The sequence below is a fragment of the Burkholderia sp. MR1-5-21 genome (assembly GCF_053427715.1).
This window is the reverse complement of sequence record NZ_JBSAXD010000022.1, coordinates 52,240-109,910: the sequence shown is the minus strand read 5'-3', so window position 1 is coordinate 109,910 and position 57,671 is coordinate 52,240. Positions and strand designations below refer to the sequence as shown.

The following is a 57,671-nucleotide window of genomic DNA, read 5'->3' as shown; positions in this document are numbered from 1 at the left end:
AGCATGCTTTAAGTCATTCGCTTCGTTTTGCTGACGACACAGGACAGACATGACATACCAGGAAATCACCTACGCAGAAGACGGCCCGGTTGGCACCCTAACCCTCAACCGGCCGGAGGACGGCAATATGTTCACCGAGCGCATGTGCCACGAGATCCGGGACTGCATCAACGAAGTCCGCCGCGAAACGCGCACTCGCGTGCTTGTCATCACAGGCGCCGGCAACCGGTTCTTCTGCTTGGGTGGCCGCAAGGACGGCATGGAGGACAGCACGCTCTATGCAGGCGTGCTGCCCACGCTGGAGATGTACGAGAGCATCGACCGCCTGCAGAAGCCCGTGATTGCGAGCGTCAACGGTTTCGCCGTGGGTGGCGGCAACGTATTGCAGATGGTGTGCGACATCACCATCGCCACGGAAAGCGCGGTGTTTCGCCAGGTCGGCCCAATGGTCGGCAGCTTCGACGCCGGTTATGGCACCTGGTACCTCGAGGACCTGGTGGGCAAGAAGCGCGCGAAAGATATCTGGTATCGGAACCCGCGCATCAGCGCTGCCGAGGCGCTCGACTGGGGACTGATCAACAATGTCGTGCCCGACGGCGAGCTGGCCGCGGCCACGCGCGCCTATGCGCTCGAGATCGCCGACCGTGGGGCCTTCGCACTCGCATCCATCAAGGCGGCGTTCAATGCGCGCCACGGAGGGGTGGGTGGGCTTTCGCGCATGGCGCACGATCTGCTGCTGCGCACGTACCTGAAGACCGACGAAGCCAAGGAGCTGGGCGCCGCGTTCGCGGAGAAGCGCGCGCCCGACGCTTCCAGCTTCGGCCACTGATGCTCGGACCGGCATCCCCCTATGGGCAAGATCCTGACACTCCACTCGCCGCGCGACGCCCGCAGCTACTACCTCGACGGCACCTGGCTTCCCGAGACGATGTACTGGCTGCTGCGCAAGCATGCTGCTGCGCGCGGTGGCGCCTTTGCGCTGCGCGACCCCTACCAGCGCGTGGCATGGATAGACCTGCTCGCGCGCGTCGACTCGGTAGCCCACACGCTCGCGCAGGCCGGACTGGTCGCGGGCGACCGCGTTTGCGTGTGGCTGCCCAATCGCGTGGAGTCCATCGTCGTCTTCCTCGCCTGCTCGCGTAACGGCTATGTCTGCAATCCTTCGCTGCACGAAAGCCACACGGTCGAGGAGATCGCAGACGTGCTCGAGCGCATCGAATGCCGGGCCGCATTCGTTCAGCCAGGCTACGGGGCCGACGCGCACCGCCACGACGTCGTCGCACGGCTATCGCGTCTGCCCGCGCTGCGCGCGCTGTTCGTGACCGCGCCGCCCGGCGCGGAAAGCGTGGCGCCGCCCCCGGGCGCACGCGCCTTTCCGCGCGGCACGGCGCCGGCGGATGTTGCTGCGGCGAGCTCCGACCCGGACCAGATCGTCTACCTGGCATTCACCTCGGGCACAACCGGACAACCCAAGGGCGTGATGCACAGCGACAACACGCTGCTGGCCAACGGCCGAGCGCTCGTGGCCGACTGGGCGGTCGACGAGCGCTCGGTGGTTCTCACTCTCAGTCCCATGAGCCACCACATTGGCGTGGTGGCGCTGGAACAAAGCCTCGTGGCCGGCTGCGAATTGGTGCTGACCGACCGGCATGCGGGTATCGCACCCATCGACTGGATCGAACTGGCAGGCGCGACCTATGTGATGGGTGTGCCCACCCATGCCATCGACTTGCTGCGTGCCATGGACGCGCGCGGCCGACCGGGGCTGGGTCGCGTGTCGGTGTTCTACATGGCCGGCTCGCCGATCCCGCGCGCACTCGCGGCGCGCTTCCTCCAGTTGGGCATCACGCCGCAAAACGTTTACGGCATGACCGAGAGCGGCTCGCACCAGTACACCCGGCCCACTGACGACGCTGAGGTCGTCACCGCGTCTTGCGGCGCGGCCTGCGGCGGCTACGAGATCCGGCTGTGGAAGCAGGACCAGCCCGACGTGGAAGCCGACCGGGGCGAGATCGGCGAAATCGGCGGCCGTGGAGGCCTGCTGATGCTGGGCTACTTCGGTGATCAGTCTGCCACGGAGCGCTCGTTCAATACGGGCGGCTGGTTCATGAGTGGCGATCTTGGCCGGCTCGACGAGCGTGGCAACCTCGAGGTGATCGGCCGCAAGAAAGATCTGATCAACCGTGGCGGCCACAAGATCCACCCTGCCCGCATTGAGGAATTCGCGCGCCGTCATCCGCATGTGACGATGGCCGCTGCCTTCGGCGTGCCCGACGAGCGGCTGGGTGAGAAGGTCTGCCTGGCCATCGTCGCTCAGGGCCGTGCGCCCAGCGCCGAGCGGCTGCTCGAACACCTCGCGCGTGAGGGGCTGTCGCGCTTCGAAATGCCCGAATACTTCGTGGCGACGAGCGAGTTTCCGCTGACACCCAGCGGCAAGCTGTTCAAGCGCGGGTTGTTGGACTGGATCCGCGAAGGCCGGCTTGTGCCGCATCCCGTACGCGCAAGCGACGCCCACCATCACTTGACTTCATCATCCAAACAAACATGAATCTGCAATCCAGCGCCGTAAGAGACGACGCATCGTCCGAACACGAGCACCTCTTCTCTCCGATCGAGATCCGAGGCGTGCAGCTGCAAAGCCGTATCGTGCTTTCGCCCATGTGCCAGTTTTCCTCCATCGATGGCTTCGCGAGCGACTGGCACCTCGTTCACCTTGGTTCCCGTGCAGTGGGGGGCGCCGCGCTCGTGTTCACGGAATCGACAGCGGTGACCGAGCAGGGTCGCATCACGCCGGGCGATCTGGGCATCTGGAAAGACGAGCACATCGAGGGCTTGAGCAGGATCGCGAGCTTCGTCGAATCGCGTGGCGCGGTGCCGGGCATCCAGCTCGGCCATGCGGGCCGAAAGGCGTCCAGGAACGCCCCTTGGGTACAGGGGGGGCAACCCATTCCGCTGGAGGAGACTGGATGGCCCATCGTCGGCCCCAGCGCGATCCCGTTCGATGAGGAAATGGCCAGGACGCCGCAAGAGATGACCCTCGGCGAGATCGACGAGCTGTTGGATGCGTTCGAGGCCGCCACGCGCCGTGCCGTGCGGGCAGGCTTCAAGGTCATCGAGGTTCATGCCGGGCATGGCTATTTGCTGCATGAATTCCTTTCGCCGTTGAGTAATCACCGGAGCGATGAATACGGTGGCAGCCTCGAGAATCGCTGCAGGCTGCTGCTGCGCATCGTGGCCCGCATGCGCAGTGTGCTGCCGAAGAGCATGCCGCTGTTCATCCGCATCTCTGCCACCGAATGGATCCCCGACGAGACGTCGTGGGATCTCGCTCAGTCGGTTCAACTGGCCCGCTGGCTGGGCGAATTCGGCGTGGATGTCGTCGATGTTTCCTCAGGCGGCAATACGCTCAGGCAGAAGATCACGCTCGAGGCGGAATACCAGGTGCCATTCGCGCGCCGCATCCGGCACGAGGCCCGGGTCCGCACTGCTGCGGTAGGACTGATCACGCAAGCCCAACAGGCGGATCGAGTGGTCACCCGTGGTGACGCCGACCTGGTGTTCATCGGTCGTGCGTTCATGCGCAACCCGTATTGGGGAATTGCAGCTCGTGAAGAGCTAACAGGCAATCCGAACTGGCCCAACCAGTATGGATCTCATGCATTGCGTCGAGGCATGAAAAAGGACAATTGAGCGAATGTCCATCGAACTCACGCACGACGAGGAATTCGTTATCCTCACCATCCGCCGTCCGCAGGCGCTCAATGCACTGAGTTTCGCGCTGATCGGCGAGATCGGAGAACGCATACGGGAAGCCGGCCGATCCAAGGCCCGCGCGCTGATCGTGACCGGCGAAGGCGAGAAGGCCTTCTGCGCCGGCGCGGACATCAGGGAGCTGCAAAACCGCGGATTGGCAGCGCAGCGCGAAGGTGCCGAACTCGGCCAGAGGGTGTTCGCCCTGCTCGATCGCCTGCCCATTCCATCGATCGCCCTGGTCAACGGCTTCGCCTTCGGCGGCGGCTGCGAACTGGCGCTGGCGTGCACGCTGCGCATTGCACTGCCCAACGCGAAGTTCGGCCTGCCGGAAGTCAAGCTGGGGCTGGTCCCGGGCTACGGAGGCACGCAGCGCCTGCCGCGCCTCGTGGGGCAGGGCCGCGCGCTGGAAATGGTGATGACTGGCCGCACCGTCAACGCCGAGGAGGCGCAATCGATTGGTCTCGTCAACCGCATTGTGCAGCCGCCTGGCATCGAGGCCGCCAAGGCTTATTCGCGGGAATTCAGCGGCCACGGACTGCGCGCGCTGCAGTTCGCACGGGAAGCCGTGCAGCGCGCGATGGACGTGCCGCTGCATGAGGGGCTGCGCGTCGAAGCGGACCTCTCGACCCTGGCCTATCGCACCAGCGACGCCGCGGAGGGTATGCAGGCTTTTGTTGAAAAGCGTAAAGCGGAGTTTCGTGATGAGTGAACGTGAGTGCATCGTGGTCACTGGTGCCAGCCGCGGCATCGGCGCGGCCATCGCGCGGGCGCTGGCCGCGCAAGGCCGTCATGTGGCCTGCCTGTCGCGCTCGGGCGCACTGCCTGCAGCGAGCAATGCGCCAGCCGAGATGTCCGGGCGCTGGATCTCCGCGCGCGCAGACGTCACCAACCCGGCGGCGGTCGCCGACGCGTTGCGCACGCTCGCCGACGAGGGATGGCGCATCAAGGGTCTCGTGAACAACGCGGGCATGCATATCGAGGCGCCTTCGGCCGAGATGTCCCTGCAGCAATGGCATCAGGTCATGAGCACCAACGCGACCTCGGTCATCACCGCGTGCCAGGCTGTCTACCCTCATCTGGTCGCCGCAGGCGGGGGAATGATCGTCAACATCGGCTCGTTCTTCGACAAACTGGGCGTGAAGCGCAATCTCGCCTACTGCGCGAGCAAGGCTGCGGTAGGCGCGATCACCCGTGTGCTCGCGGTCGAATGGGCGAGCAAGGGCATCCGGGTGATGGACGTCGCGCCGGGCTACATCGTCACCGACCTCAATGTCGATGCGATGGCCGCGGGAGGACCGCTGCGCGCGTATCTCGACAGGCGCATCCCGGGTCGCGAGCCGGGTACGGCCGCCGATGTCGGTGCGCTGGTGGCGTCGCTCTTCACCCCGGCCGGCGGCTTCCTTACCGGTGAGACCATCTACATCGACGGTGGGCAGGGCATCGCCCATTGATCTCCGACTGAATCCATGAACCTTCTCGACAGACTCGACAGCCACATCACCCTCGACGACGAGGAGCGAATGCTTCTTGAGAGCGTGCAGACGCTGTGCCGCGAGCAGATCGCACCAAGCGCGGAGCATCACGACCGCAGCGGCGAATTCCCGTGGCCGAACGTAAAGACCATCAACGAACTGGGGCTGAACGCCATGTTCATCCCGGAGGCGTATGGCGGCGCCCGGATGAGCTACACGGCCTACCTTGCGTGCGTGCGTGAGATCAGCAAGGCCTGCGCGGCCACCGGCATCATATGGGCCACCAACTACCACGGCATCAAGCCGCTCATCGACTGGGGCACGGAGGAGCAGAAGCAGCGCCTGCTGCCGCGGATCGCGCAAGGCGGCCTCTGCGCGCTCGCGATCACGGAGGCCGGCGCAGGCTCGGACGCCACCGGCATGCGCACCACCTTCCGCGCAGAAGGTGACGAGATCGTCATCAACGGCGGCAAGACCTTCATCACCAACGGCGACGTGGCCGACCTGTACCTGCTCTTCGGGAAGTGGGAGGGCATCGCAGGCGCGAAGGAAAGCATCTCGGTTCTCATTCTCGAGAAGGGCACGCCTGGGATCTCGGTGGTGCGACTCGAAGACAAGATGGGCACGCGGGCGTCCAGCACAGCCACTCTGGCCTTCGACAACTGCCGCGTGCCGCACGCCAATCTGATCGGCAAACCCGGCGATGGCTTGCCGATCCTCTTCGCCTCGCTGAACAAGTCGCGCCCCAGTGTGGCCGCGCATGCGCTGGGTATTGCACGTGGCGCGTTCGAGGATTCGGTCGCCTACATCAATGAACGCAAGCAGTCCGGCAGGAGGATCCTCGAGTTTCAGGGCATCCAGTTCATGCTGGCTGACCTCGCCTCGGAGCTGGCACTGGTGGAGAGCTGGCTGTGGCAAGTGGGCAGTTTGGTGGATGCTGGCGCAAAGGACTTCGGCATCGAGGCATCGCTTCTGAAGGTGCGCGCCAGTGACCTGGCGATGCGAGTGACCACCGATGCCGTGCAACTGCATGGCGGATACGGCTACTGCAAGGACTTCCGCGTCGAGCGGCTGATGCGCGACGCAAAGATTACCCAGATCTGGGAAGGGACCAACCAGGTCCATCGGCAACTGATTGGCCGTAGCTTCCTGCAGCGCTGAGGCCATCACGAAGGAGAAAGGGACAGATAGACATGAGTGACATCAAGACCATCGGCATCGCCGGTGCCGGCACCATGGGTGCGGGCATCGCCATCGTCTGCGCGCGGGCGGGTTTTCGCACACGCGTGTTCGACCTGAAGCAGGACGCGCTGGATCGCGCACGCACGCAGACGGAGGGCTTTCTGCGCAAGAGTGTGGAGCGCGGCAAGCTCAACGCCGAGAAGCTGCCCGAAATCATGAGTCAGTGGTCCGGCACGACCCGACTGGAAGATCTCGCGGACTGCGACCTGGTGATCGAGGCCGTCTTCGAAAGCCTGCCTGTCAAGCACGAACTGTTCGGCAGGCTCAACACGATCTGCCCGCCGCACACCATTTTCGCGAGCAACACCTCCACCATCAGCATTACAGAGATCGCAGGAGGCTCGGGCCGGCCCGACCGCTTCGTGGGCATGCACTTTTGCCTGCCGGCGCAGCTGATGAAGCTGGTGGAGATGTCGCCCGGCCTCACCACGAGCGAAGATACCTTTGCCAGGGCCTGGGCCGTATGCGAGGAACTGGGTCAGAAGCCAGTGAAGACGCAGGACACGCCCGGTTTCGTGCTGAACTATTTCCTTATTCCCTTCAACAACGACGCGATCCGCCTGGTGGAGCAGGGTGTGGCCGAGCCAGCCGACATCGATCTGGCCATCAAGACTGCCATGGGCTACGCGATGGGGCCGATGGAACTGCTGGACCTGATTGGCATGGATACGCAAAAGCTTCTATGCGAGGCGATGCATGGCATCACGCAAGAGCCGCGTGCAGCCTGCCCGCCGCTGGTCAAGCGAATGATCGCCGTCGGCTGGCTGGGCAAGAAGAGCGGTCGCGGCTTTCACCGGTATGCGGACAACAAGATGTATGGAGCCTGATGCCATGACAGTGAGCTATCGAATTGATTTTGCGGGTGACAGCCGTTCATTCCCGACGATGCATGCCTTCAGCGAGCAGGCGGACCCCGAGGGGGTGTCGCGCGTGTTCGCCGGGCAAGAAGCAGGGGCCGCCTTCGCCGCGGCAGGAGAACTGAGCGCTTGCCCGTTCGTCGCAATCGAGTTGGGCAACGAGTGCCTGGGCGTGCACACGGGCGAACGGGGCGGTGAGGAAGGCTCCAACGTCGTGGGCTTCGCACGCTTTCGGTTGGGCCGCGCCGATCCGAGCGCGCTGGTAGAGTTGGTTCGGCAACCAAACACGAGCGAGTCCGCAATCGCTGCAGCCAAGGCCGCGTTCGTGGCCGCTGGACTGAAGGTAGCGGTGTGCGCCGACTTTCCGGGGCGCATCGTCAACCGGCTGATCCGCCCTTATCTCAATGCGGCTCTGCGTCGCCTGGACGATAAGCTCGCCAGTGCACAGGACATGGACAAGACCCTGTGCCTTGGTCTCGGCTACCCGGAAGGCCCGATCTCGCTGTTGGAGCGCACGGGACTGGCGGATCACTACGACGTGAGTCAGGCGCTGTACCTCGCGCTGGGCCAGGAGCCCTATGCGCCAGCGCGACGTGCCCAAGTGGCCAAGGTGCGTGAGTCCGATGCCGCCACCCCAACTTGAATGGATGCTCCCCTCCTTGAGAATCCACGCGAGCCGGGACGATTTGGTGCCATCAAGGAGCCAGGCCGGGAAGCTCGGCGCAACGCACGCATCAAGGCAAACGACGTCCGCTCGACATACGAGAACCGCCCTGTGACACACTCGCAATCCTGTGCATCAGTTCGATGCCAGCCAGAAGGATCCGCGCGCAGCGGAAACCTTTGAACCCCAGCTTGGGGCGCGTTCGTCGCTTGATCGCTTCGAGCGCGCCAAGACTGGCGCCACTTTTGTCGATGGTCACCGTCTCGGGCGCGCCAATTCTGCCGATCGATTTCTCAAAGTAACGCCGGGTTGCAGTCTTGTCCCGATGGGCGGGTAGCAGAAAGCCGATGGTTTTGCCGTCCTTGTCGACGGCCCGGTAAAGATACCGCCATTCTCCCTTGACGCGAGCGTATGTATCGTCCAAGCGCCAGTTCTTACCAACCGGCTGCTTGTGGGGCGAAACACCGTCGGTCAGCGAATCTCACCGGGCGACCAACGAATCAGACCGACGGTTCTACCGGGCGAATGACGTTAGCCGAAACGGCAATGCCAGGGGCAGAGAATTCGACCATTTCGGCGCCGAGGTATTCGACAATGTCGAGGTCGGCGATTCCGTTCACCACATGGAAGGTGGTGGGAAGCTGTTCAAACGTTGCGCGATTCCACTTCACTTGCCCGGCTTCGCCCTTCCACCGGCGGAAATTTGCGTCAGTGAATTTGATCGGCGATGTATCTCCCGCTGCCTGCGGAAGCGGCTGGGAGGTGGTGACATATGCAATGTCGCAGCCGCCTGTGCCAAAGCTGCCGCTGCGCGGCATGTACTTATAGAACAAGGAGGCGCCACCGGGCCCCGGCAGTCGCTTGTCGCCCTGGACAGGCTTCAGGCCAAACAGCTCCAGCTCGAAGAACTTGAAATCGAACCATGACGCCTCCCCTCCAGCAGAGCCATTGTCGTGGTCAACATGCAGATTGGGGATGTCCGCGAAGAGCTTGGGAAAACCGAGTTCTTCTCGTCCCGTCATGATCGCGTCCGGACGACCTTCCCAAAGCACGGGGCAGAAGGAGCCCTCGATGGTTTCCGTCTTGCCCGTGTAGATCGTGGGGATCTCGACCATGACGATGCCGTATCCCCGTCCTGCCAGCCAGTAAAGGTTGTCGAAGAAGCCGAGCGAAACATGTACCTCGGGTGCACCGCGGAGTGCAAAGCCCGGGGGAAGAATGCGCTCAAGCTTGGATCGGTCGGTGAGGTAGCTCACCGTCATCCATTGGGCGTTCATGGTGCCTGTTTCCTCAGCGTCCCATGGCGTACCGCTGGGCTTTTGTCGCGGGCCGGGAGCCGGGCCGAAGACGACGGGCATGCGATAACGCACGCCGGGTGTGAACTGGATCGTCATGATCTGTTTCCTTTTGCTCGATTGAACGGGTTAGAAGGGATAGTGGCGGGGCGCGGTTTGAATAGTCACCCAGCGCAGATCTGTGAATTCATGCACCCCAGCACGGCCACCAAAGCGTCCGAAGCCGCTGCCCTTTACGCCGCCGAAGGGCATTTGCGCCTCGTCGTGGACCGTCGGCCCGTTTACATGGCAAATACCGGACTCGATTCTCTTTGCGACCTCGTATGCACGACCAACGTCGCCGCCGAATACGGCGGCCGACAATCCATATTCGTTGTCGTTCGCACAGGCAACGGCTTCCTCAACTCCGTTGACCCGCACAATGGGCTTGACCGGTCCGAACGACTCTTCGTGATAGATCTTCATCGCCGGAGTTACGTGGTCGAGCAACGTCGGGGGGAAAAGAGTGTCGGTCGACTTTCCGCCACAAAGCAGCCGGGCGCCTTTTTCGAGGGCGTCGTCAATCAGGGCGTTGCAGCGCTCTACGGCACTCACGTCAATGACGGAACCAAGCACTACTGGGCGTTCTCCCCGCGGGTCGCCAACTGGCAACGCTTGCACACGTGAAACCAGACGCGAGACGAAATCGTCTGCGATCGTGGAATCCACGATAATGCGCTCCGTCGACATGCAAATCTGGCCTGAATTGGCGAAGGCGCCGAAGGTTGCACCGTTCACAGCCGCGTCGAGATCGGCATCATCGAGAACGATGAGCGGCGCCTTTCCGCCCAGTTCGAGCACCACGGGTTTGAGATGCGCCGCGCAAACTGACGCAATGATGCGGCCGACTCGAGTGGAGCCCGTGAAGTTGACACGTCGCACCGCCGGATGCGCGATCATGGCTTCAACAACGGCAGCTGCGTCAGCAGGTGCATTAATGACGAAGTTCACCACACCAGCCGGAAAACCTGCTTCCTCGAACGCATCCACCATCAGTCGATGTGTACGAGGACAGAGCTCGGACCCTTTGAACACGACCGTGTTGCCGCAGGCGAGGGGAACGGCGATCGCGCGCATTCCAAGAATCAGCGGGGCGTTCCATGGCGCTATGCCCAGCACGACGCCGGCGGGTTGGCGTACTGCGAGCGCAAGGTTACCCGGAACGTCTGACGGGATCGCCTCACCACTGATCTGGGTCGTGAGTGCGGCGGCCTCCTGGAGGACAGCGACTGCGAGCTTAACGTTGAATCCGCCCCAGAGATTGCTGGAGCCGGTCTCCGAAGCCATCGCTTCTGTGAGCATGGGGGCCTTGCCTTCCAGGGCAGTCGCTGCCTTGAGGAGAAGTGCCCGGCGGGCGCTGGGGCCCAGTCGTGACCATTCCGGGAATGCCGAGGCCGCCGCGTCCACGGCAGCGGTCGCATCGGAAACAGTCGCGGCTGCGACGCGTGACACGATCTGTTCCGAGAGGGGGTTTCGGCGTTCAAAGGTGGCGCCAGACGATGATGACACACTTTTTCCACCGATCAGCAGATTAACATCAGACATCGCAGTCTCCTTAGGAATGCATAGTGATGGTTTTACCGGTTGGTCTCTTGCGAAATTCACCGCGGTCAAGATGCGATCCGGAATGAGGATCACATCTTGACCCGAGTCAGGTTACGTTCGCTTCGTTTAGCCGAATTTCGTCAAGGACGGCGCTGCTTCCAGCGAGGTCGACGGAATACTCCGAAACGCCATATTGTTCATGTTGAACTCGCACCGCATACGTGCCGCTCCCCGGTTCAAGGTTATCGAAGCGGAAATCCCCAAACGCGTCACTACGCGTTGTTGCGACCAGTGTGCCTGCCTTGAGTAGCTCTACTTCTGCATCGGTAACGCATTCCTCGCGCCCGTCTACCGAAGTCGATAGACTGCCGCCGATAAATCCGCGATCGAACCGGTCCAGATGGCGGTAGTACACGCGAGGGCGGGTAGCCAGATCTGGCTTCAGCACACGCAGATTCTCACGTCGCGCACGCTCCGCCATCTCGGCGTCGCTGGCGCGAACGGCCTCGATCGCGCGAGTCGGACACACTGCTGCGCAGCGTGGTTCGACTTGACCTTGATCGAGTAGATGCGCGTCAAAGAACCAGGTCTGCGGAAGTTGCTGCTCCTCGTTCCACACGATTGCGCCGTAGGGACAGCTGGCGACAATGTCGCGACGTCCTCTGGCCTTGACCGTGTCGAAAATGACGATCCCGTCATCGCGCTTCCTTACCGAGCCGTCCGCGCCTGCTTTCAGGCACGGAGCATCGTCGCAATGGTTGCACATCCGGGGCAGGTAGGTTGCGTCGACCATGTGCCCGCTCCCACGTACGTTCCGGTCAATCTGGATGATGGCCTGACCGTGAGCAGGGTGCGGTGCGGTGTATCCCGGGAAGTCATTTCCGACGAACTCGTCTTTCGCGGCGAGAACGCAGTTACTGCAGTTTTCGCACTCGGAGACGTCGATAATCAGGTTCCATTTGCTCATTTCAAGCGGCCTCCGTTGCCGGATTCCTCACGACCCATTTCTCGACCTGGACCATGCAGGAGTTGGGAGCCATGCTATGGGTTCCCTTCATGGCAGTGCGCGAAGACGTCAGCACATTCATGCTTCCACCGATGTCGACAATCTCTCCGTCGATTTCGATGGGTTGATACTCCGCACTTGACTCGAATGATTTCACCACCCCACGAGTCACCATGTTCGAAGCGTCAACCGCGCAGATCACCGCACCCCGCTCGTTGAACACCTTGACCAGATCGTGGTGCTTGATGCCTCTCTCGGCAGCATCATCGACGTTCATGCGCAAAAGCCAGTAGGGATGGTTGTTGACGCGGACACGATGATCCTCAATGTCGTCCAGAAAGCCGTCCTTCCCATCGACATTGGTATGAAAGCTGTAGCGCGAATGCGTCGCGATCATCTGCAATGGGAAGCGCTTCGCGTGCTCGCTGCGCGGGCCTTCCCATGCCGCGATGTAGCGGTTCAGAACGGGGCGCTCGGGGTTGTCCGGATCCGCTCGCCTGAGCGTTTCCGGCATGAACTCGAGCTTCCCGCTGGGGGTTTGCAAACCTTTGCCGAATTCCGCGGCCCACTGCGACGGTAGAGGCATAGCCTCGGCGATGTCCTTCATTCGACCCTCCGCGAACCATCGCCACTGTACGGGCTGACGCATGGCCTCCGCTTCGGCGGGAACGACGTAGTAGCCCTTTTTGCAGAATTCCGCCCAGCTGACATGCTTTGCGACGTCGGATGAATCAAACACGCGCTTGCACCAGTCGAGCTCGCTGCAACCCTCTGTGAACATCGCGCCCAGTCCCAAGCGGCTGAGAATGTCAGTAAATATCTGATAGTCGGACTTCGATTCGCCAAGCGGTTCGATGCACTTGTGCTGTAACGCGATTACTCGATGGTTCACGTTGTTGAACCCATGAGGCAGGTAGCCACCGCCAGCGCACCATTCGCCGATGTCAAAGCGCTCGAATTGCGTGCAGGCAGGGAGAATGACATCGGCAAACTGCGCCTCGCCCTCCATCCAGATGGATTGATTGACAACGAACTCGATGCTATCGTGCCGGTAGGCTTGCGCCATCCGGCTTGATTCGGTCAAGGTGCTGAACCATGATCCGCCATATTTGTAGATCATGTGGATGCGCGAATAGCCGGGCATCGGGTATTCGAACGGCGTGAACTGGATCTCGGTAGCAATCCCGTCCCAAAGGTAGCCAGTCGCGCGTCCTTCAATAATGGCGGCGGGAAACCTCTGTTTCGGCACCAGCTGGCGAACCGGATTGACCGTGATGACGTGCGGCATCTTCTGGTAGTTGTTCACTGCATTGCCGTTCCACTGCAGTTCGCCCGAAATGCCGCCGTCCGCGTAGCCAGGGAAGTAGAACTCGTGATCGACAGGTGTACCCGAGTCGAGATTCCCCATGTTGATCCCGGGCTTTCCAAGCCCGCGCATGGCCATCAACATGACCATGCAGCGGGCCCACTGCGCGCCCGTTGCGCCGCGCCCGGCACCGCCAAATCCTCCGCCGTTGGCGCCGGCGGCAAGATAGAATTTTTTTTGTGCCATCAGGCGAGCGAGGGCGCGGACATCCTTTGCTGCGATGCCCGTTTCTTCCTCTTGCCATTCGGGTGTCCTCGCGACTCCATCGGTCTTTCCGACCAGATAGTCACGCCAGTCATCGAAGCCAGTCGTACGAGTTGCGACGTATTCCTTGTCGTAGAGATCTTCTTCGATCCACACGTTCATGATGGCTTGCGCGAGCGCTGCGTCCGTGCCCGGCTTGATTGGAATCCATCTGCCCCCCAACCATTGCGCCGTCGGGTTGAAGTGCGGGTCGATATGCACGAACTGGATGCCGAAATCGCGGGCCCACTGCCTGCGTTGCGTGCCTTCGTGAGCGCTGTAAGCACCACGGGTACTTTCCGGATCGCTGGACCAGAACACCATCAACTCGGCTTCCTGGAGGCAGTCCTCGACGGTTCCGTAGTTGCCCGCAATGCCGACGCGCTGGCTCTGCCCCCAATGATGCATGGCACCCCAGTACCAGCCCTCCCAGCTGTCGGGGTTCGCGGCAACGCGGGTAAAACCGATCAGGTTGCCAAAGCGCAGCAGCGAGCTGAGATAGTAGCCCACATTGCCCCACTGATGATGGGAACCGTGGGTGATTGTCATTGAGCCAGGGCCGTGCTCGCGGCGCTGCCGCTGGATTTCGCTCGAGACGATGTCGAGTGCTTCGTCCCAACTGATACGCACGTATCCACTGACTCCACGATTTTGCGGATTGCGTGCGCCATTTGGGTCAAAGTCGATGCGTTTCATCGGACAAAGGATGCGCTTTTCCGAGTACACGGCGGACTTCATGGCCAAAGCGTGCGAGGCGACCGTGGCCGCGCGGCGGGGAGTCAACCTGCGACCGCGCGCCACGATCGTCCAGCCTTGCGCGTCCGTGGCATCGAAGTCGATCGGCGTGAGGCGCACCATCTTCCCGTCCTTCACGTGGACGAACAACGGCCCCCCATTGGTCAGCATGGTGTAGCGCGTGCAACCGTCGGGCATTGGAGAGCCCATCGTGAGACCTGATGTCTGTGACAGGTTCAGCAGTTGCATGAACCAGACACACAAATGGTCCGGGCCCATGACCATGACCTTGAAGTTCTTTGCCGCATGAACCACAGCGCCCATGTCGGGGTTGGGCTTCATCATGGTGAGGGCGGTGTCCACGTCTTTGAACACCATGCGCACCGTAGGTTTCGGATGCAGGCCAGCTACGGACTTCACCTTGCCGCGGCTAATCAGGTAGTGGCGTCCGATGCTGCCATCCTTGAGCTGGATCTGCGCGACAATCTCGTGGCGGCTGAGAAAAGCACGGAAGGCAGGTCTGCGCGCCGCCTTGCTCAACATCGGCCCAAGCGCGAAAAGGATGGTGCGAAGAACGACGCGCTTCATGGTCTTATGCCTGGTCCGGTTCCGGGGCGACGGTGTTTTCTATGCGACCCAATCCGTCGATCTCGACGCGTACGACATCACCAGGCTGGAGAAACTTGCCGAGTGCAATGCCCACGTTCGCGCACGTGCCGGTGGCAATCAGGTCGCCCGGATTCAGCGTCATCACCTGCGACAGCTCGTGAATCTGCTGCCAGATGTTGTAGATCATGCCGCCCGTGCTTGTGCTCTGGCGGAGTTCACCATTGACCCACAGCTGCATCTGCAGCGTGTGCGGGTCGGCGATTTCGTCGTCGGTGGTGATCCATGGGCCGATCGGGCCGTGGCTGTCGAACGACTTGCCCAGCGTGAAGGTGGGGCTCTTGAACTGCCAGTCACGTGCGGTGACGTCGTTGGCAACGAAATAGCCGCCAACGACGCTGCGCGCGTCCTCGACTGTCACGTAACGGCAGCGCTTGCCGATCACCACGCCGAGCTCGGCCTCGTAGTCCATCTTGTCGGAGACGCGCGGTTTGTAGATCGGGTCGAACGGGCCAGTCAGTGAAGTGACCTGCTTGTTGAACCAGAGCTGGTTTTGGGGCACGGGTACACCCGCGCGTGCCGCTTCTTCCGCATGATCGTGATAGTTCATGCCGATCGCAAGGTACTTCCCAGCCTCGGGAATTGGGCACTCGAGTCGTACCGCTTCGACCGGGATACCTGGCTCGGCGTCCTCGAGGGCATTCGAAATGATCTCGCGCAACGGTGCGCCGGCCGCGAGCACCTCGCGAATCGTGGCGGGCGCCGAAGGTACCAGCTGGTGGAGATCGATGACCTGTTGATCGACGACCACGCCGATGGCGGTTTGACCATCGTGGGTATACCGGGCGAGCTTCATGAAATTTTCCTTGGCTGACGTTGAATGATGGAGATGGCCAGACGTTGAGCGATCGCGGGGGGGTGGAACCGAAAGGCGACCGCTATTGCCGGTGATGTCTCAAGTGACGCGTGGCGACGCTTACCTCTCGCGTGTTCGTGTCGCCGCGATACTGGCACCGGTCCTCGCCACGACGCCGACCGTCCAAGGTGACGCGCATCAATGCTTCCTCCGCCATGTTCGTAATGAGACGTGTGATGAAGTGTAGCGGCCTTTTTATCGATAAACAACATCACAATCGATAATTGTGGAAGCTTTGGTCACGGCTGATGGCATGCGTCGTTAGGGAAATGTAAAGCCGCAGATCAGGCGAGCTCGGCGAGGGAGAGAGGGATGCCAGTCACCGGGGGCGAAAGGCAGCACTCCATTACAATTGATTCAACACTTGTTTATCGATACTTTTGCCATTAATCTAAAAAAGGCTTCGCCGTGCAACGGCGATCGTGAAACAGGAGACATTGCGATGGTAGGGATCAGGGATATCGCGTTCGTCCGATATCAAGCGACGGACTTGAACAAGATGGAGAGCTTCCTGCGGGACTTCGGACTGCATCGCAGTGCGCGAAGCGACCGGGCGCTGTATATGCGGGCTACTGGGCCGGCGCACCATGCTCACATTACGGAACTCGGTGATTCGGACAGCCCGCTTGGTTTTGGATTTTTTGTCGACAGTGAAGCAAATCTTCGCCAGCTGGCTGAGCGGGTCGGCGCGGCCGTGGAAGACAATCCGGAGCCAGGTGGCGGCAAGCGTGTTCGCACAACGGATCCCGCCGGATTTATTGTGGACCTGATTCATGGCCAGCAAGCGCTGGAGGCTCTGCCCCATCGAACGCCGTTGTCCGTCAATACGGCAACACAACGGGCGCGCGTAGGTGCGACTGTTCGGCTGAGGCCGGCGCCTTCCGAGGTTATGCGCCTTGGTCACGTCGCGATACTTGTCCCAGACTTCCGAGCCAGCCTTGCGTTCTACCACGACGTGCTCGGCATGCGGCCCTCGGATCTCTACTACGCAGGCTCGGAGTCCAATGAAATTGCCGCATTCATGCACTGTGGACTCGGGCAGACGTGGACCGATCATCACACGGTGGCAATTGTGACTGCTCAGGACGGGCGGGCAAGGTTCGACCATAGCGCATTTGAAGTGCTGGATCTTGATGATGTCGTGCTTGGCGGAGAATTCCTCAAGTCTCGTGACCACAAGCACTCGTGGGGTGTAGGCCGACACGTCCAGGGCAGCCAGATCTTTGACTACTGGCGTGATCCGTTTGGCAACAAGATTGAACATTGGACCGACGGCGATCTTGTGAACGACGATACGCCTGTCGGACGGGCGCAGCTTTCCGGCAACGAACTTCAGCAGTGGGCTCCGCCGCTGAATCCCGAGTTTTTCGAATAGGTCTTTCGAAAGCCGCATTGCCACATTCCGCTTTCACCAAATCCCAACCGGCCGGTAATGCCGAGGCCGACCGTCGAGTCTGGGCTTGCGGCCGCCGAAGCGGGGGCATCAATAATCCACGTGCACGTGCGTGACGCGGAAACGGGCAAGTACTCAGGTGTACTGGAACGGGTTCGCAGTCTCGTGGAGACCCTCGGCCCGTCGCTTGCCTCGCCGGCTGAGGCTCGCAGGAGCCTCGGCGTGGCGTAAATGACCGCAAGATTCCTTAGAAGCACTAACACAATGAGCCGTGGCTCATGCATCTCGGTCGAATGCTCAACGATCAGAGCGAGCGCTATCGGAACCTTGCTGAGCGCAATACGCGTCCAGAATCCCGTAATGCCCACGCTGAACACGAACAGCTGCTCGAAGCGGCAATGGCACGTGATGTAGCCCATTTTGCCGAATTTTTTCAATGCAAGTTCTCCCTGACCCGCTCCAGGCCGACGGGCGTTATTGTCCGGAGAGTCCGCTCTAGCTGGGTATGGCGAGGTTAAGTTGCGTAAAAATTGACGCGAAAGACTTTCCCGGGCGACACGTGCTGCGCGATACTCGCTTCATGATGAATCTCGACCAAACCTCGAAGACACCCGTGCTGCTGGTCGACGACGACGCCGAACTGACGGTCATGCTAGTGCAATATCTCGCCCATGAAGGCTTTGCCGTCGAGGTCGTGCACGATGGCGAGGCTGGCGTGGCCCTTGCGCTGTCCGGACACTTTTCCATCGTGGTGCTCGACGTGATGTTGCCGCGCCTGTCGGGCATCGAGGCACTCCGCCGGATTCGCTCGACGAGTCGCGTACCCGTGCTGATGCTGACGGCTCGCGGTGACGACGTCGACCGCATCTCCGGCCTGAATCTCGGCGCCGACGATTACGTTCCCAAGCCCTGTACACCCGGCGAACTCGTCGCGCGGCTGCGCGCCATCCTGTGCCGCGCGTCCGCCACGAGTGCAGTGGGCGCAAGCGGACCGATCCGTGCCGGACGGCTCGCGCTGTGTCCTTCCAGCCGCCGCGTAACCTGGCAAGGCGAGGCGCTCGAGTTGACCGGAACAGAATTCAGCCTCCTCGAAATCCTGGCCCGTCACGCGGGGCGGCTGGTCAGCAAGCAGGATATTTCGGTGCAAGCGTTCGACCGGCCGCTGGCGCGCTTCGACAGGCGCATCGATGTGCACATCAGCAGCATCCGCCAGAAGCTGGGCCAACGCTCCGACGGGCTACCGTGGATCGTAAGCGTTCGCGGCCTGGGCTACCAGCTGCTGACGGACTGAACCAACCACATGCCGCTCGGACGCCTGTTCTGGAGAGGTTTCGTCCTGCTATGGATCGCCATGGTGGCGGCATTCGCGTGCGCCGGCTTCTATGTACGTGCGACAGGACATAACCCGTCCCCGCCGGGCGTGATGCCGTGGGTTCTGCTCATCCCAAGCCTGTCGGGGGCCGCAGTAGCATTGCCAGTGGCTCTCGCACTGGCCTGGCAACTGTCGAAACCGCTGCGCCACTTCACTCTGGCACTGCGCGACGCAGCGAGCGCGCGCTTCGAAGTTCGTCTATCACCCGCCCTCGGCGGCCGCCGCGATGAATTCGCCTTTCTGGCAAGAGAGTTCGACGACATGGCCGCGCGTCTCCAGCAGGCCGTGATGCAGCAGCGCCAGCTTTTTTACGACGTGTCGCATGAGTTGCACTCACCGTTGGCGCGCATCCAGGCGGCGATCGGACTCATGCAGCAAGATCCGCAGTCGGCAGCGGCGATGGCCGAGCGCATCACGCATGAAACGGAGCGGCTGGACCAGTTCATCGAGGAGCTGCTGACGCTGCACAAACTGGAGGCTGGCGCCATGAACGCGGCGCGTGAACATGTGGATGTCATCGAATTGCTCGCGGACATCGTGCAGGACGCCACGTTCGAGGCACAAGTGCGCGGCTGCGCTGTGACCTTGGACGCGCAGGGCAGCTTTGTGACGGAGGTCGCGGCAGAACCGCTATACCGCGCGTTCGAGAACATCGTGCGCAACGCCATCAAGTACACGCCCCCCCATACGACAGTCGAAGTCCGCGCGCGCACGCTGGAGCCGCTGCACGCGCCTGATGATCGGGCAGGGTGGCTCGAAATCAGCGTGCGCGACAGTGGGCCGGGCGTACCCGCGGAATTGTGCGAAGAGATCTTTGAACCGTTCCGCCGCCTCGAGTCGGAACAGCGCGGGGACGCGAGTCCGCCAGTGTCTGGTACCGGGCTGGGTTTGGCAATCGCACGATGCGCACTGGCGCTGCACGGCGGCGAAACCCGGGCCATGCCGCGAGAGGGCGGTGGTCTCGTCGTGATCGCCTGCTTGCCGGGTCCAACCGCAGCTGGCAGGCTCGGGGCACGATGACACTCGCAGCACGTACGTTTCATCAGCCGCTCGGCCGTGCAGATGTGCAGCGTGCTACCGTGCACGAGGCCAAGTCTCATTGGTTGACGCGCGTCACGCCACGGGAAATCACGACACCAAGCGCTGAACGAACCAATCACGAGTGAATGTCCCGTGACGGGTTCGCCACGAGTGGCCGTGCATTGCGAAGCCGTGCAAAAAATCACGACACGTCTCCGTGACGGTTGCAGCAATCGAAACGGACGCAGCCTGAGCCGCGCCCGACCTCTCGCGCGATGAAATGTTGTAGCTGACATGGGAATCTCTGGGCAATGGAGCATGCGATGCGGGAACGCGATCCGGTTGGACGTAGTTCGTCAGCCTATTCGTATTGCCTTAACTTTGCTTACGGAAGCTTGCGCGAAAGAGCGCGCCGCTTCATGGACGTGCGTCGTTACCGCCCGGATGCTTTCGAGCGCGTTGCATCCAGGCGGCTGCGGCGGGAACGAGATGCTGGCGCCGGGTTATCGGCGGCGCAGGGAACGTCGTCGCGCGGCGCGGACGATCGGGGCGTCGCCGGGTAGCACGGGTCAGTGGGTGTGGCGGCGATCGGGAAACGTCATCGTCGTGACGAAGCCGCCGTCGGGTGCGTTTGAAATCTTCAGCGCCCCGCCGTGATGGCGGACGAGCCTCCGCACGATCGCCAGACCGAGTCCGCAATGCGCATGACCGCCGCGTGCCGTGTCGAGCCGCACGAACGGGCGCAGCACATGGTCGAACTCGGCTTCCGGGACGCCCGGACCGTGATCGCGAACGACGAGACGGTAGCAGCCCTTGAGCGACGACGTCGACACCTCGATCGGCGGCTCGCCATAGGTCATCGCGTTCTCGACGAGATTGGCCATGATGCGATCAATATCGACTGCCGGAAGCGTAAAGCCGGGGCCCGCCCGCAGATCAAGCCTGACGAGCACGTCCGCTTCGTCTTCCCCATGGCTGAAGGCGTCCGTGTAGTTCTGGCGGCAGTGCGCATCGACTCCAACGTCGGCGGACGCATCGCCTCGTTCGCGCGCGAAATCCAGGAACTGGGCGATGATGCGCGACATCGACTCCGTGTCGCGCAGGAACCCCGCGCGGTCCTTCCGGTCGGCGAGCAGGTCCGCACGCACCAGCATGCGGGTAACCGGCGTGCGCAGGTCGTGCGCGATGCTCGCGAGCATGACCGCGCGTTCGTGGTCGGCCTCCGCGAGTTCGCTCACCATGTCGTTGAAATCGCCGATGAGCTCGCGAAGCTCCCGCGGCCCGCGCATCCGCACCTGCCGGAATACCCGATCGATGCGGTACCCCTGGGCCGCATTTGCCAGCGCCCTGATCGGCCGCTGCATGTGCCACGCGAAAACGACGGCAAGCACCACGGCAAACATGAGCATCAGGGCTGACACAATCGCCAGCCGACTCAGCGGCACCATTGCAGACTGGATCACGATCCCGTACATCGCGCCGGAAACGCGAACCCAGATTGTCCCGTTCTCTGCCACGACGACATGACTCCCCGCAGGCAGCAAGTGCCTGAGGCGCGTCTCGACAGGGCCGTTCGTGTCGGTACAGGGCGACGGGCACCCCGTCGCAGACAGCCTGTCCGCATCGACAAAGGAAATTCCCATGGTGCGGGCCACGTCAGACGCCAGGTCAGGGTCACGTTCGCGAACCTTCTGCGCCGCCATCACGAGGTGCGACATATGCAGCGCATCCAGTCCCGCACGGTCACGGTCGACCATCATCATCAACGTCAGGTGGACAAGCAGGAGCAACCCCACCGTCATCAGCACCAGGCGCCCGAACAACGTATCAAGCGGATTCTTCATCGTCCGATTCGTCCGGAACGAACATGTAGCCGATGCCACGCCTCGTCTGCAGGCGACGCGGATTCGACGGGTCGTCCTCGATCAGCCGCCGCAGCCTCCATACGGGTACGTCGATGCCGCGCTCCGTCACGTCCGACGCTGGACCGTAAACCATATCGAGCAGGCGCGGACGTGAAAGCGTTTCCATCGGATGCGAAGCGAACGCCTCGAGCAGTGCATACTCACCGCCGGTGAGTTTGACCGGTTTGCCGTCGCATAGCAGCGTTCGCGTCATGAAATCAAGCTCGAAGCGGCCGAACCGGCATGGCGGACGCCGTTCGAACGCGCCGGGCACCGCAGCTTGCCCGTGCCTGCGAAGGACCGCATTGATGCGGGCAAGCAATTCCTGAGGCAGAAACGGCTTTCCGAGGTAATCGTCCGCGCCGAGTTCGAGCCCGAGCACGCGGTCGATGCCTTCTGCGCGCGCGGTCAGCATGATGACCGGAATGGTATCGCCCGTCGCGCGCAACTGCCTGAGCGCGGTCAGGCCGTCGATTCCCGGCATCATCAGATCGAGCACGACGATCGACGGACGCTCCCGCTCCAGCCTGCGCAGGAGGTTGGTCGCATCGTGGAGAACCGAGAACTCGATGCCGCGCTGGACGAAGAACGTACGCAGCAGGTCGCGCAGATCGGCGTCATCATCGACGAGCAGTACCTGAATGGGATGATCGGACATGGCAAGCGGCGTATTTTCGCGCCTGTGAATTGGGGGGGCAATCCACCGCATCGTACGACGCGGTGCGTTGGAGCGGCTTACTGAATCTTACAAAAACTTCCCGAAGCAGGTCGATGCTCGACGCCGCAAGTCCAGCGACGGCGCCACGCCGTTTCGTACGACGTGGCCGCCGATAGTCCGGGTCGTTCAAGCCGGGACGGGCTTTGGGCGATCCTGCAAACCAATTTCATTTTGCTTTTGTCGTCGCTCGTCGCGCCGGCGACATTCAATACGGTCATCCGCAGTACGATCCGGCACGAATATTTTCTGTTGCCGTTAGAACGACGTGCCGATCTGAAACTGGAATTTCTGATATTTGTCGTCGCTGTGGCGCACGATAGGGAAGCCCAGGCTGATCTTCAGCGGTCCGATCGGCGAAATCCACGACAATCCGGCGCCGTAGGAGTACCGCAGTCCGTTCGCGCCGGTGCTGCTGCCTTCGGTGCCCCATACGTTGCCGCCGTCGACGAACGTGAATACCCGCAGCGTGCGGTCGTACCCCGATCCCGGCAGCGGGACGGTCAGTTCGATGTTACCCACGATCAGCTTCGATCCGCCGATCGAGTCGCCGGTCTTCGTATCGCGCGGGCCGAGTGAACTCGACTCATAGCCGCGCACGGTGCCGATTCCGCCCGCGTAATAGTTCTGGAAGATCGGATAGGGCTTGCCGCCCAGCCCGTTGCCGTAGCCGCCGCGGAAATTGAGGCCGAGCACGAAACCGCGCGCGAACGAGTAGTAATACTGCGCATTCACGTCGGCCTTGTAATACGGCGTCGACGTGGCCGGCGTACCGTATTCGGCGGATGCCTGTGCGTAATAGCCGCGATTCGGCGCGAGCCCGCTGTCGCGTGCATCACGCGACCAGCTCACGGATAGCGGAACGGTATTCGACACACGGCCGAACGTGTTCACGTAGTCGACGTAGCTCTGGGGCGTTGCCGAATCGACGGTCAGGCGATATTGCTCCAGCGCGGCCCCGAAATAGACCATGTCCGTTTCGGAAAACGGGATGCCGAACTTGAGGCTTGCCCCCACCGTGACAATCCTGAAACTCGTGTCGTTCGACGACGTGTAATAGAGTGGCTGGGTTGTCCGGTAAAAGACGCTCGTGATCCGCTGGATGCCGTCGACGGTGAAATATGGATCGGTCTGCGTGACCATCAGCGTCCGGTAGCTCTTCGCCGTGTTGACGTTCACCGAGAGGCTTGTACCCGAGCCGAATACGTTGTCCTGCGTGACGCCGGCCGACAGCACGACCTTGTCCGACGACGAGAAGCCGGCGCCGATCGTGACCGATCCGGTCGGTTTCTCGGCAACCTTGACCTGAAGGTCGACCTGGTCCTTGGCGCCGTCGACGGGAATGGTCGTCACGTCGACGGCGGTGAAGTAGCCGAGCCGATTGATCCGGTCCTTCGACAGCGCGATCCGGCTCGAGTCGAACCATGCGCTTTCGAGCTGACGCATCTCGCGGCGTACGACTTCGTCGCGCGTGCGCGAGTTGCCGACGATATCGACACGTCGCACATACACGCGCTGCCCGGGATTGATTACAAGCGTGAGCCCCACCTTGTGCGCCGCACGGTCGATGTCCGGCTGCGCATTGACCGTCGCAAACGCGTAACCGTATTCGCCGAGCTTGTCGACGATCGCCTTCGTCGTCTGCTGCAGCTTTTCCGCCGAGAAGCGCTGGCCCGGCATGACGGTCACGAGCTTCTGCAACTCGGAGCCGCGGCCGAGCAGGTCGCCCGAGAGCTTGATGCCCGATACGGCATACGGCGCGCCTTCGTGCACGGTAATCGTCAGGTACATGTCCTTCCGGTCGGGCGAGATCGAAACTTGTGTTGATTCGATGCTGAACTCGAGATAGCCGCGGTTCAGGTAGTACGAGCGAACGTTCTCGAGGTCGCCCGTCAGCTTGTCCTTCGAATACAGATCGCTCCGGGTGTACCAGCTCGACCAGGTCGGTGTCGACAACTGCATCTCGTCGAGCAGCGTTTTCGTACTGAACGCATCGTTACCGATGAATTCGATCTGGCGGATCTTCGCGCTCGGCCCCTCGACGACCGAAAACAGGATCGACACGCGATTTTCGTCGAGCGGAGTGACCGTCGCCGACACCTCGGCCGCGTAGTAGCCGCGCGTCAGGTACTGGCGTTTGAGCTCCTGTTCGGCCTTTTGCACCAGCGACTTGTCGTACGCGGCGCCCGACAACAAACCGACCGCCTTCATTGCCTTGCCGAGGTTGTCCTTGTCGAATTCCTTTACGCCCGTGAAATCCACCGTGGAAACGGTGGGTCTTTCGACGACGTCGATGATGAGGACGCCGTCGCTGGAAGAAACCTTGACGTCGCTGAAGAAGCCGGTCGCGTATAGCGTGCGGATCAGTTGCGTGCCGAGATCTTCGGTCAGCGTTTCGCCGACCTTGACGGGCAGGTACGCACTGATCGTGCGCGGCTCGATACGCTTCAACCCGTTGACGCGAATGTCGCGAATCGTGACCGGTTGAGCTGCATGCGCGCAACCGGGCGCGATGCCGCCGGTGAGTAGCAGGCCGAGGGCCGCGAATTTCGCTGATGCTTGCTGGAACATGCGGATAGGTGAACAGGGGGAGGACGGATTGCGTGCGTGCGCTCGTCGTGACACTGCGTGTCCGTCGACGCGACGATTTCGTGAAAATGGGCCATTGATGACAATCAAGCGGCGAAGTGTAGGAGCTGATCGACGCATCGCGATTACAGATCGCTATCCGGACCTATCCTTCGCTTGCCGAATCTCACGGGCGGGTGCGTAAGTCGCAAGACTTGCTCGGGCGTATCGAGGGGCGCGACGCGTGAGAGAAGATTGAAGAAGCTTGTCGAATAGTGGTTTGTCGGGCGAGGGTGGGGCGATACGGGCGAAGAGCGCGCGTGGTGAGACGGGGCTGCATCGCGGCCTGTCGCTAGAGGCAATCGTGTCTGTTTCAAGTCGTCAGCAGATAAATCCGCGGAAACATTTGCGATGGACTGTTGCAACCGAAGTCATTCAGCAATGCGTTCTAATGCGGCTCGCCTGGGATCGCAGAATCCGGGTTCAACATGAAACGGACACCTGCGAGAAGGCGTCCGCTTCTATCGCAAAAAACATTACTTCGGTAAATTGAATGAAAAGATCGCTTCTTGCCACGGCCGCATGTGGAATGTTTGCCGCGTCCGCACACGCGCAGAGTTCGGTGACGCTATACGGATTGATCGACGCGGGTGTGACGTACACCAGCAATCAGGGAGGAAAGAGCAACGTCTCGGCGACGAGCGGTACGCTGAGCGGCAGCCGGTTCGGCCTGACGGGCAGCGAGGCGCTCGGCGGCGGATTGAAGGCGATCTTCACGCTCGAAAGCGGGTTTGACGTGATGAACGGCAAGCTCGGCCAGAACGACCGGGAGTTCGGCCGCCAGGCCTTCGTCGGGTTGTCGAGCGACCGGTTCGGCACGCTCACGCTTGGCCGTCAGTACGACTCCATTGTCGATACGCTCGGCGCGATGGAAATGTCATCCCTGGCGCATCCGTACGATAACGACAACCTTCAGAACTCTTTCCGCATCAGCAACTCGGTCAAGTATCAGAGCGTGAACTATGGCGGCCTGACCTTCAACGGCTTGTACGGTTTTTCGAACTCGTCAGGCAGTTTCGCAAACAATCGCGCGTATAGCTTCGGCGCCTCGTATCACTACGGCGGCCTCAACGTCGGCGCGGGTTACATGCAACTCGGGCGGCCCGGCTCGTCAACCAACATGAGCGGCGCGGTCAGCGACGACGCGACGTTTACGGCGAATGCGCAGCGCACTTGGGGCGTCGGCGCAAACTACGCATTCGGGCAGGCCATCGTCGGCGCGATCTTTACGCAAACCCACCTCGACAACCTGACCGGAATCAGTTCGTCCGCGTCCGGTACGTCGGACGGCCTGTCGCTGTCGGGCAGCAGCGCGCGCTTCAACAACTACGAATTGCAGGCGCGTTATAGCCTGTCGCCCGCGTTCAGCCTGACGGGCGCCTACACGTATACGGATGGCAAAGTCGCCGGCGTGAGTCCGAAGTGGAATCAGTTCGGTCTGACTGCAGATTACGCGCTGTCAAAGCGCACCGACGTTTATCTGAGAGGGGTCTACCAGCACGTGCACGGCGCGGGCGACAGCGGTATCACGGCATCGATTGCCGGCTTGACGGCGTCGAGTTCGAATCACCAGACCGCCGTCACGCTCGGGTTGCGTCACAGCTTCTGATCGCCCCGCGGGCGCGCCATACGACAGCAACGTGTCCGATCGTTCTCGTCGATGCATTTCGTGAATCAGGAAATGCATCGGGTGACGCAACGTGCAGCGGCTCGACATAGCGCGAAATGGTGCGACATGACGAGGTCGGCATGTCGCATGGCGCTTCCAATCTATTTTTCCGATGCATGATATGAGGTCGATCATGAAGAAATATCTGTCCGCCAGGGTACTTGCCGCAGTGCTCGAAGCCTGTTCGTCGCAAGCGGCGTTCGTGTTGCTGCACGAGGTCGGCGGCATCTCGCGAGCCGCAGCCGCAGTGCGGAATGTGCCTATATGGGGCAAGGCACCTGTTGGGGCGCCGGAGGTACAGCATGGCTGATTCCGTCGTGCCGGCAGTACGTGCGATCAAGGCAATGGAGCTGACTGCGGATGGTGAATTCTTGCTGATTCACGGAGAGCACGCCACCGTCGCGCTGCATCGCTCGACGTTCAACGAATTGCTGGTCGCACTGCCTAATGCGATCGAGTGCTCCGCGCGGATCTCGAGCAGCAACGGCGGTGCGCGTTTCGCATTGCATTCGGTCGGATGGGAGATCGGTCGGATCGAAGAATCGCAGAACCTGGTCATCCGCTTCTACGTGCTGGGTGGCGTCGGTATCGGCTTTTCCGTTCCGGGTGAGCAGGTGCCGTTGATTCTGGAGGCGCTCTGCGCGGCAGCCGGCATGTCACCCGTGATGGCGCCGACGCCGGGCCTCACACTCCAGTGAACCGTTGCATTTCCGGCGAGCGCCGAAGCCTTCATGTCGCCGGCTCTGCTTCCGACCAATCCCTCGATCACTCATCTTGAGGAGTCAGGGCTGACGTACGCGCATGACCCGTGGGCCATGCAGTTTCGCGTTCAGCACTGGCAGATGTTCAGCGACGATTCGATGTACGCCAGCATGCCGCAGTTGAACGTGCGGTATGCACGACACAGTCCGGCGGGCTTCGATTTCGGCATGGAGGCCGATGCGACGCGCTTTCGCTCGCCTGTTTCCGACGCCACGCAGGGCAGCCGCTTCGTGTTTGATCCGTATGTCGCGTATTCGATCGACCGGCTCGGCTGGTTCTTCACGCCGAAGCTGAAATGACATTTCACGAGCTACTACCTCACTTCGATCGACTGCGACGCGCCGAGTGGCCAGCCGAAGCGGCTCGACGTCGACGTGCCGACGCTAAGCCTCTACACCGGCCTGCGTTTCGAGCGCAGCGTGAGCCTGTTCGGCCGCGCGTATCTGCAGACGCTCGATCCGCGCCTCTACTACGTCTATACGCCGTATCGCATCCTGCGCGCAGCGCCGCAGGACTAACGCGTGAGCGGTCCGCCCACGTATTTGGCGTATCGCGGCTCTGCTTCATGAGCATGTGTGCCTCGAATACTCCAAAGCTTTCATTGCGTCGCCTTATCCTTTGCCAGACCGGCGCCTTCCATGCTTGCAGTGCGCGGGAAGCGGCCGCGCAGCCACTGCTCGAAATCATCCACATAGGTAAATCCCACCGGAATCACGCTCAGGCTCAGGAGCGTCGAAGCGAGCAGGCCGCCGATCACGACGATGGCCATCGGCTGGCGGAAGCTGGGCTCCGCCCCCAGGCCGAGCGCGTTGGGCAACATGCCGGCCCCCATCGCGATGGTCGTCATCACGATCGGGCGGGCCCGCTTGTGGCAGGCGTCGATGAGCGCGTCCAGCCGGCTCATGCCGCGTTTGCGTCGGGCGATGACCGCATACTCGACCAGCAGGATCGAATTCTTGGTCACGATGCCCATCAGCATCAGCAGGCCGATCAGCGCCGGCATCGAAAAGCTCATGCGGGTGACCAGCAGCGAGAACAGTGCGCCGCCGACCGACAACGGCAGCGCGCACAGGATCGTGGCCGGCTGCAGGAAATCGTGAAACAGGAGCACGAGCACCGCGTACACGCAGAAGATGCCGATCGCCATGGCGAGGCCGAAGCTGTCGAACAGCTCGCCCATGTGCTGCACTTCGCCTTGCTGAACCTGATGGACGCCGGACGGCAGGTGCTTCAGCGCCGGCAATTGCTGCGCTTCGCGGTTGACTTCCCCGAGCGTGCGCCCGTTCAGCTCGACGGACAGCGTAATGTTGCGGTCCCGGTCGAGCCGATCGATCTGCGACGGGCCGCTGCTGATGGAAAGCGTACCCACCGACGCCAGCGTCACGCTGCCATGGGTGCCTGCCACGCGAAGTTGCCCGATGGCATCGAGATCCTGCCGCAACGCCGGATCGATACGCGCGCGCAGCGCAATTTGTCGTTCTGGAAGATTCAGCTTGGGTAGCGACGATGAATAGTCGCCGTAGGTGCCGATGCGAAGGACGTCCGCTGCCGCCTCGGCCGTCAAGCCGAGCGCGGCGGCCCTGGCCGGGTCTGGCCGAAACTGCACTTCCGGGCGTTGCAACGCTGCGCTCGACGTGACGTTGCCGATGCCGCGCAGCGTGCGCAACTGCGTTTCCAGCGCGGCCGCCGCGACTTCCAGCGAAGAGGCGTCGCTACCGGCCAGCGTGATCTGCAGCTTTTCGCCGTTGCCGCCGTTGTTCACCGATAGCTGCACGCCGGGCACGTCGCGCAGCCGCGTGCGAATCGCATCTTCCACCGCCGACTGCTTGAGGCTGCGTTCGTTGCGCGGGACGAGATCGACGATGAGCGTCGAACTGCGCGCATCGGTCAACGTGCTGGCGCTACCGGCCGCGCCGTTGCCGTCGTTGGCTCGCCCGATGGTCGCAAACACGTCCTTGACCTCGGGCAGTCGCCGGATCAGCGCCTCGGCCTGAAGCACGGTCGCGCGACTCGATTCCAGCGTGCTGCCCGGCGCCAGCTCCAGCTTGACCTGGGTCTGCGACTTGTCCTGCGCCGGCATGAAGCCGGTCTTCAACGCGGCGATCATCGCGAAGGAGACCAGCAGGAACGCGCCGACGGCCGCCATCGTACGGCCTCGCCTGCCGAGGCACGCGCGTACCCAGCGCAGATAGCGTGTCATCAGCGGGCTGTCGTGTTCGCCGTGAATGGTCGTCTTCATCAGATAAGCGGCCATCATCGGCGTGAGCAAGCGAGCGACCAGCAGCGACATCACCACGGCGACCGAGGCGGTCACCCCGAACTGCCGAAACATGAGCCCGGGAATGCCGGCCATGAAGGCCGTCGGCAGGAATACCGCCACCAGCGAGAACGTCGTGGCGATCACCGCGAGGCCGATCTCGTCGGCGGCTTCCATCGCGGCCTGGAACGGCGGCTTGCCCATGCGCAGATGGCGCTCGATGTTTTCGATCTCGACGATCGCGTCGTCGACGAGAATGCCGACCACCAGCGAAAGGGCGAGCAGCGTCACAGTGTTCAGCGAATACCCGGCCAGATACATGAAGCCGAACGTCGGGATGATCGACAGCGGCAGCGCCGCCGCCGACACCAGCGTGGCCCGGCCATCGCGCAGGAACCACCAGACCACCAGGATCGCCAGCACCGCACCCTCGATCAGCATGCTCATCGAGCCTTCGTAGTTCTCCTCGACGGAGGCGACGGTATTGCTGGCTTCGACGAGACTCACTTGCGGATGTGCGGCGGCAAACGCGCTGACGGCGCCGCGCAAGTCGTGCAGCACGGTCACGTCCGAATAGCCCTTGGCGCGCGTGATCTGCACGCCGATGACCGGTTGGCCGTTCAGATACGCATACGTGGTGCGGTCCGCGGCGCCGTCCGACACGCGGGCGATCTGGTCGAGACGCACGCGCCGTCCGTCGCCAGTAGCGATGGTCAGCGCGGCCACGTCCTGTGCGGAACCGATGCCGATCAGCGTGCGCGCCGATTGCCGCTGGCTGCCGATATCGCCCTGTCCCCCCGAGCGATCGCGCTGCATCGCCTTGAGCTGGGTCGAGACGGTTTCGGCCGTCAGCCCGAGACCGGACATCAGCGCCGGGTTCAAGTCGATCCGCACTTCGCGGTCGATGCCGCCGATCCGCTCGACCTTGGAGATGCCCTTGACCGCGAGCAGCGCCTTGGACAAATCGTTGTCGACGAACCACGACAGGTCCTGTTCGTCCAGCACCGTGGAGCGCGCCGTGTAGGTGACGAGCGCGGAGGCGGCGGCATCGACTTTCGACACGGTCGGGGCTGCCATTTCCGCGGGAAGGTCGGCGCGCGCGCCGTCGACGGCATTGCGCACTTCGTTCAGCGCAACCTGCGGGTCCTTCTCCAGCTGGAACGAGACGCTGATGTCGACCGCGCCGTCGGTAATCTTCGTCGTGATGTGGTCCAGTTTCGACAGTGAGGTCAGCTTGTCCTCGATCTTGCGCGCCACCTCGTTTTCCAGTTGCGACGGCGCGGCGCCTTCCAGGGCTGCGGAGATGTTGATGGTCGGCAGATCCATGTCCGGAAAATCCTGCACCTGCAGCCGGTGGAAGCCGAGCAGGCCCAGGACGGTCAGCAGGATGAAGCACAGCACGACCGGGACGGGATTGCGGATCGACCAGGAGGAGACGTTCACAGCGCCCCCCGTTGTGCGATGCTGGTTGCCGCGGCGATGCCGCCGAGCCCCTTCTGCTGCGCCACCTTCACGAGCGTGCCGTCCGACAGGAAGCCGCCGCCGCTGGACACGACGCGCATGTCCGCCGTGAGCCCGGACACGATTTCGCAGCGACCGTCGTGGCGGCGTCCGGCCTCTACGGTGCGCCGCGCGACGGACGTGCCGTCGCGATTCAGCACGTACACGTCGGTGCGGCCGTCGCGCTGCACCAGCGCCGATTCGGGCAGTGTCAGTACCTTTGCCGTACCGAGCTGGATCGAGCCGCTGGCGAACATGCCGGGCTGGGCGTCATGTCCGTTCAGTGCAACGTAGACGATCGCGCGACCGGTATTGGTCGACAGCGTCGGCGACACCAGCCGCACCGTGCCGTCGATCACTTTTCCGCCCGGCAACGTCACGCGCGCCGGCTGCTGTGCACGAACGCGCGCGAGCTGCTGCGAGTCGACCTCCGCCTGCCATTCGACTCGCCCCTGGCGAACCAGCCGGAACAGCTCCGTGCCGGCGCTCACCACGTTGCCCAGCAATGCCGAGCGCGACGAAACGATGCCGTCGTCGACCGCGACGATGCGAGTCTGCGACAGCGCGATACGCTTGTTCTGCAACTCGGCTTCGGCCGACGCCAGGGCGGCGCGGTCGACGGTTTCAGTGATGCGGTACTCGTCGAGCTTCTGCGCCGACAGCGCGCCGCTGTCGGCGACGCTCTTCGAACGCTTCACGTCGGCCTCGGCCTGCTGCAGGTTGGCGCGTGCCTGCGCGACGGCGGCCTCCTGCTTGCGCAGCTCCGCCGTTGCCGTGGCATCGGCAAGCCTTGCGAGCAGTTGACCGCGCTTGACCTCACTGCCCACGTCGACCAGCAGTTCGGTGATGCGCAAGCTGCCCGTCTCGGCGCCGATCACCGCTTCCTGCCACGCGGCCGTGTTGCCGTTGGCCTCGATGGTGTCGGGCCATTCGAGGTACTGGGGGGCCACCAGGCTGACTGTCAGTGCGGCAGGCGCCGCCTTCGTCTCGGCCGCGGCGTGGGAATCGGGCGCGAGCCGCCACGCGGCGACTCCGGCGATGATGATGACGGTGGCCAATGCGACCTTGCGGCGACTCAGCTTCACTGTGTGGTTCCTTGCGAGGTGGCGGAGGGTTCGGGGGCGGCATGGGCGGCCGACATCGCGGCATCGATGCCCGTCCAGCCGCCACCCAGGGCCTTGTAGAGCGAGATCCAGCTGCGGACACGGTCGCGCCGCAGTTCGATGTACGTGATCTCGGCGCTCGTCCGGGAGCGGCGCGCTTGTTCCAGTGTCAGCAGCGTGTCGAAACCGGCGTGCCAGTTCGCTTCGATCGCCTGCTCGTAGCGGTCGTACTGCTCGGCGGCGCGGCGCGCATCGTCGCTGCGGCGTGCGGCGCCATCGAGATCGGTCAGCGCCACTTCGACTTCCTTGACCGCCGTGCGGACGGCGCTGCGATAGGCGGCAAGCTGCTCGTCGTAGCTCGCTTGCGCCGAATCCACGGCGGCCTTGCGCTTGCCGGCATCGAACAACGGCACCGACAGGCTCGGGCCGAACGACCAGGTGGACACCGGGGAGACCAGGTTGCTGGCCGACAGCCCGATCGAGCCGGACAGCGACAGGCTCGGGAAACGATCCGCGCGGGCCTTGCCGATGGACGCATAGGTGGAGGCCAGCGCGCGCTCGGACGATGCGAGGTCGGGCCGCTGGCGGACGAGGTCGGCCGGGGCGGACGTCACGCGGAACGCCGCCGGCTTCGGCAGGTCGGGCGCCTCCGGCCGATCGACGATGCGTCGCAATTTCTGCTCGTCGACGCCCGTGAGCGCGACCAGCGACTTGACCAGCTCTTCGCAGGTGACGTTTTGCTGCGTGGCCGTCGCGTTGGCGCTGGCCGCGGCGGCTTGCGCGAGGTAGCCGTCGGACGCCGACGTCATGCCGGCCGCGACCGACGCGCGCGTGGTGCTGTCGGTTTTCGCGTAGGACGCCGCCGACTGCTGGTAGGCGCGGGCAAGCACGCGGCATGCCCGGTACTGCACGTAATCGTCGGCCACCTCGGCGGCCAGCGAAACGCGCGCGTCGTGCCAGTCGTCGATACGGGCTTCCAGTTGCGCTTGTGCGGATTCGCGTTGCGAGCGCACCTTGCCGAACAGATCGATTTCCCAGGAAGCGTCGAGCGAGCCGCTGCGCGTCGTCGTCAGGCTCGTCGCGGTGGCATTGCCCACCGCGATGGCGGATTTTTCCCGCGTGACCGACGCGCTGCCGGTCAGTGCCGGCCACGCGTCCGCGCCGTTGGACACCACCGTCGCGCGCGCATCGTTGATTCGGGCGACCGCTTTCGCGAGCGTCGGGCTGTCGGCCTCGGCCAGGCGGATGAGCTCCACCAGCGCCGGGTCGTCGAAGCGTCCCCACCAGTCGACGAGGTTCTCGACGCTACCGCCATGCGGCAATTCGGCGTGCCAGCCGTTGGCCGTGACCATCCGTGGCGCCTGATAGGGCGGCTGCAATGCGCAGGCGCATGTCAAGAGGCTGCTCGCGATCGCGGCCAGCCACGCCCGGGGGCGCAGGTTTTGCTTGATTCCAGTCAATGCGTGCTCCAAAGCCCATGCTGGGCCAGCAAGCGCCATTGTCCGGAGTGCATGGTCCAGCGCGGTACGGCTAGGTTAAGTTGCGTAAATTTTGCGGCGCGCCTTTGTCGTGCCGTACCGGTTGCGAGATACTCGCGTCATGACGAATCCCGATCGATCCTCGACGACGTCGGTGCTGCTGGTCGACGACGACGCCGAACTGACCGCAATGCTGGTGCAATATCTCGCGAACGAAGGCTTTGCCGCCGAGGTGGCGCACGACGGCGAGACCGGCGCGGCCCGCGCGCTGTCGGGCCGCTTCGCCATCGTGGTGCTCGACGTGATGATGCCGCGCCTGTCGGGCATCGAGGCACTGCGCCGAATTCGCGCTGCGAGCAGCGTGCCGGTGCTGATGCTGACGGCCCGTGGCGACGACATCGACCGCATCTCCGGCCTTAATCTGGGCGCCGACGACTATGTCCCCAAGCCTTGCACGCCCGGCGAACTGGTGGCCCGGCTACGTGCCATCCTGCGCCGTGCGTCCGGCACGGGCGCGGCCAGCGCCGGCAGCGCGATCCACGCAGGCTCGCTCGTGCTGTGGCCTGCCAGCCGGCGCGCCACCTGGCAAGGCGAGCCGCTCGAATTGACCGGAACGGAATTCAGCCTGCTCGAAATCCTGGCGCGTCAGGCCGGACGGCTGGTGAGCAAGGAAGATATCTCGCTGCAGGCTTTCGACCGGCCGCTGGCACGGTTCGACCGGCGCATCGACGTCCATATCAGCAGCATCCGCCAGAAGCTGGGGCAGCGTCCCGACGGGCAACCGTGGATCGTCAGCGTGCGCGGCATGGGTTACCAGCTGCTGGCGGACTGAACCATGCAGTGGCCGCTCGGACGCCTGTTCTGGAGAAGTTTCGTCGTGCTGTGGCTCTGCATGGTGGCAGCATTCGCCTGCGCCGGCTTCTATTTGTATGTAAGCGGACATAACCCGCCTGATGCGCCGCCCTGGGTTCTGCTCGTGCCCGTGGTGTCGGGCGCCACCGTGGGCCTTCCGGTGGCCTTCGGGCTGGCCTGGTATCTGTCGAAGCCGCTGCGCCATCTCAGCATGGCGCTGCGTGACGCGGCACGGTCGCGTTTCGATGTGCGGGTCTCGCCTGCGCTTGGTTCCCGCCGTGATGAGTTTGCTTATCTGGCACGCGAGTTCGACGACATGGCGGCGCGTCTCCAGCAGGCCGCGATGCAGCAGCGCCAGCTTTTTCATGACGTGTCGCACGAGCTGCGGTCGCCGCTGGCGCGTATCCAGGCCGCGATCGGGCTCATGCAGCAAGACCCCCAATCGGCGACCGCAATGACCGAGCGCATCGCGCGCGAAGCCGTGCGGCTCGACCAGCTGATTGAAGAGCTTCTGACCCTGCACAAACTGGAGGCGGGCGCCATGAACCCGGCGCGCGAACGCGTGGATGTCATGGAACTGCTGGCCGACATCGTGCAGGACGCGGCCTTCGAGGCGCAGGCCCGAGAGTGCGCCGTGACGCTGGACGCGCCGGGCAGCTTTGTGGCGGAAGTCGCTGGAGAGCCGCTTTACCGCGCATTCGAGAACGTCGTGCGCAATGCCATCAAGTACACCGCTCCGCATACGACGGTGGAGGTTCGTGCGTGCATGGCGAAATCGTCTCAGGCAACCGATGACGAGGCAGGGTGGCTTGAAATCAGCGTGAGCGACAGGGGACCGGGCGTACCGATGGAATCGTGCGAAGAGATTTTTGAGCCGTTCCGGCGTCTTGAGTCGCACCATTTTGACGCTGCGGTGCGGTTGGCGCCGGGTACCGGCCTGGGGCTGGCTATCGCGCGGCGTGCGCTGGCGCTGCACGGCGGCGATATTCGTGCCGTGCCGCGCGAGGGAGGGGGACTTGTCGTGATCGCACGTTTGCCAAGGGTGGCGACGACGGGCAGGTCAGCACCACGATAATGGAATCGGTGACCCTGCCTCGTTTTCACGTACAGCAACTCATGCGGCAATCAACCTGGCCTCGTAGTCGGAGGGGGGTAAGGTAGTCGATCGAGGTATGCAGGCGTTGCCGATTGTAATAGCGCTCGATCCAATCGACGATATCCAGGCGGGCTTGGGCGCGCGTTTCGCAGTGGTTCTGATAGATTCTCTCGACCTTCAATGTCTTGAAGAAGCTCTCCATCGGCGCGTTGCCCCAGGCTTTGGCACGATGGCTCATTGAGACGTTTATCTTGAACGTCGGCCAGCTTCAGGTACACGCGACTGCCATATTGACTGCCGCGATCGGAGTGCAGTAGCAATCCCGGTGGCAGTTTGCGTTGCCAGCAACCGCTGCGCAACGCCTGGCAGACCAGATCCGCGTTGATCCGCCCTGACATCGACCAGCCGACGACGCGCCGACTGGCCAGATCCAAGATCGCTACCAGATACAGCCAGCCCTCGCCGGTCCTCACGAACGTGATGTCACTTACCCAGGCCTGATTGGGCCGCCAGCCGTCGAAACGCCGATCCAACTGATTCGGCGCCACCGGCAGACGATGCATCGAATCTGTGGTCACCCGATACGGACGCTTGTAGACCGGACGCGGCCCCTGGCGTTGCAGGCTGCGACGCACGCGTTCGGCGCTCACCGGCCGGCCCTGAGCACGCAACTGCCGCACGATACGAGGACGGCCATAGCCGCCGCGACTGGCGCGATGAATGGCGACAACTTCGGCGTCCAGCGCGACATTGGTCTGGGCTCGCCGACTTGACCCCCGACCACGCCACTGGCAATAGCCCAGCGCGACACACCCAGAACCCGGCACAGCCGGCTGACGCTGTAGCGGTGGCGATGCTGATCGATCCACGCATACTTCATCGCGACCCCTTCGCGAAGTATGCCGTTGCCTTTCGAAGGATCTCGATGTCCAGGTTCGCGCTGGCCAATTCCGCGCAGCATGATGACCTCAGCTTCCAGATCGTTGACCGGACGACGGATGGACAGCGGCGCGTTGGCAGCCGGCCCTGTCGCCGTCTCCGTGTTGCCACTGCGCTGATCACTGCACCAGTTTCCCAACGTGTCCACCGGCACGCCCAGCCTTCGAGCGGCCTCATGCTGACCGACGCTCTCGGCTAACCGTACCGCCTCCATCTTGAATTCCTTCGTGTATTGCCTTCTTGGTATCAGATTCTCTGACATGCTTCTCTCCGTACACACAAAAAGAGCCGGAATTTTCCAACTAAAACCGGGACGGAAATTGGGCTAGCCTCAGAGTTATCAAACTTCTTGCTGTACGTGGAATCGAGGCAGGGTCAGACAAATCGGAATGCAAGGCCGTGCAGCCTGAACAGAAATGGTGCTAGCAAGATAATCTTTATTATCACTACAGCGTCATTTTTTTCTCAAACTGGCGAACCCGAAAATGCGCCCGACCTCCGTACCTTCGAGCGATCCGGTCATCAATAGCGTGCCGAACGCCGATGAACTGGCCGCGCCGCCTGTCTGGGATGCCGACACCGCCATTTGTAAGACGGGGAGCGATGTACGCCGGAGTGGATTCGGGGAGAACAGTCGGCCCGTGGCGTGCTCGGCAGGCTTCATTGTCAGGTGGTCAACGTCGCCCGACAGGCGAGGCGGCGCGATCTCTCAAAGGTGCTGACCAACCCAGACGGTGAGCATTTACGGGAAGCGAACGCAATTGCGGACGCAATGCGCGGATTCGGCGAATCGAGAAATCGAGGACTTCTTGTTGCACCGGAACTTTGGTCTTCTTGATGAGGTTTGAGTTCGCGGTGGCGCGCCCCGGAATCGGGGCTTCTCGGAAGCGGCCTTAGCCGGCGCTTTCCTGGAAATACGACGTTTTTCTCTCGTCCATGGCCTCGTCCCGTTTGCCAAATGATCTGGTCTACAGCGCTCAGGTGCTGGATTGCATATATACATTCGGCCTGTTGATGGCACGGTTGTGCCTGGCCCCAATGGAGTTCGCCCGACGACTCCTTCATATATCCACGGCTTCGAGAGCCCTAAGTCTGCGCAGGTTCTGTCGTCGACGGTCCGACCTGTTTGCCACTGAATCAGATCGCTTGTGCAACCAATGAAGAGGTAACGCGACTGCAGCCGTGCAACGATCCCAACGGTCATGCCGGAGGGGCGTATTCCTGACAGCGTGCCAGCAGCACCCAGATCGTTCGGGCTATCTTGTTGGCAAGTGCCACGACGGCAATGTTCGTTCCCCGCCTAGCCTGGACCTCGAGTATCCATTTGGATAGCGCGTCCGTGTGTTTGACGGCCTGATGGACGACTGCTCTGGCGCCATGGACTAGCAGCATCCGCAGGTACCCATTACCGCGCTTCGTGATGCCAAACAGGCGCTCCCTGCCGCCGGAAGAGTGCTGGCGTGGTGTCAGGCCCAACCATGCCGCGAACTGTCGGCCGTTTGAGAACTCCGAGGCACTTCCTGCGGCAGCGATGACGGCGGTCGCGATCATCGGTCCGACACCGCGGATCTTCTCCAGACGCTGACTTGAAGGGGATGCCTTGTGCACTTGATGGATCAGGTCGTCATACCGCGCGATCTGCTTATCGAGTAGTACAAGTCGTTCGTACATATCGCGCATCATTGACCGGGTCAATCCTGAGAGCTCGTTGTGCTCGTCATCGATAATAGCGGGCAATTGCTGCCGTACTTTCAGCGGTGTTTGCGCGATGACCACACCGTATTCAGCCAGCAGGCCTCGTATCTGATTGATCTGCTCGATACGGTCGCGCATCAGGAGGCTGCGGATGCGGTGTGCGGATTGGATAAGCGCCACAACCAGGCACTCATCGCGCTGGCACGGCGACGCTGCGACGTCCTGTTCGCCATGCTGCGCGACGGCACTATTTACCAACCCAAGTCAGCCCCTAACGCTTGACGAACGACATAGGGGCACCCCCCCGAGTTGGCTGCAGTGAAGCATCGCTACCGGGTGCCCGTTCACACAAAACAGACTCAGCCTTAGAAGCGATGCACGATCCCAGCTCCGACTGCGAACATGTTGCGCGAAGAAGACGGGGTGCTTTGAAACCCATCGCCGATGCTGGCGGTGGCATCGATAATCGTATGCCCGTCGGTACTGAGCGTCTTCCCATTCGCGCGCTGATATGCTTGAAGCAGATAAATGCCGGTACGTTTCGACAACGTGTAGTATTCCGACAGATTGAACTGCTGGTATTGTGCGCTACTCGCGATACCGTTCGCCTTCGTCGCCCGCGTGTAGCTATAACCGGTCGCGAAGTCCCACGACACGACCGGCTTCCAGTGCAGCGCGATTCCTCCCGTGTTGAAGATCGCCGCATTGCGGAACGACGAACCGATGCCGGACAGATACTGCACGTTCGAGTAAGTCGCGGTGATATCAAGCTGGCTGCTGAACGTGAAGCCTGCACCAACAGCAAAGCGCTGCTGTGCTTGCGCCGTTTGATAGCCGTTGGTGACTGCGGAAACACCCGCTTGCCCGCCGGCATTCGACGTGGTCGAGTCCGGTCCGAAGGCGCCGCCGCCCAGCGTCGAGTTGTTGATGCGCGAGAAGCCAGCGGCGAGCCCGAATGGCCCGTTTGCATACTGAACCGCTGCAGTCCAGGTCGACCCACGGTTCACGCTACCTGCGACGCCGCCGAGCGAATACGAACCACCAAACTTGAATCCGGCGAGTGTTGGAGAAGTGTACTCGATCGTATTATTCGCGCGATAATCCGTGTCGAGGCCATCCAGGTCTCCTGGGTGTGCACCGTAGAAGCCCGTTAGCCAAGTGGTCGGGCTATATGGAGACAGCAACTGATAATAGGACGCGTATTGGCGGCCGAATGTCAGTGAACCATACGCTGCGTTGGTCAGGCCGACAAACGCCTGTCGGCTGAACATCAGGTTGTTCGTTGCCATTGCCCCCGTGGCACTGTTGAAGCCTTCCTCGAGCTGAAAGATCGCCTTGTTGCCGCCGCCGAGATCCTCGCTCCCCTTGAGTCCGAAGCGGCTGCCTGCCCATACGCCGGAAATCATCTTCACCGAGGAATGGCCATTTGCCGTTGACCCGAGTGTGGCCGTGCTCGACTGGTAGCCGATTCCAGTGTCGACGATCCCGTACAGCGTGACGCTGTTCTGGGCCATTGAATCTGCTGCGGCCAGGGTGGAACCGATCATCAAGCATGCTGCGACCTTCGACCGTGTTTTCATCAAGTCTCCTTCTGTTGTGGAAATCAGGGGCAGCGCGTCCCTGAACTGTGGTCAATTACTTGGGAACCGACATTACTGAATGTTCTCTTTGTCAATCGCGCTCAAGTCCAGGCCTTTGGTCTCGCGCGCGAAGTACAGCATCACCGCCCCGATGATTGCCGCACCAATCGAGAACCCGATGATTCCGTACGCCATCGAGATCGACAGGTGGCGCATCGTCGACAGCGTAATAAACGGCGCTACGCCACCGCCAACTACGCCGAAGTTATAGAGAAACCCGACTCCCGACGCACGCACATCTCGCGGGAGGTTCTCTGTAAGAATCGTGCCCCAGACGCCTGACGATCCGACCAGGAAGAAACCGCTTGAGAAGGCAAATCCCAGTGCCACGACCACGTGGTTGGCCGTCGCGACGAGTCCCGCAACGCACAACGCACCCACACCAATCATCACCGAGATGGCCATGCGTCGACCGAGCCTTTCCGCGATGAACCCGGACGCGATGAAGCCGAAGATTTGACCCACTGCCGATGACATTGCCACGGCACTGACAAACGAGGCGGGGAGGTCAAGCGTACGGAGGTAGGTCGGAAGAAGCGCCTGGAATGGCCAATTGCCGAAGCAAAGGACGAACATCAGCGCCGCGAGATAGGCAACGCGGCCCGGGTAACGCTTGAACAGTTCGGCGACGGGATTCTTCTTTGCGACACGTACCGCACTCGCTTGAGCGTGCTTCCACGCGGCGGACTCCGGGACGAAGAGCACAATGAAAATGCCGAGAATGACGGCGGGCACGAGGCCAATGAAGAACATGCCACGCCAGCCGAACGTCGGGTAAATGAACTGATAGGCGAGTGCGGCGCCGATTGCGCCGACGCCCCATCCGGTATCGAGAATTCCGATACCGATTGCCCGATAGCGCTCCGGCCACGATTCCGCGACCATCGCTGCTCCCAGCGAGAAGCCCGGCGCCATGCCGAAGCCGAGCAAAAGCCGGAAGCTCGCGAGCGACATGAAGTCCCACGACAGGCCGGTGGCGACCGCACCCGCAGTGAACCAAGTCAGCGTGATCAGTAGCGGAATCTTGCGACCGATCTTGTCGCTCAGACCACCGAACGCGAGACCCCCGATCCAGCGAACGCCGTAGGTCGCGAGCAGCAGGAGTGACGCCGTATCGAGCGAAACATTGAAGGTGCGAGCAATATCACGGAGGACGAACGTGATGGCAAGAAAGTCGAGTGCGTCATTGACCCAAACGCCCCATGCGGCGATAAGTACGCGCCATTGTGCGCCGGTGATCTCCCGATACCAGGGCTGCGCGGGCTGTCGATCCAAAGCGATATCCGAGTGCATTGTGTCTCCATCCATAGAACTGAGTACTGCGAAGGCCTGACTCAATGTAACCGGTCTCACGAATGTCATCAACAGATAGCTGAGAGAATTGATGGAATTCAGGGATTACACCTAAATATGCGAATTTATGGTGAAAAGTGGTGCACAATTCGGAGCATGGCCGCTAGTTGTTGGTTGTGAGACCGTTTACAAATTGAGGTTCTGATATGTCTGGGGAAGGGGGTGCGTGCGGAAAAACGTTGGCAGAGCTTCGGTTCTCGCGCGTCGTTGCCGGAATGTGGCGCGTGCTTGATTGGGGGCTGACGACCAAGGAGCTGGCTCGGTTTGTTCGCGAGGCAGTTGAGCTGGGGGTGACGACATTCGACCATGCGGACATCTACGGCCGGGGTGTGGTCGAGGTGCTGTTTGGCCAGGCTCTGGTATCGAGCCCCGGCCTGCGAAAGAAGATGCAGATCGTCGGAAAGGCGGGCATCAGGCTGGCTGGCGCACCCGATGATGTGGCGACAAAGCACTATGACGCGGAGGCGGGGTATCTGCGCAACGCGGTCGACCAATCGCTGAAGCGCCTCCAGACGGACTATCTCGATCTCTTCCTGATACATCGTCCGGACCCGCTGGTTGGCCTCGACGAGATTGCAGGTGCCGCTGAGCACCTGCTCGCATCCGGGAAGATCCGCGCGTTCGGCGTATCGAATTTTTCCGCGCGACAGTTTGATCTACTGCGTGCCACGGTGCCGCTTTGCGTGAATCAGATCGAATTTTCCCCGTTTCAAGTCGGCGCGCTGGGCGATGCAATGTTCGAGACGCTCGCGCAGGCGAACGCGTCTGCAATGGTGTGGTCGCCGTTGGGTGGCGGTCGCCTGTTTTCTGCTGTCGATCCAGTCGCAAAACGCGTCCGCGGGGCGATGAAGGCCATTCAGTTGAAAACCGGTGCGGCGAGCTGGTTGGAGGTCGCATATGCATGGGTCTTCCGGTTGCCGGGCGAACCGTATTTAATCACGGGAAGTCGCAGGCCGGATGCGATGCGCGATGCACTGAACGGTCTCTCTCTCGCGCTCGCGAGAGAGGACTGGTTTGCCATCCTGGAGGCTGCGCGCGGCCGTCCGGTGGACTGAGATTACCGATCGTTTTCGATCAGGGGCGGGGCGGACGACGCACGGATCACGATCTCTGCGTCGCATTCGACACTCGTCGGGCGCCGCTCTCCCGACAGCTCGGTCAGGATCATGCTCGCGGCAGTGCGCCCGATTTCGGCGCTTGGCACGCGGACCGTCGTGATCGGAATCGGCAATTCCGACATGAGCTCGAAGTCGTCGAAGCCGACAAGGCTGAGTTCCCTCGGTATGTCGTAACCGGAGCGAATCGCCTCGAGCATCGCGCCGATGGCGAACGAGCCGTTGCCGCAAATAATGACGGTCGGCGGCTGCGGCGTGTTCATGACTTGCGAGAACAGCTGCCGGCCGACCCCGACGCCCCAGAAGCCTTCGACCATGTGTGCCGCCGATATGCCAAGCCCGCGTTCGGCAAGTGCGTCCCGGACGCCTTCGCGACGCGCCCAGGCCCGATCGTTCGAATCCACGGTTTGAGACAGCATCGCGAAACGACGATGCCCGAGGTCGAGAAGGTAAGTCGTGAAATCGAAGAACGCCTTGTGGTTGTCGACCCCGACGCACAGGTGCTCGCTGCCTTTTCTATACGTAAAGGTATTGACGAAAGGCACGTCTCGCTGATCCAGCAACGGATACAGATCGGGATGGTGCGATTCTCCGACGAGAACGACGGCATCAACGCCGCGCTCGAGCATGTTGCGAACCTGGTTGTACTCGCGATTGACGTCGTATTGTGAGCAACCGAGCAGCAACGTGTAGCCCGCAGACTCGAGCGCCTCCTGAAGCTCCTGAATCGCAGTTGCGAAGTGCTCGTTGGAGACAGTGGGAAATACTGCACCGATGGTGCCCGTACGCTGTGTTGCCAGGGCGCGTGCGGCGGCGTGCGGCACCCAGCCAAGGTGGCTGATTGCCGCCGTGATTCGCGCTCTCAGCTCATCGGAGACCGCCTCCGGGCGATTGATCATGCGCGAGACCGTTGCAGACGAGACGCCGGCAAATTTCGCGACGTCACGCAGGGTGACGCTCGCGGATCGAGGTTTCTTCAACCCCGTCGCGTCTTCAATTGTCGATTTTGCTTTTGCCATGCACGGCCCGGTCGAATGCGCTGTGGGACTCATTATAACGATCTGGAATCCGGGCCGGGCGATGGGTCGCCATCGTTGCCTGGCAAGCGTCAGCTTTTATTGGAAAGCTTCTTCGCCCACTTCATCAGGTGCCGACCGGCTGCCACGACTTCGCCGCGCTGATTGATGACCTCCATGTCTGCGGTGCTACGGCGTTTCTCTTCGTCGATTTCCGCGACGCGGTAGATCACGGTAACCGTATCGCCCAGCAGGACTGGCTTGATGAACCGGATGCGGTCATAGCCCGCCGATACCGGAAATTCATCGATATCGGTGCGATGAATGATGTGCGCAATGCTGATCGTCGACGCTGTCGACATGTAGCCGACGAGCAGCGCACCGTGTGCGATGCGGCGGCCAATGGCCGACTTCTCCTGCATGTACTGCTCGTTGATGTGCGTGTCGCTGAAGTCCCCGGTCAAACCTGCGAACAGGGTCACATCAACTTCGCCGACAGTCTTCGCGAAGCGATATTCGTCGCCGATCTTCACGCCAGTGATGGCCATGTCTTGTCTCCTGGAAACGGTTGATGCAGGTGTGCTGCGGACGGCGCGCCTGCCAGTAGGTTCAACGAGGAAGTGGATGATCCTCGTTGCAATCAATAATACCGGTTACAAATCGTTTTGCACAAGGGTGGATTCATAGTTTTATGGCGGACACCCGGTAAATTGCGCGTCATTAGTGGTTATCCCTTGGATTTACAAAAAAATCCGACCGCTCCTTGAAAGTCAATTTGAGACCGGTTACATTGAGATCGCCCGACCGCGATGTCGGTCCCGAAACAACCAGGTTCCAATCCTCATATGCAACGAATTACTTCAGACGAAGCTGCAGCATTGCTGCGGACGGGCGACTCGGTTCTCATCAGCGGATCGGGTGGTGGCCATGCCGTGCCCGAGGCGTTATTGGCTGCGGTCGAGCAGCGCTTTCTGAGTGAGCAGCAACCGCACGATCTGACGTCGATCAGCGTCGTGGGGATAGGTGATCGGGTGTCGCTCGGCGCCTGCCATCTTGCCCACGACGGGCTCCTGAAGCGTGCTATTACGAGCGCCTTGATCGATTCACCTGGATTGCTCGCAATGGCGGCGCAGGATCGAATCGAGGCTTACACGCTGCCGCAGGGCGTGCTCTCGCAACTGATGAGAGAAATGGCAGGCGGCCGTCCGGGCCTGATCACGAAGACTGGCCTGAACACGTTTGTTGATCCGCGCCAGCAAGGCGCGCGTCAAAGCCCGCGGACGGAAGAGCAACTCGTCGAACTCCTTCACCTTGATGGCGAGGAGTGGCTGAGATTCAAGCCGTTCCCGATCGACGTGGCATTCCTGCGAGGCACGACTGCTGATGAAGACGGCAACGTGACGATGGAGCAGGAAGCTGTGCTCGGGGAAATGATGGCGATGGCGCAAGCGACGCGTCGTGCTGGCGGCATTGTCATCGTTCAGGTGAAGCGAATGGCCCGCAGCGGCACGCTGCCACCCAAGCAAGTCAAGATTCCCGGCATTCTGGTCGATTTTGTCGTGGTCGAGCAGGAACAGCGGCAGACCTATGCGACTGACTACGATCCCAGCTACGCAGGCGAACTGCGCGTGCCGCTCAGCGAGATCAAGGCGCTGCCTTTCGGGCCGCGCAAGGTGATCGTACGGCGTGCGGCGATGGAACTGTATCCGGCGGCGGTCTGCAATCTCGGTGCCGGCATATCCACTGGCCTGTCGACGGTCGCGGCGGAAGAAGGGCTGCTCGACTCGGTCATCCTGACCAACGAGCAGGGTTTGATCGGGGGCGCCCCGATCACCGGACGGGACTCGGGCGGGGCGCAAAACTTCGCGGCCATGATCGAGCAACCATCGCAGTTCGACTTTTACGACGGAGGTGGCCTCGATCTCGCGTTCCTGTCGTTCGCGGAAGTGGACGCGCAAGGTAACGTCAACGTCAGCCGATTCGGCGACAAGATCGTCGGCGTTGGCGGGTTCATCAACATCAGCCAGAACGCCAAGCGCGTCATTTTCAGCGGTACGCTGACTGCCGGTGGTCTCGATGTTCAATGGAACGGCGGTCGCACGACTATCGTGCAGGAAGGGCGGCATCGCAAATTCGTCGGCTCGCTCGAGCAGATCTGCTACAGCGCATCGCTCGCGCACAAGAAGGGCAACACCGCTCTGTTCGTTACCGAGCGCGCGGTGTTCCGTGTCGGCCCGGAAGGACTCGAGTTGATCGAAATCGCGCCTGGCATCGACGTCGAACGTGACGTCTTCGGGCAGATGGATTTCCGGACCCCGATCGCGTCAGATCTGCGCGAGATGGATGGTCGGATTTTTTCATCGGCCTTGATGGGGCTTGCGGGCGAGACTTCGCGCAAGGAGCGCCGTTATCGCTCGCAGCGGGTCGCAGAATGGTATCGGAGCCACGAATGAGCGTCGTCCGGCCAATTACTGGGAAGACGCGGCTGTTTGCGATCGTGGGTGATCCAATCGAACAGGTTCGATCGCCGCAGGTGTACTGCGCGGAATTCGCAAACGCGGGTTTCGATGCGGTACTCGTTCCGCTACATGTCGCGCGGGATGAGATCCACGAAGTGTTGCCCGCATTGCTGAGGTTGCGGAATCTTGACGGCGTGCTGGTCACGTCCCCCTTCAAGGCCGACGCACTGGCGATCGCCGACGACGTGCATCCGCGAGCGCGCCGCGTCGGGGCTGTCAATGCGTTGCGCCGTCACCCGGACGGTCGATGGTTCGGTGACATGTTCGATGGCGAAGGATTTGTTCGTGGAATTCTGGCGAGTGGCCATGTTGTTCGCGGTCGTCGGGCGCTTGTTTTGGGATGCGGCGGCGCTGGAAGCGCGATTGCCGGAGCGTTGATTGACGCCGGGGTTGCCGAGATTACCGTGTCCGATCCCGATAGCGAGCGTGCGTCGAGCGTCGCACGTGCACTCTTGCAGATGTCGGGCGAATGTCGCGTCAACGCGGGTGGTGCTGACGCCTCCGGAAAAGACTTGATCGTCAATGCATCGGTAGTCGGGATGCGCGACACGGATGGAATGCCAGCCGATATCGGCCCGTTGGATGCGCGTGTCCTGGTGGGTGATGTGGTGCTTCGCCCGGAAGATCGGCCGACAGCATTGATCGAGCATGCAAGGAAGTACGGATGCTCGGTCGTCACGGGCATCGATATGCATTCTGGTCAGGTTGATGCAATTCTCGAGTTTTTCGGCATTCGCCTGCCTGCGTAATGATTTTTATGGATGACTGAATATGTCGATCATGGGCTCTGCCGTCGTTCTGATCTGGAATGACGTTGTGGATAGCGGGCGAACCGACTTCTATGAATGGCACAACAAGGAGCACATTCCGGAGCGCCTGTCGATCGAAGGATTTCGGCGTGGACGCCGGTATCGAGGCGCGCATGCGAATCCTGAATGGCTGACGATTTATGAGGCGGCCGATCTTGGTGTGTTGACTGGAGCCGCCTATATGGAACGACTGAACAATCCGACGCCTGCGACGCAGGCTTCCGTCAAGCATTTCCGGAATACCGCTCGATCGCTTTGCCGCATCGAGCACACGAACGGGAAAAGCGACGGCGCGTATGCGGTCACGCTGCAATTGCAAGTCGAGTCAGGCGGACCTGGCGGTCTCGGCGAATTTGTTGCATCGATCCTTTTTCCGAAAATCCTCGCGCGGCCGGATGTCGTTGCGGCCCACCTCTTTTCGGCCGACATCGACGCAAGCAATGTGAAGACCAATGAGGCCCAATATCGTGGGGGCGTGTTCGATGTCCCCGCGCGTGTTGTGCTGGTTGAATGTACGACCGAAGAGGGCGCGCGCATGGCGGCTCAGCAGCTTGCCGAGGCAGATTGGAAGCGCTTCGCAAGTGTGCCCGGCGCTCCTCAGGTCTACACGCTGGAAATCAGCAGGCTTGGCATTGCCTGCTGAATCGGAATCATTTTCACCACAACGGATACTCATCATGAAATTGATACGGTTCGGGAACGTCGGTCAGGAAAAGCCCGGCCTCCTCCACGCGGACGGCAGGATTCGTGACCTGTCGCAGCACGTGAGCGAGTTCGACCCGGCGTTCTTCGCTAACGACGGCATCGCGAAGGTTCGTAGCCTGGATGTGGCTACATTGCCCGTCGTCGACGGACATCCGCGCTATGGCTCCTGCGTCGCGCGACCCGGCAACTTCATTGCTGTCGGCCTGAATTATGTGCAGCACGCGATCGAAACCAATGCGCCCATTCCGGCAGAGCCGATCCTATTCAACAAGGCGCCGTCGTGCATCGTCGGGCCTAACGATCGCGTGTTGTTGCCCGTGAAGTCGATGAAGGCCGATTGGGAAGTCGAGATCGCCCTGGTGATCGGAAAGCGCGCCCATAACGTCGCGGAAGAAGACGCACTCAACTACGTCGCCGGCTACTGCGTCTGCAACGACGTATCGGAACGTGCATTCCAGCTCGAACGTGGTGGTCAGTGGGTAAAGGGAAAAATGGCTCCGACGTTCGGGCCGCTCGGTCCCTGGCTGGTCACGGGCGATGAGATTGGCGACGTCCAGGATTTGCCGCTCTGGCTCGAGCTCAACGGGGAGCGAGTTCAGAATTCGTCGACCTCGGACATGATCTTTCCGATCCGTAAGCTCGTGTCGTATATCAGCGAGTTCGTGATGCTTGAACCGGGTGACGTGATCACGACCGGCACTCCTCCTGGCGTCGGCCTTGGCATGAAGCCGGAGAAATACCTGAAACCCGGCGACGTGATGAAGCTGAGCGTCGAAGGGCTGGGCGTACAAGAGCAGATTGTCGGACGTTGGAGCGACCAATAGACGTCCGCAGAGATCACGTCGAGCCGACCGGATCCATACAAATTCCTGTCGGCTCAGGTGACACACGAAGCAGGAAGACCGTGATTGCCGGCGGATGCGCTCATTTCGTTCGGTAATTGGTCCGCACATCATGTGAGGAGACAGGCAATGAAGACGAAAGAAAAAAAATGGATTCGTGCATCAGTGCTGCTGATGGCAGGTGCTATCTGCGCTTCGGCACATTCTGAGCAGATCGAAGTACTGCACTGGTGGACATCAGGCGGCGAATCGAAGGCGGTTGCAGTTCTGAAGCAAGATGTCGAGAAGCAGGGTGTGACATGGAAAGACTTCGCAGTGGCAGGCGGATCTGGCATGAACGCACTGACCGTCCTGAAGACGAACGTCGTGGCAGGTCACCCGCCGTCGGCTGCGCAACTCAAGGGCCCGTCGATTCACGACTGGGCGGAGCAAGACGTTCTGGTGAATATCGACGGTGCGGCCCAAGGCTGGGACGCCCTGATTCCGGCCCAGGTTGGCCAATATCTGAAGTACAAGGGCCACTATGTAGCGGTGCCCGTCGAGATTCACAGAATGAACTGGCTTTACATCAACAAGGCGGTTCTCGACAAGGTCGGCGGCACCGCGCCGACTACGTGGCCGGAATTCTTCGCGCTCGCCGACAAAATGAAGGCCGCCGGCTATATTCCGGTCGCACATGGTGGTCAGCCCTGGCAGGACGTCAACCTGTGGGAGGGCGTGGTTCTGTCGCAGGGCGCAGACTTCTATAAGAAGGCGCTGGTCGATCTCGATCAGAAAGCGCTGACATCCGACAAGATGGTTCAGGTATTCGACACAGTGCGGAAGATCGGCACTTATTTCGACAACGGCACGACCGGCCGTGACTGGAACCTGGCCACGATGATGGTGATCAACGGCAAGGCGGGCATGCAGTTCATGGCCGACTGGGCAAAGGGCGAGTTCGCGCGCGCCGGCAAGGTACCCGGAAAGGACTATGTCTGCGTGCCGCGGCCCGGCACGATGGGCAGCTTCATGTTCAACTCCGATTCGCTCGCATTCTTCGCGCAGAACGGACAGTTGAATGCAACGCCGGGTCAGCTGGTGCTCGCACGCGCAGTGATGGACCCGGCGTTCCAGGAGCAGTTCAGCCTGTACAAGGGATCCATCCCGGCTCGCAAGGGTATCCCGATGGATAAATTCGACGACTGCGCGAAGCGCTCGTATGCCGACGAGCAGGCTGCAATCAAGGCCAACACGATCGTGCCGTCCCTTGCCCAGGGCATGGCTCAAAGCGAGGCGGTAGCTGGCGCCGTCACCGACGTCGTGACGAAATTCATGCACTCGAATCAGGACTCCAGGAGCGCCGTGCAAGCGCTCGCATCAGCGGCGAAAGTCAAATAACGGTATGGCGGGCACCGCCAGTTTCGCGGTGTCCGCCTGCCGATTCACGAGTTGGAGATAGTGTGGGTACGGTGCAAAATTCCACAGGTCGCGCACGCATTACCGCGCTGCGGTCATCGATATTCGGCGCTTACGCCGACCTGCTAGTTCCCAAGTTCGTCCTTGCCCCGAGCGTTGTGTTGAGCCTGGTTTTCGTTTATGGCTTCATCGGTCTGACGGGCTGGATATCGCTGACAAGCAGCCGTCTGTTGCCGCGCTATGCGTTCGCAGGATTCGGACGCTACGACGAACTTTTCCACAACGACGTTTGGTGGACGTCGGCAGCCAACCTTGCATGGTTTGGCATCCCTTTCATTGCGATTTGCGTGATCGCTGGGCTACTTCTCGCTATTCTTCTCGATCAGAGAATTCGGTTGGAAGGCGCATTGCGTGCGATCTATCTGTATCCGATGGCGCTGTCGTCAATCGTCGCGGGCACCGCATGGCAATGGATCATGAATCCGGGAACAGGGCTTGAAAAAGTGCTCGTGGATCTGGGCATCCTGGGGGCGCACTTCAACTGGCTGTCGGATCCGGACAAAGCAATCTTCTGTGTGGTCGCTGCGGCGGCGTGGCAGTCCGCCGGTTTCTCCGCTGCGCTATTTCTCGCCGGGTTGCGTGGCGTCGATGGTGAAATATTCAAAGCGGCACAAGTGGACGGGGCGACACTGCCGATGATCTACCGGCGCATCATCATTCCCGGAATGAGACCGGTATTTTTCTCGGTGCTGCTGATTCTGAGCCACATCACGATCAAGACATTCGATCTGGTGGTCGCTTTGACCGCTGGCGGGCCGGGTACGTCATCGTCGCTTCCGGCAATTTTCATGTACACGTTTTCGTTTAACCGAGGCCAACTTGGCGTCGGTGCAGCTTCATCGATGATGATGCTCGCTACCGTTGTCACGGTGCTCGTTCCGTTGATGTATATGGAATCCAGGAGCGCTCGAAATGAACGGTAAAGCACGTATTAGTCGTGGGCTTCTGTACGCGGTCCTCATCCTGTTCGCGCTGTATTTCCTGGTTCCGATGTATGTCATGTTGACGACATCGTTCAAGGACGTTGAGCAATTGCGTACCAGTAACTTGTTAACGTTACCAGCGCATCCTACGTTTGCGCCGTGGATAAAGGCGTGGAGCGAGGCATGCACCGGCGTGCGTTGCGAAGGCATGCAACCGTTCTTCATGAACTCCGTAAAGATGGTGATCCCGGCGGTGCTTTTATCGACGATGTTTGGCGCGTTCAACGGCTATGTGCTGACCCAGTGGCGATTCCGCGGTGCCGACGCGATCTTCACCATGCTGATGGTCGGGTGCTTTATCCCATTTCAGGCGATCCTGTTGCCAATGGCCAGGCTCGAGGGAATGCTTGGCATCTCGAACACGACCACTGGTCTGGTAGCCGCACACGTGATCTACGGCATCGCGTTCACTACGCTGTTCTTCCGCAACTTTTACGTGTCGATATCACCCGAGCTCGTGCGTGCAGCTCGAATCGACGGGGCTGGGTTTTTCGCAATTTTCGCGAAGATCCTGGTGCCGGTATCGCTTCCGATTCTGATGGTGTGCCTCATCTGGCAGTTCACGCAAATTTGGAATGATTTTTTGTTCGGGGTGGTTTTTGCCGGCGCGGACTCGATGCCGATCACGGTTGCGCTGAACAACCTCGTCAACACGTCGGAAGGAACGAAGGAATACAACGTCGATATGGCAGCAGCAATCATCGCGGCTCTTCCGACGCTTCTCATATATGTTGTCGCAGGCCGCTATTTTGTTCGCGGGCTCACCGCGGGTGCCGTGAAAGGTTAGGGGGAGCAATGGCAAGTCTAAATATCCAGAACGTTTGCAAGAACTACGCGAACGGTGTCCCTGTACTAAAGGGTGTGAATATCGATATCGCCGACGGCGAATTTCTGATTCTGGTCGGTGGATCCGGCTGCGGGAAGTCGACGTTGCTGAACATGATCGCGGGTCTCGAAACCGTCACAAGCGGAGATGTGCTGATCGGCGGAAGGCGGGTCAACGATCTCCCGCCGAAGGATCGGGACATCGCGATGGTGTTCCAGTCGTACGCGCTCTATCCGTCGATGACAGTGCGCGAAAACATTTCGTTCGGCCTGAACATCCGGAAGGTTCCGAAATCGGAACAGAAACAGATCGTCGAACGGGTGGGCTCGATGCTGCAAATCGAGCACCTTTTTGACCGCAAGCCCGGTCAACTCTCAGGTGGTCAGCGGCAGCGCGTTGCGATGGGCAGGGCGCTCGCACGCGATCCGTCGCTCTTCCTGTTCGACGAGCCCTTGTCAAACCTTGACGCGAAATTGCGAATCGAAATGCGTTCGGAAATCAAGATGATGCACCAGCGCATGGGTACGACGATCGTTTATGTGACGCACGATCAGATCGAGGCAATGACACTTGGCGATCGTATTGCGGTGCTGAAGGATGGCGTTGTTCAGCAATTCGGTACGCCGCAGCAGATTTACGACTCGCCGGCAAACATGTTCGTAGCCGGATTCATCGGTGCACCACCGATGAACTTCATTTCCGGCAAGCTCGTCGAGCAAGGTGGCGGGGTGGGAATTGAATACGAAACCGGCATCGACAGAGGGGTCCTCACTTTGCCCTTCAGGCAAGAGGCGCTGCGCAGTTCCCTGGGTAAAGGTGTGATCCTGGGCTTGCGGCCGGAGCGGATTACGGATGTTCGCAATGCACATGAACGCGCGGAGAATCTTCAACGCGTGTCGGTAAGCGTCGACGTCGTGGAGCCGACGGGGCCAGATACATTGGTGTTCAGCCAGGTCAATGGAAAGCGCGTCATCAGTCGCGTGCATCCGGCGGCGAATCCGATGCCACTTTCGAAAATGGACCTTCTGTTTGATGTTTCCAAATCTGTCCTGTTCGACCGGGAGTCTGAAATGCGTGTTGCTTGATTATTGATTATTGACAATAAAATACAAAATTAGAATCACGAAGAGTCTAATGCTGTGAATGCGCTTAGAGCGCCTGAATATAAAATACATCTATTATCGATGCATATCAGGTATGAAATGAATAAAAATGATTTTCCTTTTGTTGGCTATTTGAAGCGGTTTTGGTGCGGAGAGGAGACGACGTAATCGCCGCCCAAAGAATACTTTTCTTAGGAGGAGAACATGGTTCGCAAACTGGTATTTGATTTCCGAGTAGAATCATCCGTAGTCCTAGCAATTTTGATGTCAGCCACTATTGCAGGATGCGGGGGATCAGGGCCGACTTCGGACCCAACGATTGTAGGTACACAACTTGGTTTCGTGAAAGGTGCAGCTAACGCCGACACGGTAACCTTTATGGGAATCCCATACGCGCAGCCACCTGTTGGAGACCTCCGGTTCAAGGCGCCTGTTCCTGCAGAGAAATGGCAAGGAATTTATGATGCCACCCATGCAAAGTCGAAATGCATACAAGGCTCGGCTACAGCCGTGGTCGGATCTGAAGATTGCTTATATCTAAACTTGTATAAGCCATCTAACGCTTCGGCAGACGCGAAGCTCCCGGTCTTGGTATGGTTTTATGGTGGCGGATTCAATAACGGTTCTGGCTCGGGATATGACGGTAGTGCTTTGGCTGCCCAACAAAATGTCATCGTTGTTACGTTAAACTATAGGCTCCGCGCTTTCGGATTCCTTGCTCATCCAGCTCTATCTGCGGAAGCCAACGGTCATTCTGGAAATTACGGAATCCTCGATCAGCAACAAGCATTGCAATGGGTTCGAAGCAACATATCGGCTTTTGGGGGAGACAAAGCTAACGTGACGATCTTCGGCCAGTCGGCAGGGGGCACATCCGTGATGACGCAACTGGCGTCGCCTCTGGCGTCAAGCTTGTTTGATAAAGCCGCAGCGTTTAGTGCCGACTACGTACGGCTTGACCCAACACTGCAGACGGCAGAGGCAAACGGCGTCGCTACCTCTGCATCCCTTGGATGTTCCGGGACAGGATCGGATGCTGCAAAATGTCTCCGATCATTGCCTGTGTCGACACTGATAAAGGCAACACCGGGAACTGTGTCTTCGGGAGGTGGCGCTTGGAATCCGGTTATTGATAACTACGTGCTCAATGAAAGTACAACCACTGCGTTTTCCGGTGGACGATTCAACAAGGTTCCATTCATGGATGGTTCGGTGCATGATGAAGGGACAATCGCAGTTGCCTCAGGTTTTGACAAGTTGCATAATCCAATTACAATGGCGGACTATGGATCTACAATCGAATCGATCCTTCTCGCACCGTCTGCTCAGGTATTGTCGCTTTATCCCGCGGCAAATTACTTTAGTCCAGGTCGCGCATTCGCGGCAGCCTACACTGACAGTCGTTTTATTTGTGCCACGATGCAAGATGCGGGCTACATAGCTAACTCTGGTTCAAAGGTATTTGTCTATGAGTTTGACGAAGATAGTCCTAGCAATTTCGTGCCAGACTCGACTGGATATCCGCCGGCGATTTACCCAACGATGGGCCCGTGGGGTGATTATCACTCTTCCGATTTGGCCTCGTGGTGGGGCATCATTCCTGCATCAGACTTGACGGTCTCACGAGCGAACATTTCCAAAAATATGATGACATATCTCGGGAACTTTGCTAAGAATGGTGACCCGAATGGTGCTGGATTGCCCACATGGTCGAGTTTTTCATCCACTTCCCGCAACGTCATGAGCTTTGCTGATCCAATCAATCCCAACTACGACGCGGTGACTGCCCATCATTGTGATTACTGGTACACGGTGCCACCTTCGCCGCGACTTGCGATCTATTGATTAACATGACTAATTAATTATCGAGATATCGATGTCGCGAAACACATAGCATTTTGTGAATGGTGGATTAATTGCAGGGCGACCTTGTTTAGATCGCCTTGCAAGTATGCTTGGACTAAAATCGCGTCATGGTCAGCAACAATGTTGTCCGTCACAGTGCGCCGCATATTCCCTCTCAAACCCCACTAGACATCATGTATAGACCTGCCGAACCTCAAGGTACGCGGATTAAGCTTGAGGTCGGTTGCACCGCGGCTCAGAGCCGCATTGAGGGGGCAGGTCATGAACAAGTTTAGCAAGTACGTGGGCCTGGAAGTACATTAGGAAACGATTGCCGTGGCGGTCGCCGACACGGGCGGCGAGGTCCGTTATATAGGCGAGATCGTGAACACACCCGAGGCTATCGCGAAAGTGGTGGCACGCCTCAAGCGCGGCACGGGGCGGCTGGCGTTCTGCTACGAAGCCGGACCCTGCGGCTACACAATTTGCCGACAGCTGCGCGAGCTCAAGCAGGATTGCCAGGTGGTGGCGCCGTCGCTGATTCCGAAGAAGCCGGGCGAACGGGTGAAGACCGACCGGCGCGATGCCCTGAGTCTGGCGCGCCTGCATCGAGCCGGCGAATTGAGCCCGGTATGGATTCCTGATGAAGTACAGGAGGCCGTGCGCGATCTGACTCGAGCGCGTGAGGACATGTGTTGGCGCTCACAGTTTCTGGGAGTGGACGAAAAGTGGGGGAGTATACGGTTCAGCATCGAACGGCCTCGCGGGATCTGAAATGCGAAAAGCGCTTCAAGAAACAGTGCTCCAATCTGCCGTCGAGCAACTCGACGCGAGTCTGCAGCAAATAGTGAGCGCCTTCATCGACCAACGCATCTGTTGTCGCTTTGATAGTCGTCGGTTGATTAGGTGATTCATCACTGATTCCGCCGACGCTGACGATACTCGGCGTCCCTCCATACGGGCTCGCTGATAGTCGACAAGGTCCCGTTGGTTGTTTTCCAGGAATGCGCGCAAGCGGTTAGCCGCGTGATAAGCGATCTTACCCCTATAGCATGATGTCTGCGCCAAACTGGCGGGTATGAAAACGCTGCTGTCCTCGACTGACCTCGACACCCGCGAACGAAGCGGATCTGGTCGCTTTCCCTGACGGCGATGAACTCGCGGTGCTGCGCGCCCGGTACGCCGGCACGCCCGTTCGCAAAACGGTTGGACGCTACCTGCCGGACCGTGTCGGAGCAGAGCGGTCGGTGCGCGGCATCGTGGGCGGGATCCGCCGACCGCTGGTGAAGATCGGGCGGCAGGCCGGTCGGATCTGACCGTCGCGTTCACCTATCAGGACGGGGAGCGTTTACGGGGGGCGAGGGCCATTGTCGACGCGATCGAGGTGCTGCGGCATGCACGCGTGCTGACACCCCAGATGAGCGACGACATTGGAAGGTGGTTGCCGGCAAGAGCCGTTGCGACCCTGCGTGCGCACGGCATCGCAACCTTGGCGGACCTCACGGTACGGGGGGATGAACAAGGGACGCTGTTATGCGCTGCAGCGCATAATTACCATTAGGCACAGTTCCCGGTTATGCCCAGCTCGCGACGGGTTGAGTTCTGCGGTGACCGTGGAGTGTCGCTCAGAGCCGGCCGACGCCTGAAACGTCTTCGCATAATCGGAGCAAGCTTCCCCGATCGGCCATTCCGGTCGACGGGAGAAGCTCATGAACAACACACCGTCTCCGACTCCGTCCGTACCCCGATCACGAGGTAAAGGCAAGCGTTTAGCACAGGCAGAACTGCCCGATGAACTGAACAGCTGGGTCGGCGAATTCGATCGCCATCTCTCGCAGGTCGTGGGGCTTGCAGCAGCGTCACGTCGCCAATACCGCTTCTTTGTTCGGCGATTCCTGGCGGAGTACTGCCCGGCAACCGCCCGTGACCAGTGGGTGCCGCGCGCGGAATGGCTCACCACCTTTGTTCGCCAAGAGGCTGCACGCCTTCACGGACACTCGCGCAAGAAGCCAGGAACTGCACTGCGAGCCTGGCTCCGGTATCTGGTGTTCTGCGGCATGGCGGGCGGTGAGCTCGAAGCTGCGATTCCCTCGATTCCCCAGTGGAAGTACGCCTCTCTGCCGGTCCGTCTCACCGCAGAGGAGACCGAGCGCGTGCTCGGAGCAGCGCTCGACGGAGGCGCCCACGAGTTGCGCAATCGGGCGATGTTGCTGGCCCTGGCGAGAATGGGTGTACGGGCCTGCGAGCTCACACATTTGATGCTCGACGATATCGACTGGGTCGAGGGCTGCGTGCGCATTCGTCCTGTAAAGTCTCACCGCGAACGGCGACTGCCGTTGCCTTGCGAGGTCGGCGAAGCATTGTGCGCCTATCTTCAACACGAACGCCCCGCCAGTGCTTGCAGAGCAGTCTTCCTGAGTACGCGGGAACCGTACGGGCCGATTCTCGACTCGTCGGTCGTCTCGAGAACGGTCCGCCAAGCGATGACTCGTGCCGGCGTAACGGGTATCCCGGCCGCGGCACATGCGCTGCGTCACACGGCGGCCACGCAGATGGTATGCCGAGGCGCAACTTTCAAGGAAGTCGCCGACGTGCTGGGACATGCCTCGCTGGCGACGACGGCGATCTATGCGAAGCTCGATCTCGCAACGCTCGCGCACGTCGCCTTGCCGTGGCCGGGAGTACGGTCATGAACGGGCATCCAGAGTTACGCGACCACCTTGATGCCTATCTTGCCGTTCGGGAGGCGCTCGGCTTCAACGATGCGGCCAGAAAGGCAGTGCTGAGAAGCTTCGTTGAGTATGCGATCGTCGCCGACAGGTGGCCGATCGACGCGCAGCTTGCGGTTGACTGGGCGTGCGGGCCATCATCCGTCCGCAGTCCAGCCGGGCAGGCAAGTCGTCTTTCTACGGCCCGGCGGTTTTTGTACTTCCTGCGCGCGAGCGTTCCGGAAACGCAGGTTCCCGGAAGCGGATTGCTTGCGCGACCGCGACGGCGTAGGCCCTACATCTTCACTCAGGAGGAGCTCGCCCGCCTTCTGGATGCCGCCGCGGCAATGCGGCCTCGTCGCAGATTGCGACCGCACGTGTACGTATCGATGATTGGCCTGCTGGCCAGCACCGGTATCCGGGCGGGCGAGGCCATCCGATTGACGGTCGACGACGTGCTGCTTGACGCCAATCCGCCGAGGATCTCGATCCTCGAGACCAAGTTTCGGAAGTCGAGAATCGTGCCCCTGCACCCGACGACCTCCGAGAAGTTGAAGGCCTATCTGCTGCTGCGCCAGAAGCTCGGCTACGCCGGGCTAACGGATCTGTTCTTCATGTCCGAGATCG

At 61.1% G+C, this 57,671-nt stretch carries 46 protein-coding genes and 5 pseudogenes (1 of these 51 running past the window's edge); 32 read left to right on the top strand and 19 right to left on the bottom strand.

The genetic code is table 11. The features are described 5' to 3' along the window. Nucleotides 1-49: 49 nt before the first annotated feature. From ACV229_RS26980 to ACV229_RS26945, 8 genes are read left to right on the top strand one after another with little or no spacing between them, the layout of a single operon-like run. Nucleotides 50-829 carry an enoyl-CoA hydratase-related protein gene (locus ACV229_RS26980; protein ID WP_448086158.1) on the top strand — a complete coding sequence of 260 codons (780 nt, stop codon included), beginning with the start codon at nt 50-52 and terminating at the stop codon, nt 827-829. Between the two features lie 21 nt (nt 830-850). Beyond that, on the top strand, nt 851-2,548 hold the full coding sequence (locus ACV229_RS26975) for a class I adenylate-forming enzyme family protein (RefSeq protein ID WP_448086157.1): 1,698 nt from the start codon (nt 851-853) through the stop codon (nt 2,546-2,548). Beyond that, the gene (locus tag ACV229_RS26970) at nt 2,545-3,690 is read left to right on the top strand and encodes an NADH:flavin oxidoreductase/NADH oxidase (protein ID WP_448086156.1); all 1,146 of its coding nucleotides are present in this window, start codon (nt 2,545-2,547) and stop codon (nt 3,688-3,690) included. The genes ACV229_RS26975 and ACV229_RS26970 overlap by 4 nt, the downstream gene beginning before the upstream one ends. Nucleotides 3,691-3,694: 4 nt before the next feature. After that, nucleotides 3,695-4,462 carry an enoyl-CoA hydratase/isomerase family protein gene (locus tag ACV229_RS26965; RefSeq protein ID WP_448086155.1) on the top strand — a complete coding sequence of 256 codons (768 nt, stop codon included), beginning with the start codon at nt 3,695-3,697 and terminating at the stop codon, nt 4,460-4,462. Further along, nucleotides 4,455-5,204 (top strand): SDR family NAD(P)-dependent oxidoreductase, encoded by a 750-nt coding sequence (locus tag ACV229_RS26960; RefSeq protein WP_448086154.1) that lies wholly within the window; start codon nt 4,455-4,457, stop codon nt 5,202-5,204. The genes ACV229_RS26965 and ACV229_RS26960 overlap by 8 nt, the downstream gene beginning before the upstream one ends. A gap of 15 nt (nt 5,205-5,219) precedes the next feature. Beyond that, on the top strand, nt 5,220-6,386 hold the full coding sequence (locus ACV229_RS26955; protein WP_448086153.1) for an acyl-CoA dehydrogenase family protein: 1,167 nt from the start codon (nt 5,220-5,222) through the stop codon (nt 6,384-6,386). Between the two features lie 32 nt (nt 6,387-6,418). After that, on the top strand, nt 6,419-7,294 hold the full coding sequence (locus tag ACV229_RS26950; protein WP_448086152.1) for a 3-hydroxyacyl-CoA dehydrogenase family protein: 876 nt from the start codon (nt 6,419-6,421) through the stop codon (nt 7,292-7,294). Nucleotides 7,295-7,298: 4 nt separating this feature from the next. Continuing rightward, the gene (locus tag ACV229_RS26945) at nt 7,299-7,967 is read left to right on the top strand and encodes a 3-hydroxyacyl-CoA dehydrogenase family protein (protein WP_448086151.1); all 669 of its coding nucleotides are present in this window, start codon (nt 7,299-7,301) and stop codon (nt 7,965-7,967) included. Between the two features lie 91 nt (nt 7,968-8,058). On the opposite strand, the pseudogene ACV229_RS26940 reads toward ACV229_RS26945, so the two are convergent. The 6 genes and pseudogenes from ACV229_RS26940 to ACV229_RS26915 all read right to left on the bottom strand — a co-directional run. Beyond that, nucleotides 8,059-8,442: pseudogene (locus ACV229_RS26940) on the bottom strand (DDE-type integrase/transposase/recombinase); the annotation flags it as partial. 46 nt (nt 8,443-8,488) lie between these two features. Then, nucleotides 8,489-9,382: an acetoacetate decarboxylase family protein gene (locus ACV229_RS26935; RefSeq protein WP_448086150.1), complete on the bottom strand. Its 894-nt coding sequence runs from the start codon at nt 9,380-9,382 to the stop codon at nt 8,489-8,491. Between the two features lie 30 nt (nt 9,383-9,412). After that, nucleotides 9,413-10,867 (bottom strand): aldehyde dehydrogenase, encoded by a 1,455-nt coding sequence (locus ACV229_RS26930; RefSeq protein WP_448086149.1) that lies wholly within the window; start codon nt 10,865-10,867, stop codon nt 9,413-9,415. Nucleotides 10,868-10,973: 106 nt separating this feature from the next. After that, nucleotides 10,974-11,834, bottom strand: coding sequence for a 4Fe-4S dicluster domain-containing protein (locus tag ACV229_RS26925; protein ID WP_448086148.1), 861 nt, complete (start codon nt 11,832-11,834; stop codon nt 10,974-10,976). Nucleotide 11,835: 1 nt separating this feature from the next. After that, nucleotides 11,836-14,805, bottom strand: coding sequence for a molybdopterin-dependent oxidoreductase (locus tag ACV229_RS26920; RefSeq protein ID WP_448086147.1), 2,970 nt, complete (start codon nt 14,803-14,805; stop codon nt 11,836-11,838). Nucleotides 14,806-14,809: 4 nt separating this feature from the next. Beyond that, on the bottom strand, nt 14,810-15,679 hold the full coding sequence (locus tag ACV229_RS26915; protein ID WP_448086146.1) for a fumarylacetoacetate hydrolase family protein: 870 nt from the start codon (nt 15,677-15,679) through the stop codon (nt 14,810-14,812). Nucleotides 15,680-16,103: 424 nt separating this feature from the next. Between ACV229_RS26915 and ACV229_RS26910 the strand changes: the two genes are divergently transcribed. From ACV229_RS26910 to ACV229_RS26895, 4 genes are all read left to right on the top strand, one after another. After that, the gene (locus tag ACV229_RS26910; protein WP_448086145.1) at nt 16,104-17,114 is read left to right on the top strand and encodes a VOC family protein; all 1,011 of its coding nucleotides are present in this window, start codon (nt 16,104-16,106) and stop codon (nt 17,112-17,114) included. 24 nt (nt 17,115-17,138) lie between these two features. After that, on the top strand, nt 17,139-17,363 hold the full coding sequence (locus tag ACV229_RS26905; protein WP_448086201.1) for a 3-keto-5-aminohexanoate cleavage protein: 225 nt from the start codon (nt 17,139-17,141) through the stop codon (nt 17,361-17,363). 349 nt (nt 17,364-17,712) lie between these two features. Further along, nucleotides 17,713-18,423, top strand: coding sequence for a response regulator (locus ACV229_RS26900; protein ID WP_448086144.1), 711 nt, complete (start codon nt 17,713-17,715; stop codon nt 18,421-18,423). 9 nt (nt 18,424-18,432) lie between these two features. Further along, on the top strand, nt 18,433-19,524 hold the full coding sequence (locus tag ACV229_RS26895; RefSeq protein WP_448086143.1) for a HAMP domain-containing sensor histidine kinase: 1,092 nt from the start codon (nt 18,433-18,435) through the stop codon (nt 19,522-19,524). Between the two features lie 569 nt (nt 19,525-20,093). Here the strand turns inward: ACV229_RS26895 and ACV229_RS26890 are convergent. From ACV229_RS26890 to bamA, 3 genes are all read right to left on the bottom strand, one after another. Continuing rightward, nucleotides 20,094-21,368: an ATP-binding protein gene (locus ACV229_RS26890; RefSeq protein WP_448086142.1), complete on the bottom strand. Its 1,275-nt coding sequence runs from the start codon at nt 21,366-21,368 to the stop codon at nt 20,094-20,096. Then, a complete protein-coding gene (locus ACV229_RS26885; protein WP_448086141.1) occupies nt 21,352-22,086 on the bottom strand; it encodes a response regulator in 735 nt (244 codons plus the stop codon). Before ACV229_RS26885 ends, ACV229_RS26890 begins: the two co-directional genes overlap by 17 nt. 315 nt (nt 22,087-22,401) lie before the next feature. Then, on the bottom strand, nt 22,402-24,714 hold the full coding sequence (gene bamA, locus ACV229_RS26880; RefSeq protein WP_448086140.1) for an outer membrane protein assembly factor BamA: 2,313 nt from the start codon (nt 24,712-24,714) through the stop codon (nt 22,402-22,404). 550 nt (nt 24,715-25,264) lie between these two features. Here bamA and ACV229_RS26875 point away from each other — a divergent pair. From ACV229_RS26875 to lptD, 4 genes and pseudogenes are all read left to right on the top strand, one after another. Next, entirely contained in the window at nt 25,265-26,380 is a 1,116-nt protein-coding gene (locus ACV229_RS26875; RefSeq protein WP_448086139.1) for a porin, read from the top strand. 193 nt (nt 26,381-26,573) lie between these two features. Beyond that, nucleotides 26,574-26,750, top strand: coding sequence for a hypothetical protein (locus ACV229_RS26870; RefSeq protein WP_448086138.1), 177 nt, complete (start codon nt 26,574-26,576; stop codon nt 26,748-26,750). Further along, nucleotides 26,743-27,138, top strand: coding sequence for a hypothetical protein (locus ACV229_RS26865; RefSeq protein ID WP_448086137.1), 396 nt, complete (start codon nt 26,743-26,745; stop codon nt 27,136-27,138). Before ACV229_RS26870 ends, ACV229_RS26865 begins: the two co-directional genes overlap by 8 nt. Before the next feature lie 33 nt (nt 27,139-27,171). Then, nucleotides 27,172-27,720, top strand: a pseudogene (gene lptD / locus ACV229_RS26860) (LPS assembly protein LptD). Between the two features lie 80 nt (nt 27,721-27,800). Here the strand turns inward: lptD and ACV229_RS26855 are convergent. The 3 genes from ACV229_RS26855 to ACV229_RS26845 are packed head-to-tail and all read right to left on the bottom strand — an operon-like array spanning nt 27,801 to nt 33,561. After that, the gene (locus ACV229_RS26855) at nt 27,801-30,902 is read right to left on the bottom strand and encodes an efflux RND transporter permease subunit (protein ID WP_448086136.1); all 3,102 of its coding nucleotides are present in this window, start codon (nt 30,900-30,902) and stop codon (nt 27,801-27,803) included. Beyond that, nucleotides 30,899-32,044, bottom strand: a complete 1,146-nt coding sequence (locus ACV229_RS26850; protein ID WP_448086135.1) for an efflux RND transporter periplasmic adaptor subunit — start codon at nt 32,042-32,044, stop codon at nt 30,899-30,901. The genes ACV229_RS26855 and ACV229_RS26850 overlap by 4 nt, the downstream gene beginning before the upstream one ends. Further along, complete coding sequence (locus ACV229_RS26845; RefSeq protein WP_448086134.1) at nt 32,041-33,561, bottom strand: efflux transporter outer membrane subunit; 1,521 nt, start codon at nt 33,559-33,561, stop codon at nt 32,041-32,043. The genes ACV229_RS26850 and ACV229_RS26845 overlap by 4 nt, the downstream gene beginning before the upstream one ends. A gap of 100 nt (nt 33,562-33,661) precedes the next feature. Here ACV229_RS26845 and ACV229_RS26840 point away from each other — a divergent pair, with 100 nt between their 5' ends. Further along, the gene (locus tag ACV229_RS26840; protein ID WP_448086133.1) at nt 33,662-34,372 is read left to right on the top strand and encodes a response regulator; all 711 of its coding nucleotides are present in this window, start codon (nt 33,662-33,664) and stop codon (nt 34,370-34,372) included. Nucleotides 34,373-34,375: 3 nt separating this feature from the next. Continuing rightward, nucleotides 34,376-35,467, top strand: a complete 1,092-nt coding sequence (locus tag ACV229_RS26835; RefSeq protein WP_448086132.1) for a HAMP domain-containing sensor histidine kinase — start codon at nt 34,376-34,378, stop codon at nt 35,465-35,467. A 39-nt stretch (nt 35,468-35,506) separates the two neighbouring features. On the opposite strand, the pseudogene ACV229_RS26830 reads toward ACV229_RS26835, so the two are convergent. The 4 genes and pseudogenes from ACV229_RS26830 to ACV229_RS26815 form a co-directional block, all read right to left on the bottom strand. Then, nucleotides 35,507-36,689 (bottom strand): annotated as a pseudogene (locus ACV229_RS26830) (IS3 family transposase). A gap of 938 nt (nt 36,690-37,627) precedes the next feature. Beyond that, the gene (locus tag ACV229_RS26825; RefSeq protein ID WP_448086131.1) at nt 37,628-38,260 is read right to left on the bottom strand and encodes an IS110 family transposase; all 633 of its coding nucleotides are present in this window, start codon (nt 38,258-38,260) and stop codon (nt 37,628-37,630) included. A 227-nt stretch (nt 38,261-38,487) separates the two neighbouring features. Beyond that, nucleotides 38,488-39,669 carry a porin gene (locus ACV229_RS26820; protein ID WP_448086200.1) on the bottom strand — a complete coding sequence of 394 codons (1,182 nt, stop codon included), beginning with the start codon at nt 39,667-39,669 and terminating at the stop codon, nt 38,488-38,490. Between the two features lie 105 nt (nt 39,670-39,774). Then, nucleotides 39,775-41,055 (bottom strand): MFS transporter, encoded by a 1,281-nt coding sequence (locus ACV229_RS26815; protein ID WP_448086130.1) that lies wholly within the window; start codon nt 41,053-41,055, stop codon nt 39,775-39,777. Between the two features lie 239 nt (nt 41,056-41,294). On the opposite strand from ACV229_RS26815, the gene ACV229_RS26810 reads away from it, so the two are divergent. After that, nucleotides 41,295-42,170, top strand: a complete 876-nt coding sequence (locus tag ACV229_RS26810) for an aldo/keto reductase (RefSeq protein WP_448086129.1) — start codon at nt 41,295-41,297, stop codon at nt 42,168-42,170. 2 nt (nt 42,171-42,172) lie between these two features. Here ACV229_RS26810 and ACV229_RS26805 read toward each other — a convergent pair whose 3' ends face one another. Together ACV229_RS26805 and ACV229_RS26800 are read right to left on the bottom strand one after the other, a co-directional pair. Beyond that, nucleotides 42,173-43,249: a LacI family DNA-binding transcriptional regulator gene (locus tag ACV229_RS26805; protein ID WP_448086128.1), complete on the bottom strand. Its 1,077-nt coding sequence runs from the start codon at nt 43,247-43,249 to the stop codon at nt 42,173-42,175. Nucleotides 43,250-43,338: 89 nt separating this feature from the next. Further along, complete coding sequence (locus ACV229_RS26800; protein ID WP_448086127.1) at nt 43,339-43,794, bottom strand: MaoC family dehydratase; 456 nt, start codon at nt 43,792-43,794, stop codon at nt 43,339-43,341. Between the two features lie 297 nt (nt 43,795-44,091). Here ACV229_RS26800 and ACV229_RS26795 point away from each other — a divergent pair, with 297 nt between their 5' ends. The 10 genes and pseudogenes from ACV229_RS26795 to ACV229_RS26750 form a co-directional block, all read left to right on the top strand. Beyond that, the gene (locus ACV229_RS26795; RefSeq protein ID WP_448086126.1) at nt 44,092-45,699 is read left to right on the top strand and encodes an acyl CoA:acetate/3-ketoacid CoA transferase; all 1,608 of its coding nucleotides are present in this window, start codon (nt 44,092-44,094) and stop codon (nt 45,697-45,699) included. Beyond that, complete coding sequence (locus ACV229_RS26790; RefSeq protein ID WP_448086125.1) at nt 45,696-46,514, top strand: shikimate dehydrogenase family protein; 819 nt, start codon at nt 45,696-45,698, stop codon at nt 46,512-46,514. Before ACV229_RS26795 ends, ACV229_RS26790 begins: the two co-directional genes overlap by 4 nt. Before the next feature lie 22 nt (nt 46,515-46,536). Then, nucleotides 46,537-47,217: a hypothetical protein gene (locus tag ACV229_RS26785; protein ID WP_448086124.1), complete on the top strand. Its 681-nt coding sequence runs from the start codon at nt 46,537-46,539 to the stop codon at nt 47,215-47,217. 34 nt (nt 47,218-47,251) lie between these two features. After that, complete coding sequence (locus ACV229_RS26780; RefSeq protein ID WP_448086123.1) at nt 47,252-48,103, top strand: fumarylacetoacetate hydrolase family protein; 852 nt, start codon at nt 47,252-47,254, stop codon at nt 48,101-48,103. A 147-nt stretch (nt 48,104-48,250) separates the two neighbouring features. Further along, complete coding sequence (locus tag ACV229_RS26775) at nt 48,251-49,501, top strand: ABC transporter substrate-binding protein (protein WP_448086122.1); 1,251 nt, start codon at nt 48,251-48,253, stop codon at nt 49,499-49,501. A gap of 71 nt (nt 49,502-49,572) precedes the next feature. Continuing rightward, nucleotides 49,573-50,502, top strand: a complete 930-nt coding sequence (locus tag ACV229_RS26770; protein WP_448086199.1) for a carbohydrate ABC transporter permease — start codon at nt 49,573-49,575, stop codon at nt 50,500-50,502. Beyond that, nucleotides 50,492-51,349, top strand: coding sequence for a carbohydrate ABC transporter permease (locus ACV229_RS26765; protein ID WP_448086121.1), 858 nt, complete (start codon nt 50,492-50,494; stop codon nt 51,347-51,349). Before ACV229_RS26770 ends, ACV229_RS26765 begins: the two co-directional genes overlap by 11 nt. A gap of 8 nt (nt 51,350-51,357) precedes the next feature. Next, nucleotides 51,358-52,473, top strand: a complete 1,116-nt coding sequence (locus ACV229_RS26760; protein WP_448086120.1) for an ABC transporter ATP-binding protein — start codon at nt 51,358-51,360, stop codon at nt 52,471-52,473. A 222-nt stretch (nt 52,474-52,695) separates the two neighbouring features. Next, nucleotides 52,696-54,336: a carboxylesterase/lipase family protein gene (locus ACV229_RS26755; protein ID WP_448086119.1), complete on the top strand. Its 1,641-nt coding sequence runs from the start codon at nt 52,696-52,698 to the stop codon at nt 54,334-54,336. Nucleotides 54,337-54,666: 330 nt separating this feature from the next. Continuing rightward, nucleotides 54,667-55,029 (top strand): annotated as a pseudogene (locus tag ACV229_RS26750) (IS110 family transposase); the annotation flags it as partial. Between the two features lie 52 nt (nt 55,030-55,081). Here the strand turns inward: ACV229_RS26750 and ACV229_RS26745 are convergent. Further along, nucleotides 55,082-55,371 (bottom strand): annotated as a pseudogene (locus tag ACV229_RS26745) (ISKra4-like element ISBugl3 family transposase); the annotation flags it as partial. Nucleotides 55,372-55,753: 382 nt separating this feature from the next. On the opposite strand from ACV229_RS26745, the gene ACV229_RS26740 reads away from it, so the two are divergent. The 3 genes from ACV229_RS26740 to ACV229_RS26730 form a co-directional block, all read left to right on the top strand. After that, entirely contained in the window at nt 55,754-55,897 is a 144-nt protein-coding gene (locus tag ACV229_RS26740) for a hypothetical protein (protein WP_448086118.1), read from the top strand. Between the two features lie 148 nt (nt 55,898-56,045). After that, nucleotides 56,046-57,029: a site-specific integrase gene (locus tag ACV229_RS26735; protein WP_448086117.1), complete on the top strand. Its 984-nt coding sequence runs from the start codon at nt 56,046-56,048 to the stop codon at nt 57,027-57,029. Further along, nucleotides 57,026-57,671, top strand: the 5' portion of a protein-coding gene (locus ACV229_RS26730; protein WP_448086116.1) for a tyrosine-type recombinase/integrase. The gene runs 308 nt beyond the window's last position; only the first 646 of its 954 coding nucleotides appear in the window; it begins with the start codon at nt 57,026-57,028; its stop codon lies off the right edge, out of view. The genes ACV229_RS26735 and ACV229_RS26730 overlap by 4 nt, the downstream gene beginning before the upstream one ends.

Coding starts and splice junctions, on each gene's coding strand:
- ACV229_RS26980 (WP_448086158.1), top strand. CDS start 50: ATGACATACCAGGAAATCACCTACGCAGAAGACGGCCCGGTTGGCACC.
- ACV229_RS26975 (WP_448086157.1), top strand. CDS start 851: ATGGGCAAGATCCTGACACTCCACTCGCCGCGCGACGCCCGCAGCTAC.
- ACV229_RS26970 (WP_448086156.1), top strand. CDS start 2,545: ATGAATCTGCAATCCAGCGCCGTAAGAGACGACGCATCGTCCGAACAC.
- ACV229_RS26965 (WP_448086155.1), top strand. CDS start 3,695: ATGTCCATCGAACTCACGCACGACGAGGAATTCGTTATCCTCACCATC.
- ACV229_RS26960 (WP_448086154.1), top strand. CDS start 4,455: ATGAGTGAACGTGAGTGCATCGTGGTCACTGGTGCCAGCCGCGGCATC.
- ACV229_RS26955 (WP_448086153.1), top strand. CDS start 5,220: ATGAACCTTCTCGACAGACTCGACAGCCACATCACCCTCGACGACGAG.
- ACV229_RS26950 (WP_448086152.1), top strand. CDS start 6,419: ATGAGTGACATCAAGACCATCGGCATCGCCGGTGCCGGCACCATGGGT.
- ACV229_RS26945 (WP_448086151.1), top strand. CDS start 7,299: ATGACAGTGAGCTATCGAATTGATTTTGCGGGTGACAGCCGTTCATTC.
- ACV229_RS26935 (WP_448086150.1), bottom strand. CDS start 9,382: ATGACGATCCAGTTCACACCCGGCGTGCGTTATCGCATGCCCGTCGTC.
- ACV229_RS26930 (WP_448086149.1), bottom strand. CDS start 10,867: ATGTCTGATGTTAATCTGCTGATCGGTGGAAAAAGTGTGTCATCATCG.
- ACV229_RS26925 (WP_448086148.1), bottom strand. CDS start 11,834: ATGAGCAAATGGAACCTGATTATCGACGTCTCCGAGTGCGAAAACTGC.
- ACV229_RS26920 (WP_448086147.1), bottom strand. CDS start 14,805: ATGAAGCGCGTCGTTCTTCGCACCATCCTTTTCGCGCTTGGGCCGATG.
- ACV229_RS26915 (WP_448086146.1), bottom strand. CDS start 15,679: ATGAAGCTCGCCCGGTATACCCACGATGGTCAAACCGCCATCGGCGTG.
- ACV229_RS26900 (WP_448086144.1), top strand. CDS start 17,713: ATGATGAATCTCGACCAAACCTCGAAGACACCCGTGCTGCTGGTCGAC.
- ACV229_RS26895 (WP_448086143.1), top strand. CDS start 18,433: ATGCCGCTCGGACGCCTGTTCTGGAGAGGTTTCGTCCTGCTATGGATC.
- ACV229_RS26890 (WP_448086142.1), bottom strand. CDS start 21,368: ATGAAGAATCCGCTTGATACGTTGTTCGGGCGCCTGGTGCTGATGACG.
- ACV229_RS26885 (WP_448086141.1), bottom strand. CDS start 22,086: ATGTCCGATCATCCCATTCAGGTACTGCTCGTCGATGATGACGCCGAT.
- bamA (WP_448086140.1), bottom strand. CDS start 24,714: ATGTTCCAGCAAGCATCAGCGAAATTCGCGGCCCTCGGCCTGCTACTC.
- ACV229_RS26875 (WP_448086139.1), top strand. CDS start 25,265: ATGAAAAGATCGCTTCTTGCCACGGCCGCATGTGGAATGTTTGCCGCG.
- ACV229_RS26870 (WP_448086138.1), top strand. CDS start 26,574: ATGAAGAAATATCTGTCCGCCAGGGTACTTGCCGCAGTGCTCGAAGCC.
- ACV229_RS26865 (WP_448086137.1), top strand. CDS start 26,743: ATGGCTGATTCCGTCGTGCCGGCAGTACGTGCGATCAAGGCAATGGAG.
- ACV229_RS26845 (WP_448086134.1), bottom strand. CDS start 33,561: ATGGCGCTTGCTGGCCCAGCATGGGCTTTGGAGCACGCATTGACTGGA.
- ACV229_RS26840 (WP_448086133.1), top strand. CDS start 33,662: ATGACGAATCCCGATCGATCCTCGACGACGTCGGTGCTGCTGGTCGAC.
- ACV229_RS26835 (WP_448086132.1), top strand. CDS start 34,376: ATGCAGTGGCCGCTCGGACGCCTGTTCTGGAGAAGTTTCGTCGTGCTG.
- ACV229_RS26825 (WP_448086131.1), bottom strand. CDS start 38,260: ATGCGCGACCGTATCGAGCAGATCAATCAGATACGAGGCCTGCTGGCT.
- ACV229_RS26820 (WP_448086200.1), bottom strand. CDS start 39,669: ATGATCGGTTCCACCCTGGCCGCAGCAGATTCAATGGCCCAGAACAGC.
- ACV229_RS26815 (WP_448086130.1), bottom strand. CDS start 41,055: ATGCACTCGGATATCGCTTTGGATCGACAGCCCGCGCAGCCCTGGTAT.
- ACV229_RS26805 (WP_448086128.1), bottom strand. CDS start 43,249: ATGGCAAAAGCAAAATCGACAATTGAAGACGCGACGGGGTTGAAGAAA.
- ACV229_RS26800 (WP_448086127.1), bottom strand. CDS start 43,794: ATGGCCATCACTGGCGTGAAGATCGGCGACGAATATCGCTTCGCGAAG.
- ACV229_RS26795 (WP_448086126.1), top strand. CDS start 44,092: ATGCAACGAATTACTTCAGACGAAGCTGCAGCATTGCTGCGGACGGGC.
- ACV229_RS26790 (WP_448086125.1), top strand. CDS start 45,696: ATGAGCGTCGTCCGGCCAATTACTGGGAAGACGCGGCTGTTTGCGATC.
- ACV229_RS26785 (WP_448086124.1), top strand. CDS start 46,537: ATGTCGATCATGGGCTCTGCCGTCGTTCTGATCTGGAATGACGTTGTG.
- ACV229_RS26780 (WP_448086123.1), top strand. CDS start 47,252: ATGAAATTGATACGGTTCGGGAACGTCGGTCAGGAAAAGCCCGGCCTC.
- ACV229_RS26775 (WP_448086122.1), top strand. CDS start 48,251: ATGAAGACGAAAGAAAAAAAATGGATTCGTGCATCAGTGCTGCTGATG.
- ACV229_RS26765 (WP_448086121.1), top strand. CDS start 50,492: ATGAACGGTAAAGCACGTATTAGTCGTGGGCTTCTGTACGCGGTCCTC.
- ACV229_RS26760 (WP_448086120.1), top strand. CDS start 51,358: ATGGCAAGTCTAAATATCCAGAACGTTTGCAAGAACTACGCGAACGGT.
- ACV229_RS26755 (WP_448086119.1), top strand. CDS start 52,696: ATGGTTCGCAAACTGGTATTTGATTTCCGAGTAGAATCATCCGTAGTC.
- ACV229_RS26740 (WP_448086118.1), top strand. CDS start 55,754: ATGAGCGACGACATTGGAAGGTGGTTGCCGGCAAGAGCCGTTGCGACC.
- ACV229_RS26735 (WP_448086117.1), top strand. CDS start 56,046: ATGAACAACACACCGTCTCCGACTCCGTCCGTACCCCGATCACGAGGT.